The 57671-nt window shown below is 37.1% G+C and carries 57 protein-coding genes and 2 tRNA genes (2 of these 59 cut by a window edge); 24 read left to right on the top strand and 35 right to left on the bottom strand.

From position 1 onward, the window contains the following. Positions 1-396: the 3' portion of a thymidylate synthase gene (locus Q0947_RS12475; protein ID WP_299398330.1), read on the top strand. It extends 429 nt beyond the left edge of the window; 396 of the gene's 825 nt are visible here — the last part of the coding sequence; its start codon lies beyond the left edge, outside the window; its stop codon occupies positions 394-396. 85 nt (positions 397-481) lie between these two features. Here Q0947_RS12475 and Q0947_RS12470 read toward each other — a convergent pair whose 3' ends face one another. After that, on the bottom strand, positions 482-778 hold the full coding sequence (locus Q0947_RS12470) for an isoamylase early set domain-containing protein (protein WP_299397986.1): 297 nt from the start codon (positions 776-778) through the stop codon (positions 482-484). A 291-nt stretch (positions 779-1069) separates the two neighbouring features. Here Q0947_RS12470 and Q0947_RS12465 point away from each other — a divergent pair, with 291 nt between their 5' ends. The 5 genes from Q0947_RS12465 to lspA all read left to right on the top strand — a co-directional run bounded on the left by Q0947_RS12465 (position 1070) and on the right by lspA (position 6479). Then, on the top strand, positions 1070-2002 hold the full coding sequence (locus Q0947_RS12465) for a dihydrofolate reductase (RefSeq protein WP_299397980.1): 933 nt from the start codon (positions 1070-1072) through the stop codon (positions 2000-2002). Between the two features lie 10 nt (positions 2003-2012). Then, positions 2013-3287 carry a chloride channel protein gene (locus tag Q0947_RS12460; RefSeq protein ID WP_299397976.1) on the top strand — a complete coding sequence of 425 codons (1275 nt, stop codon included), beginning with the start codon at positions 2013-2015 and terminating at the stop codon, positions 3285-3287. Positions 3288-3401: 114 nt separating this feature from the next. Next, positions 3402-4958, top strand: a complete 1557-nt coding sequence (locus tag Q0947_RS12455) for an FAD-dependent protein (protein ID WP_299397972.1) — start codon at positions 3402-3404, stop codon at positions 4956-4958. A 123-nt stretch (positions 4959-5081) separates the two neighbouring features. Beyond that, positions 5082-5975: an ACP S-malonyltransferase gene (fabD, locus tag Q0947_RS12450; protein ID WP_299397968.1), complete on the top strand. Its 894-nt coding sequence runs from the start codon at positions 5082-5084 to the stop codon at positions 5973-5975. 3 nt (positions 5976-5978) lie between these two features. Continuing rightward, on the top strand, positions 5979-6479 hold the full coding sequence (lspA, locus tag Q0947_RS12445; protein WP_299397963.1) for a signal peptidase II: 501 nt from the start codon (positions 5979-5981) through the stop codon (positions 6477-6479). Positions 6480-6524: 45 nt separating this feature from the next. On the opposite strand, the gene Q0947_RS12440 is transcribed toward lspA, so the two are convergent. From Q0947_RS12440 to Q0947_RS12425, 4 genes are all read right to left on the bottom strand, one after another. After that, positions 6525-6716, bottom strand: a complete 192-nt coding sequence (locus Q0947_RS12440) for a hypothetical protein (protein WP_299397959.1) — start codon at positions 6714-6716, stop codon at positions 6525-6527. A gap of 274 nt (positions 6717-6990) precedes the next feature. Next, entirely contained in the window at positions 6991-8268 is a 1278-nt protein-coding gene (locus tag Q0947_RS12435; RefSeq protein WP_299397955.1) for an amidohydrolase family protein, read from the bottom strand. A 13-nt stretch (positions 8269-8281) separates the two neighbouring features. After that, positions 8282-9304, bottom strand: a complete 1023-nt coding sequence (gene galE / locus Q0947_RS12430; RefSeq protein ID WP_299397950.1) for a UDP-glucose 4-epimerase GalE — start codon at positions 9302-9304, stop codon at positions 8282-8284. Then, a complete protein-coding gene (locus tag Q0947_RS12425) occupies positions 9305-10444 on the bottom strand; it encodes a DegT/DnrJ/EryC1/StrS family aminotransferase (protein ID WP_299397945.1) in 1140 nt (379 codons plus the stop codon). A gap of 211 nt (positions 10445-10655) precedes the next feature. Between Q0947_RS12425 and Q0947_RS12420 the strand changes: the two genes are divergently transcribed. Continuing rightward, positions 10656-11891 (top strand): glycosyltransferase N-terminal domain-containing protein, encoded by a 1236-nt coding sequence (locus Q0947_RS12420; RefSeq protein WP_299397941.1) that lies wholly within the window; start codon positions 10656-10658, stop codon positions 11889-11891. A 105-nt stretch (positions 11892-11996) separates the two neighbouring features. Next, positions 11997-12281: a hypothetical protein gene (locus tag Q0947_RS12415; protein WP_299397936.1), complete on the top strand. Its 285-nt coding sequence runs from the start codon at positions 11997-11999 to the stop codon at positions 12279-12281. Positions 12282-12386: 105 nt separating this feature from the next. Here Q0947_RS12415 and Q0947_RS12410 read toward each other — a convergent pair. The 3 genes from Q0947_RS12410 to mutS all read right to left on the bottom strand — a co-directional run bounded on the left by Q0947_RS12410 (position 12387) and on the right by mutS (position 15345). Continuing rightward, positions 12387-12470: transfer RNA gene (locus Q0947_RS12410), tRNA-Leu, on the bottom strand. Positions 12471-12547: 77 nt separating this feature from the next. Continuing rightward, a tRNA-Gly gene (locus Q0947_RS12405) sits at positions 12548-12620 on the bottom strand. 112 nt (positions 12621-12732) lie between these two features. Beyond that, positions 12733-15345, bottom strand: a complete 2613-nt coding sequence (gene mutS, locus Q0947_RS12400) for a DNA mismatch repair protein MutS (RefSeq protein ID WP_299397932.1) — start codon at positions 15343-15345, stop codon at positions 12733-12735. A 218-nt stretch (positions 15346-15563) separates the two neighbouring features. Between mutS and Q0947_RS12395 the strand changes: the two genes are divergently transcribed. Next, positions 15564-16100, top strand: a complete 537-nt coding sequence (locus Q0947_RS12395; RefSeq protein WP_299397927.1) for an RNA methyltransferase — start codon at positions 15564-15566, stop codon at positions 16098-16100. 64 nt (positions 16101-16164) lie between these two features. Here Q0947_RS12395 and folK read toward each other — a convergent pair whose 3' ends face one another. Further along, on the bottom strand, positions 16165-17325 hold the full coding sequence (gene folK, locus Q0947_RS12390; protein ID WP_299397923.1) for a 2-amino-4-hydroxy-6-hydroxymethyldihydropteridine diphosphokinase: 1161 nt from the start codon (positions 17323-17325) through the stop codon (positions 16165-16167). Positions 17326-17711: 386 nt separating this feature from the next. Here folK and Q0947_RS12385 point away from each other — a divergent pair, with 386 nt between their 5' ends. From Q0947_RS12385 to rpsU, 3 genes are all read left to right on the top strand, one after another. Beyond that, on the top strand, positions 17712-20378 hold the full coding sequence (locus Q0947_RS12385; RefSeq protein ID WP_299397920.1) for an AsmA-like C-terminal region-containing protein: 2667 nt from the start codon (positions 17712-17714) through the stop codon (positions 20376-20378). A gap of 182 nt (positions 20379-20560) precedes the next feature. Beyond that, a complete protein-coding gene (locus Q0947_RS12380) occupies positions 20561-21424 on the top strand; it encodes an RNA polymerase sigma factor RpoD/SigA (protein ID WP_146893659.1) in 864 nt (287 codons plus the stop codon). A 33-nt stretch (positions 21425-21457) separates the two neighbouring features. Continuing rightward, the gene (rpsU, locus tag Q0947_RS12375; protein WP_133757260.1) at positions 21458-21652 is read left to right on the top strand and encodes a 30S ribosomal protein S21; all 195 of its coding nucleotides are present in this window, start codon (positions 21458-21460) and stop codon (positions 21650-21652) included. Positions 21653-21689: 37 nt separating this feature from the next. Here rpsU and Q0947_RS12370 read toward each other — a convergent pair whose 3' ends face one another. Further along, positions 21690-21920, bottom strand: coding sequence for a hypothetical protein (locus Q0947_RS12370; protein ID WP_299397909.1), 231 nt, complete (start codon positions 21918-21920; stop codon positions 21690-21692). A gap of 142 nt (positions 21921-22062) precedes the next feature. Beyond that, positions 22063-22857, bottom strand: a complete 795-nt coding sequence (locus tag Q0947_RS12365) for a DUF2797 domain-containing protein (protein ID WP_299397906.1) — start codon at positions 22855-22857, stop codon at positions 22063-22065. Between the two features lie 72 nt (positions 22858-22929). On the opposite strand from Q0947_RS12365, the gene Q0947_RS12360 reads away from it, so the two are divergent. Next, positions 22930-24444 (top strand): GH3 auxin-responsive promoter family protein, encoded by a 1515-nt coding sequence (locus tag Q0947_RS12360; protein ID WP_299397902.1) that lies wholly within the window; start codon positions 22930-22932, stop codon positions 24442-24444. A gap of 296 nt (positions 24445-24740) precedes the next feature. Here the strand turns inward: Q0947_RS12360 and clpX are convergent, their stop codons facing one another. The 6 genes from clpX to Q0947_RS12330 all read right to left on the bottom strand — a co-directional run bounded on the left by clpX (position 24741) and on the right by Q0947_RS12330 (position 30347). Continuing rightward, positions 24741-25973 carry an ATP-dependent Clp protease ATP-binding subunit ClpX gene (gene clpX, locus Q0947_RS12355; protein ID WP_299397898.1) on the bottom strand — a complete coding sequence of 411 codons (1233 nt, stop codon included), beginning with the start codon at positions 25971-25973 and terminating at the stop codon, positions 24741-24743. 59 nt (positions 25974-26032) lie between these two features. Then, positions 26033-26716, bottom strand: a complete 684-nt coding sequence (clpP, locus tag Q0947_RS12350; protein ID WP_299397894.1) for an ATP-dependent Clp endopeptidase proteolytic subunit ClpP — start codon at positions 26714-26716, stop codon at positions 26033-26035. Positions 26717-26848: 132 nt separating this feature from the next. Continuing rightward, positions 26849-28171: a trigger factor gene (gene tig / locus Q0947_RS12345; protein ID WP_299397890.1), complete on the bottom strand. Its 1323-nt coding sequence runs from the start codon at positions 28169-28171 to the stop codon at positions 26849-26851. A 199-nt stretch (positions 28172-28370) separates the two neighbouring features. Continuing rightward, positions 28371-28718: a phage holin family protein gene (locus Q0947_RS12340; RefSeq protein ID WP_299397885.1), complete on the bottom strand. Its 348-nt coding sequence runs from the start codon at positions 28716-28718 to the stop codon at positions 28371-28373. A 39-nt stretch (positions 28719-28757) separates the two neighbouring features. Next, on the bottom strand, positions 28758-29528 hold the full coding sequence (locus tag Q0947_RS12335; protein ID WP_299397881.1) for an alpha/beta fold hydrolase: 771 nt from the start codon (positions 29526-29528) through the stop codon (positions 28758-28760). Between the two features lie 105 nt (positions 29529-29633). Next, positions 29634-30347 (bottom strand): pyridoxine 5'-phosphate synthase, encoded by a 714-nt coding sequence (locus tag Q0947_RS12330; protein WP_299397876.1) that lies wholly within the window; start codon positions 30345-30347, stop codon positions 29634-29636. A gap of 87 nt (positions 30348-30434) precedes the next feature. Here Q0947_RS12330 and Q0947_RS12325 point away from each other — a divergent pair, with 87 nt between their 5' ends. The 8 genes from Q0947_RS12325 (at position 30435) to murI (ending at position 38619) form a co-directional block, all read left to right on the top strand. Continuing rightward, positions 30435-31091 (top strand): CBS domain-containing protein, encoded by a 657-nt coding sequence (locus Q0947_RS12325; protein ID WP_299398326.1) that lies wholly within the window; start codon positions 30435-30437, stop codon positions 31089-31091. 4 nt (positions 31092-31095) lie between these two features. Then, on the top strand, positions 31096-31977 hold the full coding sequence (locus tag Q0947_RS12320) for an NAD kinase (protein ID WP_299397872.1): 882 nt from the start codon (positions 31096-31098) through the stop codon (positions 31975-31977). A 97-nt stretch (positions 31978-32074) separates the two neighbouring features. After that, a complete protein-coding gene (locus tag Q0947_RS12315) occupies positions 32075-32758 on the top strand; it encodes a DUF6089 family protein (protein ID WP_299397867.1) in 684 nt (227 codons plus the stop codon). Continuing rightward, on the top strand, positions 32759-33499 hold the full coding sequence (locus Q0947_RS12310; RefSeq protein WP_299397862.1) for an isoprenyl transferase: 741 nt from the start codon (positions 32759-32761) through the stop codon (positions 33497-33499). Continuing rightward, complete coding sequence (locus tag Q0947_RS12305; RefSeq protein ID WP_299397858.1) at positions 33471-36056, top strand: POTRA domain-containing protein; 2586 nt, start codon at positions 33471-33473, stop codon at positions 36054-36056. Before Q0947_RS12310 ends, Q0947_RS12305 begins: the two co-directional genes overlap by 29 nt. Before the next feature lie 170 nt (positions 36057-36226). Next, positions 36227-37210, top strand: a complete 984-nt coding sequence (locus tag Q0947_RS12300) for an OmpH family outer membrane protein (RefSeq protein ID WP_299397853.1) — start codon at positions 36227-36229, stop codon at positions 37208-37210. Positions 37211-37259: 49 nt separating this feature from the next. Continuing rightward, the gene (locus Q0947_RS12295; RefSeq protein ID WP_299397848.1) at positions 37260-37769 is read left to right on the top strand and encodes an OmpH family outer membrane protein; all 510 of its coding nucleotides are present in this window, start codon (positions 37260-37262) and stop codon (positions 37767-37769) included. A 70-nt stretch (positions 37770-37839) separates the two neighbouring features. Beyond that, a complete protein-coding gene (gene murI, locus Q0947_RS12290; RefSeq protein WP_299397844.1) occupies positions 37840-38619 on the top strand; it encodes a glutamate racemase in 780 nt (259 codons plus the stop codon). Positions 38620-38658: 39 nt separating this feature from the next. Here the strand turns inward: murI and Q0947_RS12285 are convergent, their stop codons facing one another. Continuing rightward, the gene (locus Q0947_RS12285) at positions 38659-39177 is read right to left on the bottom strand and encodes a gamma carbonic anhydrase family protein (RefSeq protein ID WP_299397840.1); all 519 of its coding nucleotides are present in this window, start codon (positions 39175-39177) and stop codon (positions 38659-38661) included. Between the two features lie 51 nt (positions 39178-39228). Then, positions 39229-40239 (bottom strand): type IX secretion system membrane protein PorP/SprF, encoded by a 1011-nt coding sequence (locus Q0947_RS12280; RefSeq protein ID WP_299397835.1) that lies wholly within the window; start codon positions 40237-40239, stop codon positions 39229-39231. Positions 40240-40571: 332 nt separating this feature from the next. On the opposite strand from Q0947_RS12280, the gene Q0947_RS12275 reads away from it, so the two are divergent. The 3 genes from Q0947_RS12275 to Q0947_RS12265 all read left to right on the top strand — a co-directional run bounded on the left by Q0947_RS12275 (position 40572) and on the right by Q0947_RS12265 (position 42764). Next, on the top strand, positions 40572-41474 hold the full coding sequence (locus Q0947_RS12275; protein WP_299397833.1) for a NifU family protein: 903 nt from the start codon (positions 40572-40574) through the stop codon (positions 41472-41474). A 62-nt stretch (positions 41475-41536) separates the two neighbouring features. Continuing rightward, positions 41537-41737 (top strand): dodecin family protein, encoded by a 201-nt coding sequence (locus tag Q0947_RS12270; protein ID WP_299397830.1) that lies wholly within the window; start codon positions 41537-41539, stop codon positions 41735-41737. 214 nt (positions 41738-41951) lie between these two features. Beyond that, the gene (locus Q0947_RS12265) at positions 41952-42764 is read left to right on the top strand and encodes a mechanosensitive ion channel domain-containing protein (protein WP_299397827.1); all 813 of its coding nucleotides are present in this window, start codon (positions 41952-41954) and stop codon (positions 42762-42764) included. Here the strand turns inward: Q0947_RS12265 and tsaB are convergent. The 16 genes from tsaB to Q0947_RS12185 form a co-directional block, all read right to left on the bottom strand. Next, on the bottom strand, positions 42761-43432 hold the full coding sequence (tsaB, locus tag Q0947_RS12260; RefSeq protein WP_299397824.1) for a tRNA (adenosine(37)-N6)-threonylcarbamoyltransferase complex dimerization subunit type 1 TsaB: 672 nt from the start codon (positions 43430-43432) through the stop codon (positions 42761-42763). The two genes, Q0947_RS12265 and tsaB, sit on opposite strands and share 4 nt — an antisense overlap. 19 nt (positions 43433-43451) lie before the next feature. Continuing rightward, on the bottom strand, positions 43452-44750 hold the full coding sequence (locus tag Q0947_RS12255; RefSeq protein WP_299397821.1) for an efflux RND transporter periplasmic adaptor subunit: 1299 nt from the start codon (positions 44748-44750) through the stop codon (positions 43452-43454). A 50-nt stretch (positions 44751-44800) separates the two neighbouring features. Continuing rightward, positions 44801-46243 carry a TolC family protein gene (locus Q0947_RS12250; protein ID WP_299397818.1) on the bottom strand — a complete coding sequence of 481 codons (1443 nt, stop codon included), beginning with the start codon at positions 46241-46243 and terminating at the stop codon, positions 44801-44803. A gap of 51 nt (positions 46244-46294) precedes the next feature. Further along, complete coding sequence (locus tag Q0947_RS12245; protein ID WP_299397815.1) at positions 46295-47458, bottom strand: HlyD family efflux transporter periplasmic adaptor subunit; 1164 nt, start codon at positions 47456-47458, stop codon at positions 46295-46297. 75 nt (positions 47459-47533) lie between these two features. Further along, the gene (locus tag Q0947_RS12240; RefSeq protein WP_299397812.1) at positions 47534-48793 is read right to left on the bottom strand and encodes an ABC transporter permease; all 1260 of its coding nucleotides are present in this window, start codon (positions 48791-48793) and stop codon (positions 47534-47536) included. Position 48794: 1 nt separating this feature from the next. Further along, positions 48795-50039 carry an ABC transporter permease gene (locus tag Q0947_RS12235; RefSeq protein WP_299397809.1) on the bottom strand — a complete coding sequence of 415 codons (1245 nt, stop codon included), beginning with the start codon at positions 50037-50039 and terminating at the stop codon, positions 48795-48797. After that, positions 50032-50733: an ABC transporter ATP-binding protein gene (locus tag Q0947_RS12230; protein WP_299397806.1), complete on the bottom strand. Its 702-nt coding sequence runs from the start codon at positions 50731-50733 to the stop codon at positions 50032-50034. Before Q0947_RS12230 ends, Q0947_RS12235 begins: the two co-directional genes overlap by 8 nt. Before the next feature lie 132 nt (positions 50734-50865). Continuing rightward, complete coding sequence (locus tag Q0947_RS12225) at positions 50866-51087, bottom strand: hypothetical protein (protein ID WP_299397803.1); 222 nt, start codon at positions 51085-51087, stop codon at positions 50866-50868. Position 51088: 1 nt separating this feature from the next. Beyond that, a complete protein-coding gene (locus Q0947_RS12220) occupies positions 51089-51634 on the bottom strand; it encodes a DUF420 domain-containing protein (RefSeq protein ID WP_299397800.1) in 546 nt (181 codons plus the stop codon). Then, positions 51634-52392 carry an SCO family protein gene (locus tag Q0947_RS12215; RefSeq protein WP_299397797.1) on the bottom strand — a complete coding sequence of 253 codons (759 nt, stop codon included), beginning with the start codon at positions 52390-52392 and terminating at the stop codon, positions 51634-51636. Before Q0947_RS12215 ends, Q0947_RS12220 begins: the two co-directional genes overlap by 1 nt. Continuing rightward, positions 52376-53089, bottom strand: a complete 714-nt coding sequence (locus Q0947_RS12210) for a hypothetical protein (protein WP_299397795.1) — start codon at positions 53087-53089, stop codon at positions 52376-52378. Before Q0947_RS12210 ends, Q0947_RS12215 begins: the two co-directional genes overlap by 17 nt. A gap of 161 nt (positions 53090-53250) precedes the next feature. Continuing rightward, entirely contained in the window at positions 53251-53634 is a 384-nt protein-coding gene (locus Q0947_RS12205) for a cytochrome C oxidase subunit IV family protein (protein WP_299397792.1), read from the bottom strand. Between the two features lie 21 nt (positions 53635-53655). Then, entirely contained in the window at positions 53656-54633 is a 978-nt protein-coding gene (locus Q0947_RS12200; protein WP_299397789.1) for a cytochrome c oxidase subunit 3, read from the bottom strand. Between the two features lie 145 nt (positions 54634-54778). Beyond that, on the bottom strand, positions 54779-55360 hold the full coding sequence (locus tag Q0947_RS12195) for a cytochrome c oxidase subunit 3 (protein ID WP_299397786.1): 582 nt from the start codon (positions 55358-55360) through the stop codon (positions 54779-54781). A 1-nt stretch (position 55361) separates the two neighbouring features. Then, entirely contained in the window at positions 55362-56255 is an 894-nt protein-coding gene (gene cyoE, locus Q0947_RS12190; RefSeq protein ID WP_299397785.1) for a heme o synthase, read from the bottom strand. 228 nt (positions 56256-56483) lie between these two features. Then, on the bottom strand, positions 56484-57671 hold the 3' portion of the coding sequence (locus tag Q0947_RS12185; protein WP_299397782.1) for a gliding motility protein RemB. It continues 924 nt past the right edge of the window; 1188 of the gene's 2112 nt are visible here — the last part of the coding sequence; its start codon lies beyond the right edge, outside the window — the gene reads right to left on this strand; its stop codon occupies positions 56484-56486.

Below are 57671 nucleotides of genomic sequence, written 5' to 3'. Positions count from 1 at the left end.
GAAAATGTTGCCAATGGAAAAGCTGCCCTTCCACCGTGTCACGCATTTTTTCAATTTTATGTGGCCGAAGGCAAATTATCATGTCAGTTATACCAACGTAGTGCCGACATCTTTTTAGGTGTTCCTTTTAACATCGGATCTTATGCACTTTTCACAATGATGATGTCTCAAGTTTGTGGTTACGAACCAGGAGATTTTATTCATACGTTTGGAGACGCACATATTTACAACAATCATATGGAGCAATTGGAACTTCAATTGTCTCGCGAGGTTAGACCACTTCCAAAAATGATTTTAAATCCTGAGGTTAAAAATATCTTCGATTTTAAATTTGAAGATTTCACCTTAGAAGATTACAATCCACATCCGCACATTAAAGGCATTGTAGCAGTTTAAAAAACTGTCATATCGTTTATAAAACAAAAAAAGCGTTTTCCTAATGGAGAACGCTTTTTTTAATTTAAGAGTATTAAAGTAGTGATTACAGATTTAAAACTGCATTTTCACCACCAAATTCATTTGTTTTATAAGCATCCGCTTGCTCATCATTGATGAACGTATCGTCTACCAAATATTTAAACTCATAAGAATTATCCTTCTCTAAATTGACAGTACCTTTAAATGTTCCGTTTTTCAATTTCTTAAGTTGCACTGCCTTTTCCGCATTCCATTCATTAAAAGTGCCTAATACAGTCACTTGTTTTGCATCTTCAGCAGGCACTGAAAAAGTCACTTTGCAAACAGGTTTGCTTTTTAGGTATTGTTTTGTAATTGCCATAATTGAAATTGATTAATTTTGTGGCAAAAGTATAAAACTATTCTATGCCTCATAGGATTAACTACCCTAAAATCAAATATTTATCAATTTCTTAAAATTGGATTTCATAACATTAGAATTAAAGACTTAAACACGCTTTATTTTGGAGTATTATCAACTTGGAAAATGGTGTTATACTGATTCACAATAGGTTCAAAGCAATAGCGTAATTAGTCATAAGGTATTTCAAAGTTTTTAGTTCGCCATTATGATGTCATAAAAAAAACTAACTTTACATAAAATTTTATCACGATGTTCGGAAAAAAGAAACCAATACCACAAATAGATAAAGAACAATTACAACTTATTGAAAATGCCCAACGCCGAATTAAGCAAAAAAAGCGCTTGTATTTTCACTTTGTCATTTTTCTAATTGGCGCTATTTTCTTAATTATTCTAAACACAGTTTTAGGTGTTGGTGAAATGACTAAAATCTTCGGAATAGATTGGTTCGTTTTTGCCATTTTAGCTTGGTTATTCCTATTTGTATTCCATTTGTTCAATGTGTTCATTACGCATAAATTTATGGGGAAAGATTGGGAAGAAGCACAACTAACTAAATTAGTAGCCAAACAAAAAGCACGCATTGAAAGTCTTCAAGCTGAGGTAGAAAAAATGCACCCTGTTACTACGCCTTCAGTAACCGCGTCGCCAGTTACAGCGCCTGTAACCCCTGAAAAAAAAACTAAAGTTCACAAAAATCTGACCCTTATAGTAGCCGCTGGAGAAAACGATGCTATAGGTAAGGACAATAAATTGATTTGGCACTTGAGTGATGATTTGAAGCGATTTAAAACCCTAACTTCTGATCATTGCATCATAATGGGCAGAAAAACCTTCGAAACTTTTCCGAAACCTCTTCCTAACAGAACACATATTGTCATAACCCGTCAGCCAAATTATTCGGTTCCTGATGGTGTTATTGTTGTCCATAATTTGGAAGATGCCTTGGATGCTGCAAGAAATGACGTGCAACCTTTTATTATAGGTGGTGGTGAAATTTACAGACAAGCGATGCCTTATGCTGATAAAATCGAATTGACGCGCGTTCATGAAAACTTTGTCGCAGATACGTTCTTTCCAAAAATCGATACTTCTGAATGGGTAGAAACAGAAAATAAATTCCATCAAAAAGACGATAAGCATCCACATTCTTTTTCATTCATTACCTATCAAAGAAGATAATACTTAACGAGTGAAACTTAAGCGAAGACGGCGGTTAGTCACCTATCTCAATATTTTAGATCAACCCATTCGATTTAACCCCTTTGTATTTAGCAGAAAATTTATACTATGGGCTGTATTAGGATTGTTTGGTGGTATAATTGCCAGCGTCTATTGGATCATTCTCGAATTTTTGACGCATCAACTCGCATTCTTTGAGGGATGGTTAGTCATTCCTACCATGGCAATTTGCGGCTTATTAGCGGGATTGATCATCCATTTAATAGGCGATTCCGGAGAAATCCATCTGATTGTTAACAATATTCGGTTCAATAAAGGAAAACTCAACCCCAAAAACAACCCCGCAATGGTGATGTCTTCACTATTATGTATTGCTTCTGGAGGAAGTTTAGGACCAGAAGCACCGTTAGTTCAGGTAACCGGATCTACAGGAACGTGGTTGGGGAAACTCTTCCGATTTAAAGGAGAGGACCTTCGCTCCATGAGTATTGCTGGTATGGCCTCTGGATTTACAGCTTTGTTTGGAGCGCCTTTGGGAGGCAGTTTATTTTCTTTAGAAATTTTGCACCATAAATATGCCGTTGAATATTACAAGGCCATTATTCCGGCCTTTGTTGCGAGTTCCTTTAGTTATATCATTTTTGCCATCATCGTTCACCTGGGCATTGGTCCTATTTGGAATTTACCTGCCTATGAAATGCAAGATAAATTTGATTTTGGATATGCCGTACTATTCGGAATAGCCGCAACCTTCGTGGGTTGGCTATTTATCTTTTGCACAAAATTCTTTAAAACTGCCTTTGGAAAACTAAGCGTCCCGATTTATATCAAAACAACACTTGGTGGGATTTTACTTGGTTTAATTGTGTTTTACCTACCGATTACGCGCTATTTTGGACATCATGAAATTAATGAATTGCTAGTTGGCGATTTTTCACTGCAACTATTAATTGCCATTTTAGTTTTTAAAATCATCGCGATTGCCATTACCGTAACCTCAGGTTGGCGTGGTGGATTTATCATCCCTCTGTTTTTTTGTGGCGCCACCTTAGGATTGATCATTCATCAATTTGTGCCATCCATTAGTTTAGCGCTAACTATTGTAAGTTGTATGGCCGCAATCAATGCTTGCGTGACCAGAACACCAATGAGTACCACAATTTTATTGGCGACATTAACTGGATTTACGTATTTTATTCCCATTCTTTTCGCAAGTTTGACGGGGTATTTTCTTGCACCAAGAATCCCATTTATATCTTCCCAAATGGAGAATAGTGAAACATAAGTCGAAGGGATAATATTTCGATAGCATAATTTCAAGGCTATCAGAATATTATTAACAGACCAAACACCACAACATTTAAATTCATCCTAATCTGTTTTTAAGTAATTTTGCACCATGATAAAAGACATTCAGCTTCGTGTAACACTCCCTGAGGAAAAGATTCCGGATATTCTCATACGGAAGTCTGCTCAATTTTTAGGTATTTCTAGTGACGACATCACAGGAATAAAAGTGCTTAGAAAATCTATTGATGCACGAAAGAAACTCATCGTCTTCAATTATAAAGTAGCGGTTTACATCAATGAACCTATGCCTGAAACCTCTGAATATCAGTTTGATTATAAAGATGTTTCAAAAGCAAAACCCATTCACATTATCGGATTTGGTCCAGCAGGAATGTATGCGGCACTGCGTTGTATTGAATTAGGTTTCAAGCCTATTGTTTTGGAACGTGGAAAAAATGTTCAGGATAGACGCCGTGATTTGAAAGCTATCAACCAGCATCATTTTGTAAATGAAGATTCCAACTATTGTTTTGGAGAAGGTGGTGCCGGAACGTACAGTGATGGAAAACTATACACCAGAAGTTTAAAACGTGGCGACGTGCGTCGCATATTTGAAAACCTCGTATTTCATGGCGCTACTGATCAGATATTGGTAGATGCCCACCCGCATATTGGCACGAACAAACTTCCAAAAGTGGTCCAAAATGTTCGTGAAACCATTATCAATAATGGTGGTGAAATTCATTTTGAGACCCGAGTTACAGACTTTATCATAAAAGAGCAAGCCATTAAAGCGCTTGTACTTCAAAACGGGCAAACATTAGATGTGGAACGTGTTATTTTAGCCACAGGACATTCCGCTCGTGATATTTATTATTTATTGCACGATAAAAACATTGCCCTTGAAGCGAAGTCATTCGCCATGGGGGTTCGCGTAGAGCATCCGCAACATATCATCGATTCCATTCAATACAGCTGTAGTAGTGAGCGTGACGCGTTGTTGCCGGCTGCTGCCTATAGTTTGGTGGAGCAAGTAAATGAAAGAGGTGTGTATTCCTTCTGCATGTGCCCTGGCGGATTTATTGTACCTGCTGCAACGGCAAATGGGGAGGTGGTCGTTAACGGAATGTCACCCTCAAAGCGTAATAATCTGTTCGCCAATTCTGGAATTGTAGTTGAAATCAATGCGGATAAAGATTTATATAAATACGAACATTTTGGGGTTTTAAAAGCTTTAAAGTATCAAGAAGATTTAGAGCGCTTAGCATTTACCGCGGGAGGAAGAAGTCAGGTAGCACCCGCACAACGGTTAACTGATTTTGTTGAAGGCAAACTTTCTGCAGACCTCAACCCTACTTCCTACCAACCTGGATTAAAATCGGCGCCCTTACATTCCTTACTGCCAAAATTAATTGGCGGACGTTTACGCAACGGTTTTAAAGCTTTCGGCGAAAAAATGAAAGGTTTTTACACGGAAGAAGCGAATATTATTGGTGTGGAATCCCGAACCTCATCGCCTATCAGCATTCCGCGCAATGAGCGCTTGGAACATCCTCAAATTTCAAACTTATTTCCTTGTGGTGAAGGTGGTGGTTATGCGGGCGGAATTGTATCGGCCGCGATGGATGGCGAGCGTTGTGCTGAAGCTGCTATCGTAGGGTTGTAAATCGGTTTGGTATTATAAAGACTCGAGAATAATCGATATAATTATCCAATATTATAGAAATTTTAGGCGGTCATTCACCTAAAAAAAATATTGCTATTTTTGCAGACTAAAATCGAACACACAATGAACGCATATATATTTCCTGGACAAGGTGCCCAATTCACAGGAATGGGATTGGACCTTTATGAAAAGTCAACCATAGCCCAAAAACTATTTGAAGAGGCTAATGATATCTTAGGTTTCTCAATTACAGACACCATGTTTCAAGGATCTGCTGAAGATCTTAAAGAAACAAAGGTAACCCAACCTGCAATTTTTTTACATTCGGTAATTTTAGCAAAGACCTTAGGTGACTCTTTTAAACCAGACATGGTTGCAGGGCATTCTTTAGGCGAATTTTCAGCTTTGGTGGCCAATGGTGCTTTATCATTTGAAGATGGCTTAAAACTGGTTTCTAAACGTGCCTTAGCGATGCAAAAAGCATGTGAATTGCAACCGAGTACAATGGCTGCTGTTTTAGGCCTTGAAGATGCTATTGTAGAGCAAGTTTGTAGTACAATTGAAGGTATTGTTGTTGCAGCAAATTACAACTGCCCAGGACAATTGGTGATTTCTGGTGAAATTGATGCGGTTAACCGTGCTTGTGAAGCCATGAAGTCAGCTGGCGCAAAACGTGCATTGGTATTGCCTGTTGGTGGTGCATTCCACTCGCCTTTAATGGAACCTGCTCGCGAAGAGTTAGCGGCTGCCATTGAAAACACACCTTTTAGCAAGCCTAATTGCCCTATTTATCAAAATGTGACTGCCAATGCGGTTATCAATGAAAACGATATTAAAGCGAATTTAATCTCACAACTAACAGCGCCTGTACGTTGGACACAATCTGTACAACAAATGATTGCTGATGGCGCGGTATTATTTACCGAAGTAGGACCAGGAAATGTACTTCAAGGATTGGTGAAAAAGATTAATAGAGACGCACAAACAGCAGCGGCAACGTTCACCCCTAACTTATAACAGATGAAACTATCTCGAACGGCTAGCATCATCTTATTGATTGTTGCCAATATTGCCATAGATCAAATTTCGAAATTTATTGTCAGGGCCAAAATAGCGCAATACGAAGTTATTGAACTTATTGGCGACGCTTTTATCCTCACTAAAGTTGAAAACGAAGGTGCCTTTTTAGGAATGGGAAGCGATTTAAGCCCGATGCTAAAATGGGCGTTATTACTGATTTTACCAGTGATAGTTTTGGGAGGTGTCGTCTATTATATTCTTACCAATAAAAACTTGGACCGCTTAAGCCTGATTGCCTTTTGTTGCATTATTGGTGGTGGTATTGCCAATGTATTCGACCGATTTATGTATGGATCGGTTACTGATTTTTTTCATATCGATTTAGGCGGTGTCTTTAGAACTGGCATATTCAACGTAGCCGACATGTCTGTAAGTTTGGGCATGATCCTTTTGGTCATTGCCAGTTTTCAACAGAAGAAACGAGAAAAACTAAACGCATAAAAAAAGCCTCATGAAAATGAGGCTTTTTTTTATTAGTTATAAACTTTAAAGAGCAAGATTACACTCTTCACAATCTTTTACTTCTCCGTAATACGTTTCTCTGTATTTGTGTAACGTTTTGTAAGGGATACTTAAAAATTGCTTTTTAATGTACGTTACATTCGTTACTAAGGCTCCCATTTTTGGGGTAAACCTCGCTTCTGGTCTGGTTTCTCTTTTAATACTAATCAGTTTCATATATCCTTTTCTTTTTTAATGTTAATGCGATTTGCCGTAAAAATTCTCTCTGTTTTATAGAGCGATTTTTAACTTTGGCAGCATCTCATTACCATTGATTTTCAAGTTTCATTATATACAAAGAAACAAATTTTGAGGCGGAAAACCAAGCTTATCAACCTAAAACCATGTGAATCAGCACCTTAATTACGACACCCCTAAGGAATAGGTGATTTAGTTAACAGATGTGTAATTGATTGGGTGTATTATTAGAGGATGTGAAACGCTAAATCCTCTACTTTTTGTAGATTTTACCATCTTTCATCACAAAAACGACTTCAGTCATGGTAGCAATGTTCTCCGTAGGATCATCATTAGTGGCAACAATATCTGCCAAAAATCCTGCTTTTAATTGCCCTAATTGGTCTTGCATTTTCAGCAACATCGCATTCGTAACGGTAGCGCTTTGAATGGTTTTAATTGCTGGCATTCCGGCTTCAACCATATACCCAAATTCCTTCGCGTTGTCGCCATGGGCAAAAACAGCAGCATCTGTACCGAAAGCAATTCCAACACCACTTTTATAAGCCCTTCCAAACATGTCTTGAATTTTCGGACCGATATCGAGTGCTTTTCCAACAATAACATCCGGATAGTAATTAGGGATTTTAGCTTTATCAGAAACTGATTTTCCCGCCGTAATAGTCGGTACTAAATACACATCATGCTTTTTCATGAGGGCCATGGTTTCCTGGCTCATCATCGTACCGTGTTCAATGGTTTTAACGCCACCAAGAATGGCACGTTGCATTCCCTCATCGCCATGTGCATGAGCTGCGACTTCCATCCCATAATCTTTAGCGGTTTCACAAATGGCTTTAATTTCCTCTACCGTAAACTGCGGATTTAAGCCACTCTTGGCAACACTCAAAACGCCACCAGTAGCAGTAATTTTTATCCAATCGGCACCATTTTTATAACGCTGACGTACGGCTTTTTTAGCGTCCTCAACACTGTTAACCACACCTTCTTCTGGCCCTGGACTCCCTAAAAGTCCTTTCTTGGCACCATTGGTAGGATCGGCATGCCCGCCGGTAGTAGCTAGTGATTTTTCAGCAGTAAAAATGCGTGGGCCTTCAACTTTACCTGCATTAACGGCATTTCTTAATGCAACATTTACGCCTGAACCTCCCAGATCTCTAACTGTTGTAAAGCCAGACATTAAAGTGACTTTCGCAAAGTGCTGTGCATTAAATGCAACATCGGCATCATTAAGTGTGTATTTTTCGAGGTAAGCATTAGGATTCGTTTCCCCTTCAATATGAACATGCATATCGATCAGTCCGGGCATCACTGTTTTAGACTTCAAATCGATCACAACATCTTCAGCAGATTTAGGAGTTGAAAAACCATTCTCGATAGCCAGAATTTTCTTTCCTGAAACGATAATCGTTTTATTGGTTAAAATCTTCCCCTCTTTGGTGTCAATCAATTTGCCACAATGTAAATATGTGTTTTGCCCAAAGGCGATTGCTGTCAAAAACAGACAACAAAGAAGGAAGGATTTTTTCATAATATGTAGTGTATTAGATATTTCTAAGGTGCTTTTCCCACTTCCAAGCAGATAAAAGGGCTTCATCCAGATTGCGTTCTGCTTTCCATCCCAAATCTGTATTTGCTTTAGTAGTGTCTGCGAAGGCTTGAATGACATCACCCTCACGTCTTGGCGCAAATTTGTAATTCAATTTCTGCCCTGAAACTTTTTCAAAAGATTGGATCACTTCCAAAACAGTACTTCCAGTTCCTGTGCCCACATTAAAGGTTTCATAGTTTGTGGCGTTCTTTCCACCTACCAAACGCTCTAAAGCCACCACATGCGCCTTGGCTAAATCCACTACGTGAATATAATCCCTAACACAAGTTCCATCAGACGTTGGATAATCATTTCCAAATACCGATAATTCTTGACGTAAGCCTGCTGCAGTTTGCGTAATAAAAGGTACTAAGTTTTGTGGGACTCCAATTGGCAATTCACCAATTTTTGTACTGCTATGAGCACCAATCGGGTTAAAATAACGCAATGCAATAGCACTCAGTGTCGCATTACTCTTACAGGTATCCTTAATGATTTCTTCACCAATTTGTTTGGTGTTACCATATGGGGATTCAGCCACCTTAATTGGTGCTGCCTCTGTAATTGGCATTTCATCAGCCTGTCCGTAAACAGTACATGACGAACTAAAAATAAAGTTTTGAGTAGGCAATTGCAATAGTGACTTTAACACATACACTAAGGTGTTGATGTTGTTTTCATAGTACAGTAATGGATTTTCAACACTTTCTCCTACCGCTTTACTTGCTGCAAAATGGATGACTCCAACAATATCCTGGTGCTGCTCAAAAAAGGCCTCCACTCTCGCTTTTTCCTTTAAATCCAATTTTTCAAAAATTGGCGCCTTTCCAGTAATGGCAGTAATTCCCGCTAAAACATCAATAGAAGAATTTGAAAGATCATCAAGAATCACAACTTCATATCCTTTTTCCTGCAGTTCTACAACTGTATGTGACCCGATAAATCCTAAACCACCTGTAACTAAAACCTTTTTCATTTATGAATTTGAATTTACAAAATTAATAACTGTAGAGGTAATGAAATCAATTTGTTCATCGTCCAACTCTGTATGCATCGGCAGAGAAATAACTTCTTTTACCAACTGATTGGTCACCGTAAAATCTGCTTCATTATATCGTGAATCTTTATACGCTTTTTGAAGGTGTAAAGGAATTGGGTAATAGACACCACATGGAATACCATTTTCATTCAAGTGCTTTACCAACGCATCTCTATTCACATCTTTAACTTTTAAAGTGTATTGATGGAACACGTGATTATCAGCAGCACCTTCTCTAAAAGGTGTAACGATATTTTCATGACCTTCAAAAGCTTTATCATAAGCATCAGCTGCCTTTAAACGCGCTGCATTATAACTATCTAAATGCGCTAATTTTGTGTTTAGAACAGCCGCTTGAATAGAATCCAATCGTGAGTTGACACCTACCACATCATGATGGTAACGTTCATACATGCCATGATTAACGATACCTCTCAATTTATGGGCAAGCGCATCATCATTTGTAAAAATTGCACCACCATCACCATAACAACCTAAATTCTTAGAAGGGAAAAAGGACGTTGAAGCCACATGACCGATAGTTCCTACCTTTGCTTTTCTACCGTCACTGTAGGTATATGTTGCGCCAATAGCTTGCGCATTATCTTCGATGACATATAAATTATGAGCTTCAGCAATCTCCATAATGGCTTCCATATTGGCACATTGACCAAATAAATGCACCGGTACAATGGCTTTGGTTTTAGGTGTAATCGCTTTTTTGATAGCCTCCACATCGATATTGAAAGTCTTCGGATCAACATCTACCAACACTGGGGTCAACTGTAACAAGGCGATCACCTCAACAGTTGCCGCAAATGTAAAATCAGCAGTAATGACTTCATCACCTGGTTTTAAATCTAAGCCCATCATTGCAATTTGTAGAGCATCAGTTCCATTAGCACAGGGAATGACATGCTTCACATTGAGATAAGCTTCTAAATTTTTCTGAAATTCATGTACTTGTGGACCATTAATATAGGCTGTTGTCTCAAGAACTTCTGTTATTGCTAAGTTAACAATATTCTTTATTTTATCATATTGACCTTTAAGATCAACCATTTGTATATTTCTCATTAGATTGTGACTTGAATTTATGATTTAAACCTCCTTGGCTTATTGGATTGCAAAATTACATAATTAGGTCACTTATACCAATCATTCCTAAAGGTTTAATTTTATCTGAGAACCTGCTTTCTTCTGAATTACCATACCTAAGTATTGAAATTCAATGAGAATTTTCAATCAAATTATTATAAAGAATGTATTTTAGCGCAAATCATAATTCTTGAAATTACTCTATAACATAGCGCTTTATGGTGCTGAATTTTTATTGAAAATTCTAGCACTTTTTAACGATAAGATTAAATTAGGAGTTCAAGGGCGGCAAAAAACATTTAAAACATTAGAAAAGCAGCTCACTCCCAATGATAAGACCCTGTGGTTTCATTGCGCCTCCCTAGGTGAATATGAGCAAGGCTTGCCAATTTTTAAACACTTGAGAGTGGACTACCCTCATCATAAAATTGTGCTCACCTTTTTTTCACCTTCAGGCTACGAAATTCGGAAAAACACTCCAGTAGCTGACATCGTAGTGTATCTTCCTATGGATACTAACAGCAATGCAAAGCGCTTTGTAGCAATGCTGAAACCAGAACTGACCATTTTCGTGAAGTATGACGTGTGGCCCAATTATATGCACGCCCTAAAACAATACAACCTAAGAGCTATCTTAATTTCGGCTGTATTTAGACAAGAGCAACCTTATTTTAAGTTTTATGGAGGAATGATGCGCGATGCTCTACATACATTTGAACACATTTTTGTACAGAATGAAAGTTCGAAACCTTTACTAAATGCGCTAAAATTCAAAACTGTAACAATTGCAGGAGACACGCGTTATGATCGCGTTGCTGATCAATTGCAACAAGACAACATACTCCCGTTTGTTGAGCAATTTAAAGATAGAAAACTATGTGTGGTTATTGGAAGTTCTTGGCCAGAAGACGAATCGCTTTTTATCGACTATATAAATTCCGACACATCAAAAACTATAAAATTTATTGTTGCACCTCACAACATCAGAGGTCAGCAGATTGACAATTTTAAAAAACAGCTTCAGAAAAAGACCATTTTATTTTCAGAAAAGGAAGGCAAGAATCTTTCAGAATTTGATGTATTTATTGTAGATACTATAGGCATTTTAAGCAAGATTTACAGTTATGCCGACATTGCTTATGTAGGTGGCGCAATGGGCCACACCGGACTTCATAACATTTTGGAACCTGCAGTATTTGGAGTGCCAATTATAATTGGTCCGAATTACAACAAATTCCCTGAAGCTTTTGATATGATAGCGCATGGCGGCGTCATCTCCATTAGCAATAGCTCAGAACTAAAACTCACACTCAGTGGTTTAATTGAAGATTCCAACAAAAGAGAAAATCTTGGAACTTTAAATGAAAACTTCATCAAAAACCATATAGGTGCGGTCATCCAAATCATGGATTACATCCGTAAATAATACACATCGTGAGGTGTATCTCTTAAAAAAATGTTAACATCTTTTATTGGATAACTCATGAAGTTTTATAAATTTGTTAGTTACATTAACATTAAAACACTCAAAATGAAAAAATTACTATTAAGTACAGTTTTAGTTGTAGCCTTAGGCTTATCTTTTACTTCTTGTAGAGAAACTGAAAAAAAAGCCGATGATATGGGCGACGCGATTGAAAACGCTGCTGACGATACTGCTGATGCAATGGAGGATGCTGCTGACGACGCTGCCGACAAAACTGAAGGCGCATTAGAAAAAGCTGGTAAAGCAATTGACAATGCTACAAATGAAGTTAAAGAAGCAGGTAAAGCTGTTGATGGCGCTGCAAAAGAAATTGTTGGAGACGACAACTAAATCTACGCTTAGTTAAATTTAGAGACCTGACACTTAGTTGGGTCTTTTTTTTGGACTAATTTTAAAACAAAAAACCCTGACAATCATTTGATTATCAGGGTTTAGTACTCAAGGCGGGACTTGAACCCGCACGTCCTAATGGACACAGGATTTTAAGTCCGGCGTGTCTACCAATTCCACCACTTGAGCAGCTTTCTGAAGTATTCATTGTTTAGAACAATGTTCCGCGGCAGCGAAATTCATACTTCAATCTTCTTTTGGTATTGAGCGAAAAACGGGATTCGAACCCGCGACCTCCACCTTGGCAAGGTGGCGCTCTACCAACTGAGCTATTTTCGCGTTGTATTCAATATTCTAAGAACGTTGCAACCGACGTGTATCGGATTGCGAGGGCAAATTTAATACATTTCTTAGAAATGCAAAGCCTTTTCACTAAAAAAAGAAAAAAAATTTATGCACGCTTCTTTTTCAGCAACATACGCTTAATCTCATTCAGTTTCATCAGCGCTTCTACCGGAGTCAACACATCAATATCAATATTGACAATCTCCTCCTTAATCTGCTCTAAAAGAGGATCATCCAAATTAAAAAAGCTCAGTTGCATATCATCTTCAAGCGATCTCACCTTATCTGTCAGCTCTTCACTACTGTGAGATTTCTCTAATTGCTTCAATATTTTATTCGCACGATTAATGACCTGTTGTGGCATTCCGGCCATTTTTGCTACGTGAATACCAAAACTATGCTGACTTCCTCCTTCTACCAACTTTCTAAGGAAAAGTACATTATTCTTCAACTCCTTGACAGAAACATTGAAATTTTTAATGCGCGAAAAGGTTTCGGTCATTTCATTCAACTCATGGTAGTGTGTTGCAAATAGCGTTTTAGCCTTACTTGGGTGCTCGTGCAAATATTCACTAATGGCCCAGGCAATAGAAATACCGTCATAAGTACTTGTACCTCGACCAATCTCATCCAACAACACTAAACTACGGTCAGAAACATTGTTCAAAATAGAAGCGGTTTCATTCATCTCGACCATAAACGTTGACTCGCCCATCGAAATATTATCGCTTGCTCCTACTCTCGTAAATATTTTATCCGTCAACCCAATGTTGGCGGCATCTGCAGGAACGAAACTTCCCATTTGCGCCAATAACACAATTAATGCCGTTTGGCGTAGAATAGCCGATTTACCAGACATGTTTGGTCCGGTAATCATGATGATTTGCTGCTGATCTCTATCTAAATAGACATCATTCGCAATATAAGGCTCACCATGTGGCAGCTGTTTCTCAATTACAGGGTGTCTCCCATTCTTAATTTCTAAGGCATAGCCCTCATTGATTTCTGGACGTGTATATTTATTGTCATACGCCAATTGTGCAAATCCACACAAACAATCCAATTGCGCTATTAAGGCAGAATTCTTTTGTACCGGTTTGATAAATTGACCTATCCAAAGCACCAATTCAGAAAACAACTGCTGCTCAATTGCCAAAATACGCTCTTCAGCGCCTAATATTTTAGTTTCGTATTCTTTTAACTCTTCCGTAATGTAGCGCTCTGCACTCACCAACGTCTGCTTTCTTATCCAATGCTCCGGAACCTTATCTTTATACGTGTGACGCACCTCTATATAATAACCAAACACATTATTGGATGCTATTTTAAGCGACGTGATGCCTGTAAGTTTACTTTCACGCTCCAACATGGCATCTAAATAATCTTTCCCAGAAGTTGATAAAGACCTTAGCTCTTTCAGCTCAGCGGAAAAATCAGAAGAAATAGTATTTCCCTTTAAAATGTTTACAGGTGCTTCTTCGTTTAGAGTAGCTTTAATTCGCTGACGCAACTCTTCACAAAGCTCCAAGCTTTCTCCTATTTGCTGAAGCGCTTTATTATCGGTGTTTTGGGTGAGTGTTTTAATTGGCACAATCGCTTCCAAAGCATTTTTCAACTGCACCACTTCCCTTGGGCTAATCTTAACCGTCGCTACTTTAGAAATAAGTCGCTCAATATCCCCAATATGTTTGATCTGATTTTGAATTTTCTTCAATATGACAGCATCATCTAACAGATACTGCACGACTTCATGCCGCTGATGTATCTTATCAATATTAATAAGTGGCAATGCCAACCATCGTTTCAACAAACGGCCTCCCATTGGTGAAATGGTCCGATCAATAACATCAATCAATGTCACCGCATTCTGGTTGTAAGAATGGTAAAGCTCCAGATTTTTTATGGTAAACCGATCCATCCACACATGATCATTTTGTGTGACACGTTGAATGGTGGTAATATGTTGCAATTTATGATGCTGCGTCTCGCTCAAATAATGCAATACAGCTCCTGCTGATACAATGCCTTCAAACAAATCTTCAATACCAAATCCTTTTAAAGATTTAGTTTGGAAATGCTTAAGCAAGGTTTCATTGGCGTAATCATCCTGAAAAACCCAATCTTCCATATAGAACGTATGAAATTCACTCCCAAACACATTGATAAACTCCTTGCGTTTCGGTTTTGATACCAGAACTTCACTTGGTCTAAAATTTTGGAGCAACTTATCTATATATTCTGAATTGCCTTGAGACACCAAAAACTCGCCTGTAGAAACATCCAAGAAGGCAACGCCAATCGCATTTTTACCAAAACAAACAGCGGCCAAAAAGTTATTGGACTTAGAATGCAGAATATCATCATTTAAAGCGACACCTGGCGTTACTAATTCCGTTACCCCACGCTTCACAATGGTTTTGGTTTGCTTAGGATCTTCCAATTGGTCACAAATTGCGACCCGGCATCCAGCCTTTACCAGTTTTGGCAAATAATTGTTTAGGGAATGGTGTGGAAATCCGGCAAGTTCAGTCTCACTATCGCTTCCAGCACCGCGTTTCGTTAAAATAATATCTAATATTTTAGAGGCTTTTACCGCATCTTCCCCAAAAGTTTCATAAAAATCGCCGACTCTGAAAAGCAATAAAGCATCTGGATACTTCGCTTTAATTGCATTGTATTGTTTCATTAACGGGGTTTCCTTTTTTACGTTCTTAGCCAATGGTTTTGTGTTTTAAATGGTATTTTTGCCCTAAATATTAGGTCCGCTAAGGTACTTATTATTTGAGGGTTTGAAAAATGCAGCGCTCAGAAGTTATTTACATTTAATGAATAAAAAACAGTCGGGAATACACTGCTTTGCAGAGTTTAGATCATTTTAACCAAACGACTCTGTTTTTCAACATTAAATAAGGAATTCAAGATTAAAAAATAGAAAAAATGCGAAAGCTAAAAAATAGCGAACTTGACCGATTAAGTGTTGACGAATTTAAAACTACCGAAAAAACACCGCTTATTATTGTTTTGGATAATATTAGAAGCTTAAACAATATTGGTTCGGTCTTTAGAACGAGTGATGCTTTTTTGGTTGAAAAAATCTATTTATGTGGCATTACTGCAACGCCACCGCATAAAGACATTCATAAAACCGCTTTGGGAAGTACAGAAACGGTAGATTGGGAATATGCGGAACACACCATGGATGTTATTGAAAAATTAAAGGCTGATAAAGTTATTGTGGCTTCAGTTGAACAAGCTGAAAACTCGACGATGCTTAATGATTTCCAACCTCAAACCAATCAGAAATACGCCTTGGTTTTTGGCAATGAAGTAAAAGGAGTTGCACAACACGTGGTGAGTGCGAGCGATGTCATTTTAGAAATTCCTCAATTTGGAACAAAACATTCCTTAAACATCTCCGTAAGTTGCGGCGTTGTAATTTGGGATGTTTTTGCAAAAATGACCGCAGGACAATAAGACCTCACTTAATTCTTAATACTCTATACTTAATACTCTACACTTAATACTTAGTACTCTATACTTAATACTCCTCACTATCAGTCGGCGTACAAATCTCTCCCAACACCCATAAATAATCCTCACGATTTTCCACAAAGTCACGATCTGAAATATCAATAATTTTGACGTTGAGTTCTGTCTGATTTTTTAGGAATTCCAAATAGCCCGCATTTATTTTTTCGAGATAGTTGTTTTCAATATTCTGTTCGTAATCGCGCCCACGCTTCTTGATATTGGCCTGCAAACGTTCTGTATTTTGATAGAGATACACATACAAATCCGGCTTGGCAATGTCTTTGTACATCAGATAGAACAACTTTCTATACAGACGAAATTCATCCTCAGGCAATGTGATTTTTGAGAAAATCAACGATTTATAAATATCATAATCGCTCACCATAAAATCCTTGAACAAATCCAACTGAGATAAATCGTCACTAATTTGCTGATACCTATCGGCCAAAAAAGACATTTCCAAAGTAAAGGCGTAGCGATGTGGCTCTTCATAAAATTTTGGCAAAAACGGATTGTCCGCAAACCGTTCCAAAATCAATTTGGCATTAAATTCGTTCGAAATTTGATGCGCCAAACTCGTTTTACCAGCACCAATATTTCCTTCTATGGCGATATAATTGTAATTACCAAAATCATACTGCTTCATCGGATTTTTCAACCAAATGTTAACCGGCTCAATCTCACTGTCGTCTTTGCAAGATTCCAAAAGCTCGAAAACAGTTTTTTCTAATTTTGGATGAATCACCTTTGGCGCGATATCATTGAGAGGTTGCAACACAAACTTCCGCTTGTGCATTTGCGGATGTGGCGTGGTGATCAATTCGGACGTCATTACGTCATCATCATAAAAAATCACATCCAAATCGATAGTTCTGGACTCATAACTTCCACCAGTGTTCCTTGTACGCCCAAGTGCTGTTTCAATAGCAAGCAACTTGCGCATGACGTCTTCAGCAGCATATTGAGTTTCCACAAAAACACAGGTATTATAAAAATCTTCGGTAGCACTATCGGTGTCAAAACCTAACGCAGGCGTGTTATAAACGCGCGCTATGATATTAATCTTACCAATTCGTTTAAAAATAAGATCAATAGCATCTTGCAGATGTTTTAGTCTGTCGCCTTTATTACTGCCTAAAGCAATGTAAACAATGTGAGGTTGGTCCATAATTATCGCCAAAAATAAAGAAAACAAAACCACTTTATAATATGATTTCGGTTAAAAAATTATTTTAAATGCGGCACTTCTCGGAAATTTTCAAAATAGATTTATATTTTTTTTTACGACCGTTTACTTCAGCTATATTTGTGTATTCTAAAGTATTGATTGGAATGATTTTAGATATATAGTCAGAGGAAAAGGTTTTCCAAACCCTATTTATCGTATTTTAAAGTATCATTTATAAAACATTAAGACTTGAGAAAAACCGAAGCTGCAGAAAACGCCAAAGTTTTATTAAACTGTAATGCAGCACTATCTTTTAAAATTAACTTTACATATACCCACAAAACCAATTGTCTTTCATTAGCTTGAAAGTCATAACTAAATTTTCAATGAAAAAGTTTTTCAAAATCACCGGAATCACCTTATTAATACTAATTGTTTTATTAATAGCCCTGCCATTCGTTTTTCAATCGCAAATAAAGGGCATGGTAAAGAATTACATCAACCAAAACCTTAATGCCAACGTTGAGTTTAGCGATGTAACCTTAAGCTTATTTAGAAGTTTCCCACAAGCACATGTGGAAGTGAGCGATTTGGTAATTACCAATTTCAAACCTTTTGAGAACGAAACTTTCGCCACTGCAAAGAACATCAACTTTACAATGTCAGTAAAGGAACTTTTCAAAACTTCTGAAGAGCCAATAATTGTCAACTCCATTAACGTTAATGAAGCATTATTGACGCTAAAAACAGATGCTTTTGGAAACGTCAATTATGATATTTTAAAGGAAAATGAGAACCCGCAGGATTCTACCGCGTTTTCATTCGACATTAAAGATTACAGCATCAAAAACAGCGCGCTCACTTATATTGACATTCCTGCGGACATGCAATTTTATGTTTCAGAATTGAATCACACAGGAAAAGGTACTTTTTCAGGTGATATTTCTGAATTGGACACCAAATCTGAGGCTAACGTGAGTTTAACCATGGATAGCATCAATTATTTGAATAATAATCATGTGAAGTTAGATGCGCTGATCGACATGGATTTAAAAGCGCAGAAATATACGTTTAAGGAAAACAACGCTCTTATTAATCAGCTGCCGGTTGAATTTAACGGGTTTGTTCAAATTATAGAGGAAGGCCAACTTATTGACCTCTCTTTTAAAAACACAGGCTCCTCATTTAAAGACTTTTTGGCGGTAATGCCAGCAACCTATGCTAAAAACTTAGACAATGTAGAAACCACCGGAAATTTTAACGTGAACGGCATCATTAAAGGAAAGGTTACCGAAACCACCATCCCTACATTAGATATTAGTATTTCTTCGGACAATGCGTCCTTTAAATATCCAGACTTACCAAAACGTGTTGAAAACATTGTGATCGACACAAAAATTAAGAACGATACAGGAAATGCAGATGACACTTATGTGGCGATAAACACTCTAAACTTTAAAATTGATAGTGATGTCTTTAAAGCTTCGGCATTGATTAAAAATCTGACCGGCAATATGTTGGTGAATGCTGATATTGATGGGACTTTAAACTTAGCAAACCTTACCAAGGCATATCCTTTAGAACTTGAAAATGAGCTGAGCGGAATCCTAAAAGCTAAACTGAACACCGCTTTCGACATGAATGCTATTGAAACGAGCGCCTATGACAGAATTAAAGCGTCGGGAAATGCGAGTATCAGCAATTTGGTGTTCACGTCCGATGCTATGAACCAGCCACTGCATATTTCAAAAGCGGATATGACTTTCAATCCATCAACGGTTACTTTAAATAGTTTCAGCGCAAAAACGGGACAAAGTGATTTTTCAGCAACAGGAACCATTAATAACCTAATTGGTTTTATGCTGAGTAAAAAAGTGAATTTAAAAGGAAATTTCAACCTGACCTCAAATACGTTTGCACTCAATGATTTTATGAGCGAAGAAACAGAAAGTACGACTGCAGCAACATCAAAAAAAGCAGCCACCACTACTGAAGGCTTAAAAATTCCGCAGTTTTTGGAAGGCACTATAACCGCTACTGCCAACACTGTCATTTATGACAATCTGAAACTGAAGAACGTAAAAGGCGACTTATTTGTAAAAGATCAGAATGCCACTATAAATAATTTGAGTTCCACAATTTTTGATGGTGTCTTAGCCCTTTCTGGAAATGTGAGCACCAAAGCAGATACCCCTACATTCAATTTAAATATGGCTGCCAGTGGATTTGACATCGCCAAATCATTTACGGATCTGGAACTATTACAAAACCTAGCGCCTATCGCTAAGGCATTAAAAGGAAAGCTAAACAGCACCCTAAAAATATCTGGCACGTTAGACAAAGAATTCTCTCCTAATTTGAGTACCATTACCGGAAATGCGCTTGCTGAATTACTAACGACTGACATCGACGAAAGCGCCAGTCCGCTGTTGTCGAAACTTGAAGGCGCCTTAAGCTTTATTAATTTTGGCGATTTAGATTTGAATGATCTTAAAGCACATTTAGAGTTTGCTAATGGACAAGTAACCATTAAGCCTTTCAATTTAGCATATAAAGATATTGGCATTGTAGTTTCGGGCTCACATGGTTTTGACAACACAATGGCCTATGATGCGGTATTCAATGTGCCTGCAAAATATTTGGGAAGTGAAATCAACAGACTCATTGGCAAGATTAACGACAATGAGGTCAATAAAATCAGTATTCCTGTAAGCGCTAAAATAATGGGAACATTTGCAAGCCCGAAAGTCACTACAGATCTAACGAGTGGCGTTGCCAATTTAACGAAGCAATTAATTGAAATTGAAAAGCAAAAACTGATTGGCAAAGGAACAGATAAAATCAAAGAGCTACTTGGTGGTGCCATGGGTGGAAATACAACTCAGAATCCAACGCCAACAACTCCTTCTACCACTCCAAAAGATTCAACCAATACAAGTACGCAAACGCCGAGTATTAAAAAAGACAGTACAAAAACAGGAAGTGAAGCGATAAAAAATACTATTAAAGATATTTTCAATACGAGAAAGAAGAAAAAAGACACGGTCAATTAAAAGGATCAAACGCTCAATTGTAATCAAAAAATTAGTGATTTTGCATTGAATCGAGTGAAAACAACCTGCAATCTAAAGAAATTTAAGCAATTATGTTAAAGTAATGTGAGTTTATTTGCTTTTGTGGATTAAAAAGTTATACTGTATGGTTACAGTTAACGTATTTAAATAAAAGAGATTAGATGAGGCAATTAAAAATCACCAAGCAGGTTACTAACAGAGAATCAAAATCTCTAGATAAATATTTACAAGACATTAGTAAACTGCCTTTGATTACAGCGGATGAAGAAGTAGAATTGGCACAACGTATTAGAACAGGAGATCAAGAGGCTTTGGACAAACTGACCACCTCCAACCTTCGATTTGTCGTTTCAGTTGCTAAACAATATCAAAATCAAGGTTTAACCCTCCCCGATTTAATTAATGAAGGCAACGCAGGCTTGGTAAAAGCAGCGAAACGTTTTGATGAAACAAGAGGTTTTAAGTTTATTTCTTATGCGGTTTGGTGGATTCGTCAAGCAATTCTTCAAGCTTTAGCAGAACAATCTCGAATAGTTAGATTACCTTTGAACAAAATTGGCTCGATCAATAAGATCAATAAGGCCTATTCATTTTTGGAACAAGCGCATGAACGCCCGCCTAGTGCTGAGGAAATTGCGACTGAACTGGATTTGACCGTGAAGGATGTGAAGCAGTCCATGAAGAACTCTGGACGTCATATATCGATGGATGCACCTTTAAAAGAAGGTGAAACCTCAAGTTTATATGATGTAGTTTCTTCTGGAGATTCTCCAAATCCTGATAGAAATTTAATGACAGAATCATTAAGTTTGGAAATTGACAGAGCACTCAACACACTTTCCCAAAAAGAAAGTGATGTTATTAGATTGAATTTTGGACTTAGCAATCAACCTCCAATGACCTTGGATGAGATTGGTAAGACTTTTGATTTGACAAGAGAACGTGTGCGTCAAATCAGAGAAAAAGGAATCAGAAGATTGAAGCACACTTCAAAAAGTAAAATTTTAAAAACGTATTTGGGATAGTCTCAAATACATTATATACTCTAATAATTATCTATGTTAAGAATCGAAATTAAAGAAGGCGAAAACATCGAACGCGCCATCAAACGTTACAAACGTAAACACCGAAATGTAAAGGTGATGCAGAATTTGAGAGAGAATCAATATTTCACTAAACCATCAGTGAAAAAGAGAAGACAATTACAAAAAGCAGCTTACATACAAAACTTAAGGGATCAAGAAGAAATGTAGTCTTCACAACCCTATACAACAAAAAATCACGTAATAATTACGTGATTTTTTGTTTTCCAATGGGATGATCTTCATAAAAATCATCAAAAGTTTTAGCTGTGGTGTAGTGATCGGTGAGCACTTTATAAACCATAATCACTACAAACACCTCTCCTAAACAGGTCATATAAAACATCCATGTAAAAGAAGCATCCATCGCCAGCATAATGGTTAGTGTCACCAACAACAGCGTGGTTAATATGACATATAGCATTACTGGAATTTTCATGACTTCCGTATTTAAGGCATGAGTTAAGTCTCATAGCCATTCTCATAGATCACTAAAATGAGCAATCTAAAAGCAAATTTAAGTTACGAAATAATCATGGCTTTAAATCGAATTTAACGCTAAAGCACTGTTTTTTAACATTTTACGAAACAGTAAGTGCTACCACACAACCTTCATTCCCTCTAATATTAAAAACTGTATCATCTTCAAAAATAAGATACTGACCTTTGATACCTTTTAAAACACCCTGATAGACAGGCGTCTTAGCCAAGTTAAGACTTTGAGGTTTTGCGGGATATTGCAATACGGGGAATTCAATTTCAGTTTCTTTGTTGTTGGCTATATAATATGCTGCGGCTTCTTCAGGAATAGCATCCCGTAAACGATCTCGCCACTCTACCAAATTCTCATCAACAATATCATTTTTCAACATGGTACGCCAATTGGTTTTATCGGCTACAAATGCTTTTAGAGCAACTTCTGTAATACCCGCCAAGTATCTATTGGGCACCTCAACAATCTCAATGGCCTCATGCGCCCCTTGGTCAATCCAACGTGTAGGCACTTGACTCTTCCTCGTGACTCCAACCTTTACGTTACTGGAATTGGCGAGATAAACTACGTGTGGCTGCAATTGTACACGTTTTTCGTATTCTAAATCGCGGTCTTCTTTATCTAAATGTGCCGTACTTAATTCAGGTCTCATGATCCAATCTGCAGCTTGCGGAATATCAAAAAAACAACTTTTACAAAATCCTTGTCTGAAAATTGGTTTATCAAGTGAGCAGTTCAGACATTGGTAACCAACAAATTGAATGGTGATATGTTTATCCAACAACTGATTCATATTGATAAAGTCATTTTCAAAAATTAGATAGTATTGGATAGGATGTGAAAACTCCGTTGCCATTTTGGTCAAGACCCCTTGGTACGTCATTTATTAAAAATTTTATTTAGAAGAATTTGTTTAAAAAAAGTATTATTTTTAGTCTTTAAAGATACTACAAATATGCCAATTCCATTAGTAAATTCGATTGCTTCATGGTTCTTAAAAAAGCGATTTCACCAAATCGAATTATTTTTAAAATACCCCAATGAAGTTCAGAACGAATTACTTCAAGATCTTATAATTACGGCAAAAGACACTGAAATTGGCAAGACTTATGATTTTGCCAGCATCACAAATTACCGAACGTTTGCAGAACGGGTTCCCATCACTTCTTATGAAGACAATCAATCACAAATTGAACGATCGCGACTCGGCGAAAACAATATTTTTTGGCCAACACCCATCAAATGGTTTGCAAAATCCAGCGGAACAACCAATGCGAAGAGCAAATTTATTCCGGTAAGCAATGAATCTTTGGAAGATTGCCATTATGCCGCGAGTAAGGACTTATTGTGCATGTATCTCAACAATAACGAAAACTCACAGCTATTCACAGGAAAGAGTTTAAGACTTGGTGGCAGCAAGGAACTTTATAGAGAAAATGGCACTGCCTTTGGGGATTTATCAGCGATTTTGATTGATAATATGCCGTTCTGGGCCGAATTTAGCAGCACCCCAAGCAACAAAGTTTCTTTGATGAGCGATTGGGAGCATAAAATGCAGGCCATTGTAAATGAAACCATCAATGAAAATGTGACAAGTCTTGCAGGTGTGCCCTCTTGGATGTTGGTGCTTATGAATAACGTGTTGGAAACGACCAATAAGCAAAACATTTTTGATATTTGGCCAAACCTGGAAGTGTATTTCCACGGCGGCGTTAGCTTTCTACCTTATGTCGATCAATATAAAGCCATCTTACCACGCCACGATTTCAGATATTATGAGATTTATAATGCGTCGGAAGGATTCTTCGCGATTCAAGACCAGAACAACTCCAGTGAATTATTGTTGATGTTGGATTACGGGATATTTTATGAATTTATTCCTATGGATGCTTATGGCACTCCAGAGCAGCGCATCATTCCGTTGGCGGAGGTTGAAAAAAATAAAAATTACGCAGTGGTCATTACCACCAATGCCGGATTGTGGCGCTACAAAATTGGCGATACGATACGATTTACGTCATTGGAACCTTACCGCATTAAAGTGAGCGGACGCACCAAACATCATATAAATGTATTTGGGGAAGAACTGATTATTGAAAATGCGGAAGACGCTTTAAAGAAAGTCTGTAAGAAAACAAATTCGCAGATTGTAGAATATACTGCGGCACCAATTTTTATGAGCGGTAAGGATAAGGGAGCGCATGAATGGTTAATTGAATTTAAAACGCCGCCAGAAGATATCGATTACTTTAATGAGCTGCTTGACAATGCTCTTAAGTCGTTAAATTCAGATTATGAAGCGAAACGTTACAACAACATCACCCTCAATAGTCCGAAAATAAACATAGCAAGACACCAATTATTTTATGATTGGTTGAAGCAACAGGATAAATTAGGAGGGCAACATAAAGTGCCCCGATTGTCCAATACGCGAGATTACATGGATGCACTCTTAGAGCTAAATGTTTAGTGGTCGTTTAGCGGAAAAATCGGCATTTATAATTCTTATATCGAGAATATTCAGAAGTTCAACTAAAAAGAAGTAGTTGGGCTTTTTTCTTACAAATTTGCGATTATATTTACGATGTAGCACACCATAAAATACAGCAGGAAAGCAGTTTTTATGAACTTAAAAAGACATACACAATACGTTTGTATTGTTTCTATATTTTAAGCATTGTACCTGCAATATTAGTTTTTTAAATCCAAAAAAATAAAAACCACCCTGAAAAGAGTGGTTTTATTTTTTAATATCATTCTGGATTATTACGAGACTGCTTTCAATCGTTTTAAAGTGGTTTTATCCAATTTATCTTCAGCATACTCTTTAGTCACATGAAGCTTAGTTTCCTTGCCACTTGGCAATTCAAACATGGCATCAGTCAATATTTCTTCACATAAAGATCTCAAGCCTCTAGCACCAAGCTTATACTCTATCGCCTTTTCAACAATAAAGTCTAATGCGCCATCAGTAATGGTGAATTTGATATCATCCATTTCAAACAATTTTTGATATTGCTTGATGATCGCATTTTTAGGCTGGGTTAAAATCGCTCTCAACGTTTTAGCATCTAAAGGATCCATATAGGTTAACACAGGTAAACGACCAATGATTTCTGGAATAAGACCAAAATCTTTCAAATCTTTTGGAATGATGTATTGCAGTAAATTATCTGCATCAATCACATCATCCTGAGCTGCCGCTTTGTAACCAATAGCTGCCATGTTAAGACGTTTTGAAATCATGCGCTCAACGCCATCAAAGGCACCACCAGCAATAAATAAGATATGCTCCGTGTTGACTTCAATAAATTTCTGATCTGGATGCTTACGCCCTCCTTTTGGCGGCACGTTTACCGTTGTACCTTCCAATAATTTCAATAATGCCTGTTGCACACCTTCACCGGAAACATCTCTGGTAATTGAAGGATTATCACTCTTACGGGCAATCTTATCGATTTCATCAATAAATACAATTCCTTTTTCTGCCTTCTCCAAATTGTAATCTGCCACCTGTAGCAAACGTGTCAAAATACTTTCAACATCCTCACCTACATAACCAGCTTCAGTTAAAACCGTAGCATCTACAATGGCCAATGGCACATTAAGCATCTTTGCGATGGTTTTAGCCATTAACGTTTTACCTGTTCCGGTTTGCCCAACCATGATGATGTTACTCTTTTGAATATCAATATCATCATTAGTAGCTGGTTGCAACAAACGTTTATAGTGATTGTAAACCGCAACGGACATTACTTTTTTGGAGTATTCTTGACCTATAATATATTCATCAAGAAACTTCTTGATTTCTTTAGGTTTTTTAAGCATCATTTCAGACGACAGTTCCGCATTGCCACTTTGCTTTGATTCTTCCAAAACAATACCATGGGCCTGCTCTATACATCTATCGCATATATGTGCGTCCAGTCCTGCAATCAATAAACTGGTTTCTGGCTTTTTCCTACCACAAAACGAACATTCTAATTCTTCCTTTGCCATAACTCTTTTAATTCCTCTTATTTTAATATTTCAAATTTATCAATGTGATAATTTTGAAATTACTTTTCTTTAGTACTAGATAAAACTTCGTCAATCATGCCATATTCTTTGGCCTTATCTGCTTTCATCCAGTAATCTCTATCACTATCATTGTATACTTTGTCATACTCTTGACCCGTATGCTTCGCAATGATGTTATATAATTCCTGCTTTAAGGTAAGGATCTCTCTAGCGGTAATTTCAATATCACTCGCTTGACCTTGAGCACCTCCCAAAGGTTGGTGGATCATAACACGAGAGTGCGTTAAACCGCTACGTTTCCCTTTTTGACCAGCACACAATAACACAGCACCCATAGACGCTGCCATACCTGTACAGATAGTTGCTACATCAGGTTTGATAAGTTGCATGGTATCATAAATACCTAGACCTGCATAAACACTACCTCCTGGTGAGTTGATATAAATTTGAATGTCTTTAGCAGCATCTGTACTTTCCAAAAACAACAATTGTGCTTGGATGATGTTAGCCACTTGGTCATTGATAGCAGTACCCATAAAGATAATACGATCCATCATCAACCTAGAAAACACGTCCATTGCTACTGCATTCAATTGACGTTCTTCAATAATATTTGGCGTTAACCCAACAGGGTACATACTGTTCATGATTTGATTGTAATATGTACTGCTGATGCCTTGATCCTTTATTGCGAATTTCTCAAATTCTTTTCCGTAATCCATAAATAAATTTTAGTTCTTAAATTCGTAAATACCCATAAATACTGGGATAATTTGATGACTACCAATGAGTCAAAAAAAAGCGTAAAACCTAACAGTCTTACGCTCTAAATATAACGATTTAAATTATAATTATTAGCTGTAAAACTCTTTTACAAATTCGTCATAAGTAATTTCTTTAACCTTAAGATTAGCTTCTTTCTTGTAAAGTTCTAATAACTTTTCGCTCATCAATTGCTCTGACAAACGTTTTACTTCATCTCTGTTAGATAAGATACGCGCTGCAATATCCTCTAACTCTTTATCTTGAGGATCCATTTGACCAAATTGTGCCATTTGCACTTTGATCATGTCTTTAGTGAAAGACTTAAGATCTTCAAAGGTAACTTGCAAATTGTATTTTTCAATCAATTTACCTTCAATCAACTGGTAGCGCATGCTTTTTTCAGAGTTTTCATACTCTTCTTTCGCTTGATCTGCATCCAATTGATTTTCACCTGCAGTTTGCATCCATTTTTGTAGGAACGCTGCTGGAAGGTCAAATTTTGTGTTTTCTACTAAATACTCAGTAACGTCATTCAAGAATTTCTGATCGCCTTGTTGTGCAAATTGCTTTTCAGAATCTTCCTTGATTTTAGTTTTCAATTCAGTTACAGATGTTACAACATCCTTACCGAACAATTTATCAAACAACTCCTGATCTAAATCGGCCAACTCTCTTGTGTTGATTTCTTCAACTTTAAAAGTCACCTCAACATCCAATCCGTGAGCGTCATCATGAGATACTTTTAAGAAGTTCATCAAATCATGATCGTCATTGAATAAGCCTTTAGTTTTTACAGTAACAACATCACCAACTTTAGCACCGATGAATGCTTTTTCAGCAGTTTTACTTTTAACTTTATCTAAAGTAAGTGTTGTTTTGTTATTGATTTCTTTTTCTTCGTTTGCAAAAACACCTGTAATTTCAGAGTCTTTGGCAACAGTATCTTGAGAGATCAATTTGCCATATTGCTTACGAATATGTTCCACCTGACCGTCAATCATTTTATCATCAGCAACAATTTTGTACTGAGTGATTGCTTTTTTTCCTTTAAGATCTACTTCAAATTCTGGTGCCAAACCTAATTCAAATTCGAACGTAAAAGAATCAGCATTCCAGTCTAAATCATCTTGAGGCTTCGGTAATGGATTTCCTAAAACGTCCAATTTCTCTTCAGTCAAATATTTATTAAGAGCATCCTGTAAAAGCTTATTAACTTCATCCACCAAAACGGCTTTTCCATATTGCTTTTTAACCATGGTCATTGGCACATGCCCTTTTCTGAATCCAGGAATATTAGCTGATTTACGGTAATCTGTAAGGATCTTTTCAACTTTATCACTATAGTCTTCTTTAGCGATATCTACTTTTACAATAGCATTTAATGCGTCAATGTTTTCTCTTGTAATATTCATATTATAATTAATAAAGCCTAAGGCGTTTTAATGTTTAACGATTTTTCAAACCTACAAGGGTTCCTATTTTCTGCGGAATTAGTTCAAACTTCGTACCAAAAGGACTCCTTAAAACACTGATTTGACTAGTAAAAAATCGGGATGCAAAATTAAGCATTTTTTAAATCCCAACAAAGTTTTTAAACAGTTGATTTAGAGACTAGTTTTTGTCTTTGTCTAACAGTGAGTAAAGTACAGATTGTAAAAAGGATAAAAGCAAACTAAATAACAGCGCTATCCAAAATCCGCTCACTTCAAATCCGTCCATAAAGGCGTCTGCCAACAGAATAATGCACGCATTGATGACCAATAAAAACAGCCCTAATGTCAACACTGTAATTGGCAAGGTTAAAATCACCAATATCGGTTTCAAGAAAGCGTTAAGCAATGCCAATACAATAGCTAAAATAATAGCAGATGTAAATCCGGCAACATCCACGCCAGGTAGAAAATTAGCCAATACCACTACGGCAACAGCTGTTAAGAGTAATCTGATGATTAAATTCATAGTTATGAGTTTAGGAGTTGATGAGTTTAAGGGTTTAGGTTAATTTTCACTTAGGAAGGTTTTAACTTCATTGTAAAAATCGGTCGGATTTTCAGCATGTAACCAATGTCCGGCATTAGCAATGGTACGGATTTTAGCTTTTGGAAAATGCGTATGAATCAGGCTTTCGTCCTGTACGGCAATATACTCTGAACGGTCGCCTCTTAAAAACAAGGTGTCTTTTTCAAATTTGGCATGCATTGGCAAAGGTTCTCCAACTTCATTAACCTGATCTTTCAACACCTCTAAATTGATACGTAACGCCAAAACACCCTTCTCTTTCCAGTACAAGTTTTTAAGCAAAAACTGTCGCGTGCCCATATCTGGCACATAGCGTTTCAGTTCAGCATCTGCTTGGCCTCTAGTTTTAAGCGTTCCAAAATCTAACGCCGATAAACCTCTAAGGATATCGTCATGATGCGTCGGATAATAACGCGGCGATATATCCGCAATAATTAATTTGGAGACGAGTTCAGGATATTCTACAGCAAATAACATTGCCGTTTTCCCGCCCATCGAATGCCCCAAAAGCACAATATCTTTTAAATTATGCTGATCACAATAGCGTTTTAAGTCTTCAACCATGACTTCATAATTGAATTCGTCGCTATGAAAACTTCTACCGTGGTTACGTTGATCAATTAAATGCACCTCATAGCCTTCTTCACTGAATGTGGTGCCGAGTGTTTTCCAATTGTCACTCATTCCCAAAAATCCGTGAAGAAAAACAAATGCTTGACCTTCGCCTAAAATATTTGAATGAAGATTCATGATGATTATTGATTTATGATTATTGACCCGCCCGAACGTGCCTGTTCGGTACGGGCGGGTTGTTGACTGCCAACTGATGACTGCCTACTGGAAACTGCCAACTACCTATTTCAGCTGTCTCAAGTACATATTGATTACATTTTCGATACCAAGATACAAACTCTCTGAAATCAGTGCATGGCCGATAGAAACTTCCAATAGATCAGGAATATTCTGTTTAAAAAATTTGATGTTATCTAAAGACAAATCATGACCTGCATTAATTCCAAGTCCCAATGCATTAGCTAATACCGCACACTCTGTATATGGTTTGATGGCCATTTCATTACCTAAACCATAATTATGGGCAAATGCTTCTGTATAAAGTTCAATTCTATCAGTTCCTGTAGCCTTTGCGCCTTCAATTTGTTTAAGTTCCGGATCCACAAAAATGGACGTTCGGATACCGTTTTGTTTGAATTCCTTAATCACATCCACCAAAAAGTCCTTGTGTTTAATGGTATCCCAACCAGCGTTTGAAGTAATCGCATCCTCAGCATCTGGCACCAAGGTGACTTGGGTGGGTTTCACTTCCAAAACCATATCTACAAACTGACGGATAGGATTGCCCTCAATATTATATTCCGTATAAACTTCCGGCTTTAAATCGTACACATCCTGATAGCGAATATGTCTTTCGTCAGGTCTTGGGTGAATGGTGACCCCTTGGGCCCCAAACTTTTGAACATCTCTAGCAAATTGAACCACATTTGGAACATCGCCACCCCTGGAATTTCTAAGAGTAGCAATCTTGTTGATATTTACGCTCAACTTTGTCATAGCTTTCGTTTTAATGAACAAAAATACAAAGTAGATGATGCTTATTGTAGTAATTTTTAATTATTTTGCATGTACAAACACATGAGCATGGCGTTAGAAGAATATATCATCAATGACATTAAGCCATTAAACATCAATGATAAGGTGAGCGACCTTAAAATGATGTTTAACGAGTTGACATATTCTCATATTCCTATTGAAAACAATTCGGTTTATTTGGGTTGTATTTCGGAAACTGACGTGCATTGTTTTGATGGGAAGGAAAAAATTATAGAATGCAACCATATATTGGAAGGTTTTTTTGTGAGATCAGACACCAATTGGTTAGATGTTTTGGAAACCTTTGCCCAAAACTCTTGCAATATAATGCCCGTATTAGACCATCAAAATAATTATTTGGGGTATTATGAACTCAATGATATTATTGGTCGTTTTAATGAAACCCCATTTTTCTCCGAACCTGGAAGCACATTAATTGTTGAAAAAGGCATTCAGGATTATTCATTTAGTGAAATCAGCCAGATTGTAGAGTCCAACGATGCTAAAATCTTAGGGGCTTTTATCTCAAAAATGGATGGTGATGTTGTGCAGGTGACCCTTAAGATTGGAGACTCCGGCCTCAATAATGTGATACAAACGTTTAGAAGGTATAGCTACAACGTCATTTCTGGACATGAAGAAGACACCTATATTGAAAATTTGAAGGAACGTTCAGATTACCTGAACAAATACCTTAATATGTAGTTCTATGAAAATTGCCATCTTTAGTCAATATTATAAAGGTAATGAAGCATCCGCAGGGGTGCTTTTAAATTATTTATCCCATAAAGAAGCACAAGTTTATATTGAGGACCATTTTTATGGGCTTATTGATGAACACTTAGATCTTAAGGCGAATTTTAAGGACTTTGAAACATTTCAAACTTTAGATAATTCTTTTGATTTGCTTATTAGTATTGGCGGCGATGGTACCATTTTAAGAGCCATCACTTACGTAGGTGATAAGTCCATTCCTATTATCGGGATCAATACGGGCCGTTTAGGTTTTTTGGCAACCATCCAAAACAATCAAATTGAAAGTGCGCTTGATAGCATTTTTAAAGGCGATTATAAAATCTCCGAACGTAGTTTGTTAAGCATTGAAACCGAACCAGGAAACAAAGATTTGACTCAGCTTAATTTCGCACTTAATGAAATTGCGGTAAGCAGAAAGAATACCACGTCCATGATTACGGTAAATACGCACTTAAACGGCGAATATCTTACAACCTATTGGGCAGACGGCTTAATTTTGTCCACACCAACGGGCTCTACCGGATATTCTCTAAGTTGTGGCGGACCCGTCATTACCCCAGAAGCGAAAAATTTTGTGATTACGCCAATTGCGCCCCATAACTTGAGTGCCCGTCCATTAGTCATTCCCGACGACACAGAAATTCAATTAAAAGTCGATGGCCGAGAAGATTTCTATTTAATTTCTTTAGATTCCAGAATTGCAACGTTGCATAATTCTACCATTGTAACGATAAAAAAAGCAGCCTTCAAAATAAAAATGATTGAACTCCCAAGTGAAAGCTTTATTGACACCTTGCGAAAAAAATTGCTTTGGGGAGAAGATAAACGCAATTAAACAATAAAACCTCGCAAATACTGTTTATCTGTAATACAATTTGATTCAAATTGTTATAGGCTAATCTTATTTATTATATTTGCAAACTTTTAATTTTATGAGGTATATCATTTTATTCATATTTAGTGTTTGTTTTGTCCCAAACATCCAGGCTCAAATCTACGAAGTTGGTTTCTTTCTGGGCAACAGTAACTTTATAGGTGATGTTGGCTCAACTAAATATATTTCGCCGGAAAAACCTGCGGGTGGATTACTATTAAAATGGAACAGAAGTCCGCGTTATTCCTATCGAGCTTCCGTATTATTTACGGAATTGCAAGGTGACGACAGCCGTTCTGACGACCCTAGACGTATTGCACGAGGCTACCAATTTAAAAATAGCATAGTAGAGGCATCATTAGGTATGGAATTTACATTTTGGGATTTTGACACACATCGATCTGGGCAACAAATGACGCCTTACTTATATACAGGTATTACTGCTGCAAGACATAAGGACACATTTTTTAACACCTCTGGCATTCAAGTTCCGGAAAGCAACTATAGTTGGGCCTTTGGAATCCCTATGGTATTAGGCGCTAAAACCAACTTAGTGGACGGCATTGTTTTAGGTGCAGAAATTGGAGTAAGATATACCTTCTCTGACAAGCTTGATGGTAGTGTTTCGGATAGGCCCTCAGCTCAAAATTTTGGAAATTTAAATAGCAATGATTGGTATGTGTTTTCAGGGATAACCGTAACTTACACCTTTGGAGAAAAACCATGTTATTGCTTTAATTAAGTGGATTTAAAAAAACAAATACATACCGACCGCCTCCCTAACCATCTCGCTATCATAATGGATGGCAATGGCCGTTGGGCAAAACAACAAGGATTACTGAGAGTAATAGGTCATGAGAATGGCACAAAATCAGTAAGAGAAGTTGTTGAAGCCAGTGCCGAAATAGGCATCAAACACCTCACCCTTTACGCATTTTCTACTGAAAATTGGAACCGCCCGAAGATTGAAGTCCAAACGTTAATGAAACTTTTGGTCAAATCCTTGAAAAAGGAAATTAAGACTCTTCAGGAAAATGACATTAGACTCAATGCCATAGGTTGTTTGGACGATTTACCAAAAAAAGCGAAAGAAGAGCTCTTGGAGGTGATTGAAAAAACCAAAAATAACAGCAGAATGGTATTGACCTTAGCCTTGAGTTATGGTTCACGTGATGAACTAATACACATGGTTAAAAGCATATCAGATAAAGTTAAAAATAATATAATTTCCGCCGATTCTATTGACGAATCCATTATTAATAAGCATCTTTACACGCATAATTTGCCTGACGTAGACCTGCTTATCAGGACCAGCGGAGAACAACGGATCAGTAATTTCTTGTTGTGGCAAATTGCTTATGCTGAATTATATTTTACCCATATTTTATGGCCCGATTTTAAAAAGCATGATTTATACACCGCTTTGATAGACTATCAAAATAGAGAACGACGATTTGGAAAAACAAGTGAACAACTTAGCTAACAACACGCTTTTGAAAACAATATTTAATACCCTTTTTAGTGCCTTTTTTCTTTTATTTTCAGTAGCTGCTACAGCTCAAGAAAATCCATTCAATTCAGGTAAAAAATATACCATCGCAGAAATTACAGTTTCTGGCGATACCAACTTCAGCGAAGCAACAATTGTTACGTATTCTGGATTAAGAAAAGGTGAAGTAATCGCCATCCCAGGAGAACGCATCAGTGAAGCTCTGAAAAAATTATGGGGTTCCAATCTTTTCAGCAATATAGACATCTATCTTACTAAAACGATAGACGACCAAGCTTATTTGGAAATCAGTTTACATGATTTACCTGAACTTAACAACGTGGTTATCAATGGCGTTAAAAAAGGCAAAAAAGAGTCTTTAATAAAAGACAACAAACTGACCAAAGGCGTTAAGGTTACTGAAAACCTTATTACCACTACCAAAAACTATTTGACCAACAAATACAGAAAAGAAGGGTATTACAACACTAAGGTGACTGTTACCACGACTCCTGTAATGGATTCTATTGAAAAAAGCAGAGTCAATATGGTGGTTAATATTGATAAGAATGATAAGGTAAAAATTCAGGATATCAACTTTATTGGCAATGAAAAATTGAGCGATAAAAAGCTTAAAAAAGCCATGAAGAACACTAAAGAGAAAAATTTATTGCGATTCTTGAAGCGTTCAAAATATGTTAAAGCAAGCTACAAGGAAGATTTAGTGAGTGTTATTGATGCTTACAAAGAAAACGGCTATAGAGATGCCCGTGTTATTTCTGACTCTATCTATGCTGTTTCAGATGGCACAATTGGTATTGATATTAAGGTAGAAGAAGGAGAAAAATACACCTTTGGTAAAATTGCTTTTGTTGGAAACACAGTTTTTTCGGATCAACAATTAAGCGCCATATTGGGCCTTAGGGAAGGTGACACTTATAATGGTGTGGAGCTTAAAAAACGAATTGCTGACAATTCAAAACCAGATGCCTTAGACATTACTAATTTATACCAAGACCAAGGCTATTTATTCTCTTCTATCAATCCGGTAGAAGTAAGTGCCGATGGTAATGTTATTGATATGGAAATCCGTATCTCTGAAGGTAAGCCGGCCTATTTCAATAATGTAACCGTTGTTGGAAATGATAAGACTAATGACCGTGTTATTTATAGAGAATTAAGAACACGTCCAGGACAGCTTTATAGCAAAACTGCAGTGGTAAGAACTGTGAGAGAGCTTGGGCAACTTGGCTTCTTCGACGCGCAACAACTAAGCCCTAACTTTAAAAATGCCAATCCTAATGAAGGCACCTTAGACATGGAATATTCTGTGGTTGAAAAAGGGTCTAGCCAAATTGAATTACAAGGTGGTTACGGTGGCGGTGGCTTTATTGGAACGCTAGGTCTTTCATTTAACAACTTCGCTATTAAGGATATTTTCAAGAAAGAAGCTTACAAACCAGTACCAACTGGTGATGGACAAAGTTTAGCTTTACGTTTACAAGCGAGTCGTTTTTACCAAACGTACAGTTTCTCATTTACAGAACCGTGGTTAGGAGGCAAGCGTCCAATACAATTTTCAACATCGCTTTCACATACCAAACAGTTTTTATATAACCCAAGAACAAGAGATGCTGATAAAAGCAAACGATTCAACATTACAGGTCTTACTGTTGGTCTTGCAAAGCGTTTAACTGCTCCTGATGACTACTTTACATTGTCTCAAGCAGTAAGTTTCCAACATTACGATTTACAGAATTATAATACAGGTCTATTTACCTTTGGAAATGGGTATTCAAACAACTTATCTTATACCGTAGGTTTAAGCAGAAACAACACTTATACAGATCCTATTTACCCAACAGGAGGTTCTAGTTTTGGGGTTACTGCTAAAGTATCCTTACCATACTCACTTCTTAATGATGTGGATTATGCCGCATTAAAAGATGAAAGAGCAGGATTAAATCCATCTGACCCTGACGATTTAGCGCGAATGGGAGTCATTGACCAAGAGCGTTACAAATGGTTGGAATTCTATAAAGTGAAGTTTAAAGGAGACTGGTATACCAATCTTTATGCAAATAAATTGATTATCAAATCTGGTTTAGAATTTGGATTCCTTGGAGCATACAACAATGATAGAGGCGTCATTCCTTTTGAGCGTTTCTTTGTTGGAGGTGATGGTTTAGGAAACTATTCTTTAGATGGTAGAGAATCAATTGCACTTAGAGGATATCCAAATCAATCCTTATCTTCTCAAGATGGTGGAACGATTTACAATAAATTTTCATTGGAACTACGTTACCCAATTACTTTAGGCGCACAAGCAAAGATTTATGCCTTAGGCTTTATGGAAGGTGGTGCTTCATTTGATAATTTTAGAGATTACAACCCATTCAACATTAAGCGATCAGCGGGTCTTGGTTTACGTATTTTCATGCCAGCATTTGGATTATTAGGAATTGACTTCGGACATGGTTTTGATGCTGTTCCTGGGCAGACAGGTAAGAATGGTTGGGAAACCCACTTTATTATTGGACAGCAGTTTTAAGTTTGGCACGATATTTTCTTAGTACACATTAACGATTTAAGACGCGTGTTAAAATTTTTTAGAATATATTTCGTTAATTTGAAAAATAAACGCTGATCAGGCAGAATCGTTAAGTTAATCTGTCGTTTTAGAATTTATAGCGTGACTCATAAATGATAAAATATAACCAGATGAAACATAAAGTTCTTTTTTTATTGGCAGTTATAAGTCTTTTGAGCTTTTCTTCAAACGCCCAACGTGGTGTGAGAATTGGTTATATTGACACTGAGTATATTTTACAAAATGTACCAGAATATCAAGAAGCCACAGCGCAGTTAGATACTAAGGTTCTCCAATGGAAATCTGAAGTTGAACAACGCTTGGCGGAGATCGATCAAAAAAAATCGCAGTTAAACAATGAACGTGTTCTTTTGACTAAGGAATTATATGAAGAGGGTTTTGAAGATATCAGTTTTGAAGAAAAGGAAATCTTAGACTATCAGCAAAAGCGTTTCGGCCCTAATGGTGATTTGATGATTCAGAAGCAACAATTGATTCAACCGATACAAGATCAAATTTTTGCAGCAGTACAAGAAATTGCAACGAGCAGAGAATATGATTTTATATTTGATAAATCCGCAGACGTCGTCATGTTATATTCGGCAGAGCGTTTTGACATCAGTGAATTGGTGTTACGAAGCATTACAAGATCGTCTAAACGAACCCAAGCAACCAACAAAGCAGAACGTAAAGCTGCTTCCCAGGAAGATATTGTTCCAGTGTTTAACGAAGAACAGGAAGCTCGAGAAAAAGCTTTGGAAGAAAAAAGAGAACAACGTTTATCTGAAGTTGAAAAGCGAAGAGCAGAACAACAAGCCACACGAGATTCATTAAAATCGGCAGTTGAAGCAAGACGTCAACAAATTTTAGAAGATCGTGCAAAGGAGAAGGCTGAAAGAGACAAAAACAATCCTGAAGATAGCACTTCAGTTAACAAAGACGCCAAAAAAGCAGAAGCTCAAACGGCTGAAGAAAAAAACCGCCAAAGAGAGGCTGATCGTGAAGCTCGAAAAAAAGAGCTTGAAGAACGCCGTAAAAAAATATTAGAAGAACGTAGAAAAGCGAAAGAAGAACGCGACGCTAAATCAAAACAAAAGGATTCAATTCCTGAATAACAATAAGTAAAAACAATTAATAATTATAACACGTAATACTATTTTAAAAATGAAACATTTTAAGACCCTTTTATTTGCAGGACTACTTTTTATTGGAGCAACATCTTTCTCTAATGCTCAAAGTAAAATCGCCCATGTTAATACGCAAGAGCTTATTAAATCTATGCCAGCAATGAAAAGTGCTCAAGCAGAATTAGAAAAATTGCAAAAAACATATGAGACTGAAATTCAAACTATGGCTACTGAGCTTCAAAATAAAATGAAGCAATACCAAGCTGAAGTTGACAGTAAGACTGATGAGGAGAATGCAAAAAGATCTCAAGAAGTTCAAGGTATGCAACAAAGCATCCGTGAGTACCAAGGTACTGCACAACAAGATCTTCAAAAGAAAGAATTTGATTTATTGAAGCCTATTACTGATAGAGCTGAAGCAGCTATCAAAAAAGTAGCAAAAGCTCAAGGTTTTCAATATGTATTGGATTCAACTCAAGGATCAGGCGTTCTTTTAGCTGACGGGAAAGACCTTATGGCTGACGTTAAAAAAGAATTAGGATTCTAAGACTTTTAAAGCACACAATATTTTAATACGGAAAGCCACTTTTAATAAGTGGCTTTCCTATTTTTGTACTATGAGTAATGCTCCTATTGGTATCTTCGATTCTGGAATTGGTGGCACGTCTATTTTCAAGGAAATAAAGACGTTGCTCCCTTATGAGAACACCTTATATCTTGCCGATAATTTTAATGCGCCTTACGGCAATAAATCTAAGGATGAGATTTTAGCGCTAAGCATCAAAAACACGGAGTTTCTCATTTCAAAAGGATGTAAGATTATAGTTGTGGCTTGTAATACGGCCACCACCAATGCTATTAAAGAGCTTAGGGAGCGTTTTGACATCCCTTTTGTGGGCATTGAACCTGCCATTAAACCAGCCGCTTTAAGCACGCAAACAAAGGCGATTGGCATCTTAGCTACCAAAGGGACACTCAGTAGCAAATTGTTCCATAAGAGCGCCGATTTATACAGTCAGAGCATTAAAGTAATTGAACAGGTTGGCGAAGGCATTGTAGCGCTTATTGAAGACGGCAAAACGGATAGTGAGGCCATGCGAGGTTTACTTCGTACATATCTCAAACCAATGCTTGATGCCAATATTGATTATTTGGTTTTGGGCTGTACACACTACCCTTATTTGATGCCCTTATTGTTGGAAATACTTCCAGAACATGTAAAGATTATTGATTCTGGTGAAGCTGTTGCGCGACAGACAAAAACGCTATTGGAACAACATGATCTTTTAAACCGCAAGATTCAAAAGGTTGAGAATGTATTTTACACCAATGGACCTACTACTGTTTTAAACGACATTCTTGAAGGCCCTTATAAAGTAGAACATTTGATGTTTTAAAGTGCTTATGAATGAAGGCTGATGTCTCTTTTAAGATTATTACTCCTCTTTAAACCAACTTGAATATTTCACGTAATTATCAGCAATACGATCGATTTCACCAGAGATTAATTCCTGGCTGATATCTTTCACTTTTTTGGCCGGTATTCCTGCATAAATACTGCCTGATTCAATCCGCGTGTTTTTAGTGACTACAGCTCCTGCTGCAATAATACTATTGCTTTCCACGACGCAGTCATCCATCACAATGCTTCCCATACCAATCAACACATTATCGTGAATGGTGCAGCCATGTACAATAGCGTTATGGCCAATAGACACATTATTCCCAATCGTTGTGGGCGATTTTTGATAGGTGGCATGTATCACAGCACCATCTTGAATATTCACTTTATTTCCAATCTTAATATAGTGCACATCGCCACGGATCACAGCATTGAACCAAACACTACATTGGGTTCCAATAGTAACCTCTCCAACTATGGTAGCGTTCTCAGCGATATAACAATCGTCAGCTATTTGTGGGTGATTTCCGTTTACGGCTTTAATTATGGGCATGATCTTAATTTTAATATTTTAATGAAATGATGCGAATTGATTCTTCACCTTTTAGTTAATGGCTGGACAAGCACATTCATACTTTCTCTTACGACAGTTGAAATTGTAGCCTAATGTCAATTGATGGAAGCCTCCATTGTTAAACACCACAGAATTGGATTGATAAGAATAGGTATAAGCAAAAACAAAGTTTTTATAATCGACACCTACAAACGGCGTGATGTATTGCAATTTCTGACTGCTCACCCCTGCTCCATTGGATACCTCCGCACCATCTAAACTTCTTCTGTAAGACATGCCGCCCCACAGTTTTCCAAATTCCATTTCCTTATAAACCTTCGCATTTAAATCGATAGAAGATTCTTTGGTGCCATCTCTATATAAAAACATGATAGAAGGCTCATAGCTCCAATCGCTGCCCAATTTACTGAACACATTTCCGGCACTGAATAAAAGCGTCCTTAAATTATCATACTTATAAAGACCGCTCTCATTAACGTTAACCCCATCATTGTTTAAAACGTTTTTAACGGTGGCATGCGCGTAAAAATTTATAAAATGATAGGAGAATCCAAAATCGAGGTTAAAATTTATCGCACTTGGATCTGATTCGGCAATTAATGGATCATACCCATCAAGCTCAAATGTTGATGAATCCAATCGGTATTGAATCGCTCCTGCACTTAATCCGAAAGAAAGCATATTCAAATCGATCTCATTACGGGAAAAAAGCAAATGATGTGCATACGTAAGGTAAGCCCCTGTTTGGGAATGATACCCGTTATTATCATTATATACAATGGCACCAACTGCAGATTGTGTTTCGCCTATTCTACTATTGATACTCATGGTTTGTAATGCCGGTGCATTATCGACGCCAAACCATTGTTTACGGGCGGTCAAACGGATCTTTGCACAATTGGCAACACCAGCCATAGACGGATGGATGAGATAATAGTTATCCGTCAAATAATCTGAATATATTGGTAATCCTTCTTGAGCTTTGCTAAACTGCACTATCAATCCTACAAATCCTACTAAACAAAACTTCTTAAATGTCATATGCTATTAATTTTTTGAAGGCAATAAGACCGATGCTTCCTCCTATTTAGATTTTCAACGGGCCCATAAAATGATTACCATTCAAATTCTATGTATCCATTAACTTGTGCGAATAAATACAACAGTCAAATATATAATTTTTAAAGATTGAATGGTCATTCATCCGAATAATATTCAATACATCGGCATTTTATTGCCATTATTTCTGTAAATAGAATGAAGTGACTATTACAAAAACTTAGTTAAAGTCCAATTTACACACGTAATATCCCTACTCAAAAATGTCACTTTTACCCTTTAGTTTTCATACTTTTGCATAAAGAAATGAACCTATGGAAACGACCACAATTTCAATACAAAAAACAAGTAATCCTAGCATATTAAAATTTGAAGCGGACAAGTTTTTAACCAACCACGAAAGCTTTGAATTTGATAATATTGATGAAGCAAAAGCTTCTCCACTGGCACAGGAATTATTTTATTTACCTTTCATAAAGAAAGTATATATCTCAGGAAACTTTGTAGCATTAGAACGTTTTGACATTGTTGAATGGGAAGACGTGCAAGACGAAGTTGCAGAACAAATTGCAAATTACATCAATAGCGGAAAGCTCGTTGTATCGGAGTCTACTTCACCTAAAAATACGCCTGTTACCGTTTATGCGGAAAGCACGCCTAACCCGACGGCTCTAAAATTTGTAGTCAATAAAAGACTGGGCCCTACATCCTACGAATTTGTATCTGCTGAAGACGCCAAATATTCTCCATTAGCTACCGAGTTATTCCATTTGCCTTTTGTAAAAAGTGTGTTTATCGATGAGAACTTTATTTCCATCACCAAACATGACCTTGCAGATTGGAATGAGATTACGACAGAATTAAGAGATTTCCTTAAAAACTATATTGAAAGTGGAAAGGAAATTATAGCTGCCAATGCTCCAAAAGCGCAGAAACAAGCAGAACAAGAAGCAGCAGTTACTTTTGAGAATCATGATGATATTTCTAAGGAAATCATCACCATTCTTGACGAATATGTAAAACCGGCTGTCGCCAATGATGGAGGAAATATCGAATTCCGATCTTATGACCCTCAATCAAAAGTTGTGAAAGTTGTTTTACAAGGCGCCTGCAGCGGGTGTCCGTCATCAACCTTCACCCTAAAGAATGGGATTGAAAATATGCTTAAAGAAATGCTTAAGGATAAAGATTTGACCGTAGAAGCCATAAATGGATAATTAATTTATTATGCTTATCTTTAAGGGAATAAGTATCATATTAATTAAAAAATCTATAGAAAATGGCAGTATTAAAAGTTGTTGAAATTTTATCAAATTCAAATGAAAGCTGGGAAGATGCTACTAAAAAAGCTGTAAAGCATGCTTCTAAAACGGTTAAAAACATTAAATCGGTGTATGTTAAAGAGCAGAGTGCCATCGTTAAAAATGACGAGGTAACCGAGTTCAGAGTCAATCTTAAAATTACATTCGAAGTCAACTAATCTCAGAAGACATCACATTTTATATAGCGCTTTATTTAAGCGCTATTTTTTTGTGTCAAGTTGAAATTGGAGATTGCATCTATACTCACGGAATTTGATGCATATTGAAGTGATGAGGCCTATAACGTCCTTAATCTTTCCTTAAAGCCCTAGACAAATTTTTTATTCCTTTTGATAAATGATAACTTTGCCTTTTAACATTAAAAATAAATACATGGAATTACAAAGTTGGATAGACAGAGCATATGATCTTACACTTCTATATGGCCCAAAATTATTAGGTGCTATTCTTATATGGATCGTTGGATCTTGGCTCATTAAAATGATTTTGAAAGGCACTCAAAAGACGATGGAGCGTGGTAATTACGACATCAGCCTTAACAAATTCCTAATGAATCTTTTAAACTGGATTCTGAAAATCATTCTTATTGTTGTCGTTCTTGGCATTTTTGGCATTGGCACCACCTCTTTTGCCGCAATTTTAGCTGCCGCAGGTTTGGCCATCGGTTTGGCGTTACAAGGATCACTTGCAAATTTTGCTGGAGGGGTTTTGATTATGATCTTCAAACCTTATAAAGTGGGCGATTTTATTGAAGCCCAAGGTATCGCCGGAACTGTCAAAGAAATCCAAATATTTACTACAAAAATGACGTCTCCTGATAACAAGGAAATTATTATCCCAAATGGGAAATTGAGTAACGATAATATTGTGAACTATTCTACAATGGAATTACGTCGTGTAGATATGGTATTTGGTGTAGGTTATGATTCTGATATTAAAAAGACCAAGGAAATCTTGATGAATGAATTGACTTCTCATCCTGCGGTCTTAAAAGAACCAGCGCCTTTAGTGCGTTTAAGCGAATTGGCGGATAGTTCTCTTAACTTCCACGTGAGACCATGGGTTAAGAACGCTGATTACTGGAGCACCTACTATGACCTTATGGAAAGCACAAAACAAGCTCTAGATGCTGCTGGAATTGATATACCTTACCCACATCAAGTGGAAATCCATAAAGAAGGTTAAGATTTTGGTTTGGTACCAATAAAATCCTTTAAATAAAAAGGCTCAAAATAGGCGACATTCTCAATGTCGCTTTTTTTGTACTTGATCGTGGCTAGTTTTCCCATTTCTTTAGCTGATGGCAACTTGTTTTCAATAAAAACAGCATTAGGATGCGTGATGATCTGTTTCGTTTTCTCAACACCGTTCCCTATAAAATAAACTTTTCCTAGTTCTAAAAACTCCTTAAAACTATGTTCGTCCAATATTTCAGCCTCAATTGCTCTAATTTGTTGGTGGTCCTTATCAAATACAGAAGCATAAACCTCCATGCGTCGCGCATCGAGCATTGGTATAATACACCCTGATTCTATAGTGACCTGATGTGCCAACGCTTCCAAAGTGTCCACAGAAATTAAAGGCTTATCCAAAGAGAAACAAAGGCCTTTTGCTGAAGACACGCCAATCCGCAATCCCGTATAAGAGCCAGGACCTTTACTTACCGCAATAGCATCCAAGTCTTCCGGTTTTATATGCGCTTCTTCAAGAACTGCATTAATAAAGAGATGCAGCGATTCCGCGTGCGAATAATTAGAATTGTAATCTTCCTTTAAAACCAAAGTCTCTCCTTCCTTAGAAAGAGAGACGGAACAATTGGTTGTTGCTGTTTCAATATTGAGTATATAGGACACTATTGAATCGATTTATAGACTATTTTTTACTAGCCTCGGTTTTATCTTTTACTTCTATCTTATCACCAGGATTCAATATTTTTGAAACCACATTGTAAGGCCCAGTAATAATAACGTCATTTTCTTTTAATCCGGATAGAATTTCAATGTTCGCATCGTCTTGAATGCCGGTTTTTACAACTCTTAGTCGGGCTTCATCATTGACTTTTACAAAAACACATTCAAATTTTTCGCCACTGTCAATCTTTTCTGTTCCTGTTTCTTCATCTTCTTTTTTAGCGACTATTTTCTTGACTGAAGACGTATCTGATTTAATCACAATAGCGCTAATTGGAACACTCACCACATTTTTGCGTCGTTTTGTAATAATATCTACGGTTGCCGTCATTCCTGGACGGAATGGGGAGTAGTTTTCGCCTTTTCCTTCTATCAAATCTTGATACGACTCTTCAAGGATTCTAACTTTCACCTTAAAGTTAGTCACCTGGTCTGCTGTAAGTGCTCCTGCTGCCGAGTTAGCAATTGCCGTTACAACGCCCTTGAATTGTTTTTTAAGATAAGCATCGACCTCTACAATTGTTGAATCGCCGATTTGAACTTTGACGATGTCATTTTCGTTCACATCAATTTCAACCTCCATATTGTTCAAATTGGCCACTCTCAAAATTTCCGTACCTGCCATTTGTTGGGTTCCTACCACACGCTCACCTAGTTCCACATCTAATTTAGAAATGGTTCCGCTCATTGGCGCATAAATAGTAGTTCTGTTCAAATTATCTCGCGCCTCATTTACTGAAGCGCCCGCACTTTGCACATTGTAATAGGCAGATTGTCTGCTGGCTTTCGCTATTTCGTATCCTGAAACTGCTTTATCCCATTCTGATTTTGAAATAATACCTTTTTCGAAAAGCTGCTTGTTACGATCGTAATTCGATTTTGCTTCCCTTAAAGAGGCTTCGGCTTGCTCCAATCCTGCTTTAATGTTTTGATACGTTGCTTGACTTCTATTAACCGCCGATTGAATTAAATCTGGATTAACACGTACCAACAAATCCCCTTTTTTAACCTGCTGACCTTCTTTAAAAGGCAAATCGATAATTTCTCCTGAAACTTCACTCGATATTTTTACCTCAACTTCAGGCTGAATTTTACCCGTAGCAGAGACTTTCTCAACAATATCCATGAGGGTCACCTTTTGGATCTCCACCTCCTTGAAGTTTCCTGTTGCTCCAAACCATCCTGCTTTCTTTCCAAAAATCAACACCAAGATTAGCAGTATGACTGCGGATATGATAATTATTACTTTTTTCTTACTCATAATGGTTGGTTTATAATTAAGGTGTGTTGTTTAGTGATGAATAGTTATAATTAAAATTTCAACTCGAGTGCAGGAATTCCAAAATAGAGTTCAAGAACTTTGAGCTTAAAAATATAATCATATTTAGCGCGATTCAGTTCAATTTTACTATTGTCAAATCTGACTTTAGATTGGCTAAAATCGAAGGCATTGGTTAAGCCCACATCATAGCGTTCTTTAGCATAATTGTAAGCCAATTCTTGAGATTCTAAAGCCGATTGTGCAGCTTCATAAGATTTTAATGCGCCTTTTGCATCCACATACGCTTGATACACTGTCGATTCCAAATCTAATTGGGCTTGTTCCAACTGATATTGAGTTCTTTCTAAGTTGATCTTACTACGTTGCACATTGCCTTTCGTCGCAAAACCATTCAAGATTGGAATACTCAAAGAAAGCCCGTAAGAAATACCATCATTTTGGTAGAGTTGGTCTACAAACGGATCTGCACCTACCACCACCGGAACTGTATTAGGGAACTCCCCTATAACAGATTGTCCTGTTTCTTGTACAACACCAATTTCTCTCGTAATTACCGGATTGTTAGGGTCAATACTTTGCATAAATGACGTGGCATCGGTATAACGTGTGTCATATCCAAAAAATGCCGAAAGCGTTGGAGAATGCGCGCTTTTAGCTATTTGCACATCTTTTTCGGCTAATTCTACATTCTTTTCAGCAATTTTAATCTCTGCTCTATTTTCTTTAGCACTATTAATAATATCATAAACGTCTTTATCGGCAATTCCAGCATCAACAACATCATAGCCTTCATCTTCAATATCGAAATTCTGATAATCTTTAATCAATAATAGCTGAGCTAGACTAATTAAAGACACTTGTACAGCATTCTCAGCATTTACAATAGCTTGCTTTTCACTGGCATCATTAGCTTTAATTTCTAAAAGATCGCCTTGCGGCAATACGCCAGCATCAACAAGATCTTGTGTTCTTTGCAATTGGTCTTTCGTAACTGTATTCTGAGCCGTTAAAACTTCTAAATTCGCTTTATTAAGAATCACCTGTAAATAGTTATTGGCTACAAATAAGGAAATATCATCCTCCATTTTAGTCAATCTATATTGAGCAGACAACTTTGATATTTTGGCACGCTGTACTTCTCTAAAATTACGCATCCCGTTAAACAAGGTATACCCAACATTGATACGCCCCGAAGCAGATAAAAACGTAGTGGTTTGAGCGTTATTGGTCACCGGGTTAAAGCTTAATCCTGTATTTTCCGACACATTGGCACCCATACTGATATCCGGCAAGAAATTACCAACAGCTTGCATTTTTTCAATGTCTGTCAGCTCTAAATCCAACTGACTTTGTTTTACAGAAATATTATTTTCTAAAGCGTATTCCACACACTCTTTAAGTGTCCATTTCTTTACTTGTGCCTGTGATGTAAGAGCGACAAGGGCAAAAACTATAAGTATTGATTTTTTCATAATTAAAATATAGGTCGATGTATCAATTAAAGTGTTACACTTAAAAGTGAATTATTTCTTCTTTGCATAGTCTGGAATGCCTTGAACCTGGTTCCATACTTTGATTTTGTCCGATTTGCTGATACCATTTTTAACCTGAACAAAAATACCGTCGCTGATACCTAACTCCAAATCTCTACGTTCAAATTTTTGATCGCCTACCATCACTTCTACAAATGGTTTTTGAGTTTTCGAATCGTATTGTACCAACGCTTCTTTTATCGCTAAGACATTTTCTACTTTATCCAAGATGATGGATGCATTTGCACTTAAACCAGCTCTAATAAAAGTAGAATCGATAGATTTTAAAGTCCCTTTGATTTCAAATTGGATGGCGCCATTTTCAGCCACACCTTTTGGAGCGATATAATCCAGCACCGCATCAAATTTCATGTTTTCAATAGCTCCCACAGTAATCTCTAACGGTAAGCCTTCTTTAATTTTACCAACTTCACTTTCATCAACCTTACCTTCAAAAATCATCTTTTTAACATCAGCTAAAGACGCAATAGACGTTCCTTCATTAAAGTTATTGGCTTCAATTACCTGATTTCCTTCCTTAACCGGCACATCTAATACCATCCCTGAAACCGTCGCTCTCACTTGCGTTTGGGCTATATTTCCTAAGCCTGAAGTGGTTCCAGTTTTAACGATATCATAGTTTTGACGTGAAGAGTTTAAGTTGATTTCTGCTTGTTGTACACTTTGCTTGGTTTGCAGGTAGGTGTTTTTTACACTTTCAAACTCATTTGCAGAAATCACGCCTTTATCAAATAGCGCCTTCTGACGGTCATAATTGGTTTGTTGGGTCTGTAAATTAATCTTCGCCGTTTGCAATGCCGTTTGATTGGAAGAAATAGTATTCTTTGCACTCGTTAACGAGGACACATTTGGAATAACTCTAATTTGAGCAATTAAATCTCCAGACTTCACATACTCTCCAGCTTCAATAAATACTTCCTCAATAACGCCCGAAATATTAGATTTAATAAGCACTTCATCTTTAGGAACGATATTACCTGTGGCCACGGTTTTGACTACAATGGTCTGCTCAACTGGCGACTCCGTAGTATAGGTTACAGGATCTTCTTGATTTTTTAAATACAAGTAGATTAAAGCCGTCGCGAACATGGCAACGATTAATACTAATGTAATGACGGTTTTTGTTCTTTTCATTATACTTCTTATTGTTATTAATTTGACAAATGTTGCACCTCCACAAAATGAAAGTATGCATCATGAGTTATTTTTTTAATCTATTCTTAAGGCATCCACAGGTTTCATTTTTGTTGCGCTATTGGCAGGAATCAATCCAGCTAACAATCCTGACACTACAAGAATGACCAACGCCGTAATGACGACTGACATGCTCACGCTCGGGTTTGCGAAATTCTCTACAGGGCCATTCGCATCTAAAGCGTAATTAAATGCCCAAATAACGGCTGCGGCGAAAGTGATTCCTACCATTCCTGATAAGATGGTCAGAATTAAACTTTCTTGTAAAATTTGTGATTTAATAGTCCAAGGTGATGCGCCTAATGCTCTCCTTACTCCTATTTCTTTGGTGCGTTCCTTTACGACAATCAGCATGATGTTACTAATACCAATAATGCCTGACATTAAAACCAATGCTCCCACAAAATACCCTACGAATCCTAATATGGAAAACAAGCCGTTAACACGCCCAAAGGCTTCTGCAAGATCAAAGTTTCCAATGGCACGATCATCTTCAGGATGCACCTTACGTCGGCTCTTCAAGGTTTCCATAATTTGAGGTTTGATGGCTGTAATATCTGTTCCATCATGGGCAGTTAGTGCCAACCATCCTACGTTATCGGCAAAATTAAACGCTTGACTGAACGCAGTAAAAGGCACAAAAATCGTATTGGCATCTTCCTCTTTATCGCCTTGACTGTTGCTTACTTTAAAGGTGCCGATAACCATAAAATTGACCCCATTTATTTTGATATAGGTGCCTAATGTAGATTCTCCCTTATCATAAAGTCCGTTAACCACACCCGTGCCGATAACACATACTTTTCTATTGGCATTGATATCTGAATAACTCAAAAATCGCCCTTGAAGAATATCCATAGGCTGCTGATTTATAAATTCAGGATAATCGCCATTCACCTGATATGCGCCCGTTTTAGTACCTCTCACTACATTGTTAGCGCCATTATAACCTCCTAATTGGTTACGGGGCGACACGTATTTGAGTTGTGGGAAATCATTTTTTAAAGCAGCAACATCATCTAATTTGAAATTAAATCGACGTCCTTTTGGCAAGCCTTTATAAGGTTTTGATGTTTGTTGAGACCAGACAAACATAGAGTTGGTTGCAAAATTTCCAAACCCTGCGGTCACGCCATTTTTAAGTCCGTTAGTCAATGCCAATAAAAGCACCAAAATGGTTATACCCCAAAACACCCCGAAAGCGGTCAGAAAAGTTCTGAACTTATTGGCGTTTAATGCTTCTAATATTTCATCCCAACGGTCTCTACTCAACATATTATTCGTCTCTTAGTGCTACAATGGGTTTAATTTTAGCGGCGCGATACGCGGGAATAAACCCGGCAACAGCACCTGCAAAAACCAATACAAATACAGTAGTCAATGCAGTGTTAAAATCTACTTGTGGGTATTTTATAAAATCACTTTCTATCAATGGGCCTACAAATTCGAGCAATGCCAATCCTGCCACGAGTCCGAAGAGTCCTGAAAACATCGTCACAAAAATAGATTCCTGTAAAATCATGCCTACAATAGACATGGGCTCTGCACCCAATGCTTTTCTGATGCCAATTTCTTTAGTGCGTTCCTTAACAATGATCAGCATAATATTGCCAACACCTACCACACCGGCAATGATGGTACCGATGCCCACAAACCAGAACACCGCTTTAATAGTATCTACTAAAGAATATATTTTACGTGCTTCTTCTAAGGTGTTATTTACCCTAATGGCACTGGTATCATCTGGTGCGATGATATGTGTTTCCTTAATATCGTTCTCAATTCCTAAGGTGACCTGCTCGGATAACTTAACAGCCTCATCAAAATTATCAGCCATCTTTACGGTGTACATCATGCTTCTGATGTCATTACCGCCATTAAAAGCCTTTTGTGCCGTAGTTATAGGCATCATCACCTTACTTTCATCACGTTCACCTCCCGGATCAAAAAACACGCCCACAACTTTAAAATTAATGCCGTAGAGTGAAATGTCCTTTCCTATTGGATTATCGCCTTTGAATAAATCGAGACTGACCTTATTACCAATAACGGCAACCTTTTTATTCCCGACAACATCAGAATGGTTGATGAACCGACCTTGATGGATATCGGCGTTTTCAATAAATTGATTGTCTGGCATAACGCCTTGAATCCTGTAGTTTCCGGATTCATTTTTGTAGTTGACCAATCCGCCCCATATGGTGTAGAAAGCCGATTTGTATTCTAAATTATCATCGTATTTAGTAACGATGTCATCAAAATCTTGATTTTTAAGTTGAATACGGCGTCCCGGATTTAAGCCTTTATATTGTTTGGTAGTAACACCCGTCCAAACTGAAATACTATTGGCAGCATCTTTCTCAAACTGCGAGGTCACCCCATTTTGAATGCCAGAACTAAATCCGAGTAAAATGACTAAAATAAAGATTCCTGAAGCAACAGAAAGACCAGTTAAAAACGTCCGAAGCTTGTTTTTACTTAAGGTCTCAAAGATTTCCTGCCACCGTTCAATATCAAACATACTGGGAAGCTCTTACTTGTTCCACGACACTATCATCTATGATGACACCATCTTTTAAATTGACGATACGTTTGGTCATTTGGGCAATATCATGCTCGTGAGTGACCACCAAAATCGTTTTTCCCTCGTCATTTATCCCCTGAATAAGCTCCATAACTTCATAAGATGTTTTTGTATCTAAAGCTCCAGTAGGTTCATCTGCCAATAATACTTTAGGGTCACTCGCTAATGCCCTTGCAATGGCAACACGCTGCTTTTGTCCGCCAGAAAGTTCATTGGGTAAATGGTGAGACCACGGCGCCAAACCTACTTTATCGAGATAATGCATTGCGCGTTCCACACGTTCCTTTCGTGCCACGCCTTGATAATACAAAGGCAGCGCAACGTTATCTAACGCGGATTTATAATTGATAAGATTAAAAGATTGAAAAATGAAACCGAGAAATTTGTTTCTGTAGTTGGCGGCTATCTTCTCATTAAGATTTTTAATAGGAACATTGTCTAGTGTATACGAACCTTCATCGGCCTCGTCCAACATTCCGAGAATATTTAGAAGTGTCGATTTTCCTGAGCCAGAAGACCCCATAATGGATACCAATTCACCTTCTTTGACATCAAAATTAATTCCTTTTAACACATGAAGCGAATTATTCCCCATGTGATAGGACTTATGTAAATCTTTTATTTGTATCATATAGAAGCTGTTGAATGTACAATGTTACACAAAACAACGCGCTAATTCTATTAACAATTTGTTAAGACTTGTACAAATAACTTCTATTTAGACATCTGAAAACAAAAAATGTTACAGATTCTAACTGGTTTTTCAACTTTTTTTAGTTCTGAAGTACTTCATATAAATCGCAAACCCTAATCCTCCAACAAGTAAATAAGGAATAACCATAAGGTATACAATGCCGTCATTAACACCCTTGGCGGTAGACAGACCATCTTCACTTTCCAATACAGCACGACACATAGCACATTGTGCATTCGTATTTAAAAATGTAAAAACAGTAAAAAGCAATAAAAGGACTTTCTTCTTCATTTTAAACATAATAAGGTGAAATCATAATATACACAATCACTCCTGATATTGCAACATATAACCACAACGGAAATGTGATTTTTGCTATTTTCTTATGGCGCTCTATATTGTTGGTAATCGCTCTTACATAAGTTATCAATACGAACGGAATGATAACGATTGATAAAATGATATGAGTGATCAACACAAAGAAATAAACCGTTCTCATAACGCCTTCTCCCTCGTAAGAAGTCGAGTTACTGGTCATATGATACGCCACATACATGATCAAAAAAAGTACAGAACAACCAATGGCGGTAGTCATCAATTTTTTATGAAGGTCAATTTTCTTATTCTTAATCGCCCAAAACCCAACAATCAGCAATACAGCAGTAAGGGCATTAATACTCGCATAAATAGGAGGTAAAAATGTTAGCGGGGCTACATCGTAACCCATATCACGTAAGTTGACACCAAATAATGCGGCAACCACCAACGGGATAACGATTGATAAAACAACAATCCATTTATTGTATTTCTTTTCTGCGGCTAGATTTGGGTTCTCCATTATTCCTTTAATAATTTAGCAATATCTTCTTTTAGCATGGTGATTTGTTGTTCCATGCCTTCTTCATCAAATTTTTCTTCTTCGGAAATCATCCCGTTATAATAAATGATAGGACTTCCTGAAGCGTCTGTTCTTGAACGAATGTATCCGTTCTTATCAATAAGCGCAAAGTTACCGGAATGTTCAAATCCGCCCTCCACATTATCATCCTTAGCAGTATAAAGATAGAAACCTTCATTAGCCAATTTATAGATGGCTGATTGATCACCAGTCATCATATGCCAATGAGGATTGGTTACGCCATGAGTTTCAGCGTAAGCTTTCAAGACTTCAGGCGTATCGATGCTTGGTGCAATGGTAAAAGACGCGATACCAAAATTATCTTCGTTTAGAAATGTGTTTTGAAGATCGAGCATGTTTGCATTCATCTTTGGGCAGATGGTTGGACAGGTGGTGAAAAAGAATTCCAACACATAAACCTTACCTTCATAATCTTTATTGGTTATGGTTTCGCCATGCTGATTTGTAAAACTAAATGCAGGCACTTTTTTACGATTCCCATTGATTTCAATAAAGGCTAAATCGGAGAGGTTTCCAGGTTTCTTTTTCGGATTCAGATTAATATCTTCTGTCCTACTTTCATCCCTTACCACGTCTTTGTTGTTGATACGGTCTATAATTTTTGGAACAAAATAAATCCCAAATAATAATACAACAAACGAAATACCTACATAAGAATAATTAGTTTTCTTGCTCATCTGTAACACCTTTTAAATCGTTAGCGCGTCGTGTAGTCGAATCAAAGTTTCCTTTGCGTTTTTCTCTGTATTCAGTAAACAACACACGCATATCTTCACTCATTTTATTTTTAAGTATCGCCACTTCTATGCAATCATAAGATGTCAAATCGTATTTGGCAACATTGTTTTCTACTTCTCTTTCCGTACGATCATCTAAACGCCCACGTTGATGCAAGTCCATGTCCACAATAAACACCTTAGAAGTTGACAGATTGCTATTAAGCGGACGGTCGGTAATTAAGCTGTTAAATACCGCCTTTGTATCGTCTTCCGATAAAAACACAAAATGCCAATATTTTAAATCCTCATGCGCCTGGATTTCCTTTTTTAGAACATCAAGCTTGTCTTCAGCTTCTGGCGACACGATAGCGACAATTTGGAACTTCTTAAAGCCTTTGAATTTATCATAGATCAATTCCTTCAAATTTGACGCTGCAACTCTGTTTTGAAGCGGATCCTTTCCGAAGAATGCCAACACCGTAATATGATCTTCTAAAGCATAATCGCTGACGCTTTGGATGTCCGTTACCTCGTCTTTAATAATGTCTAGCGGGTTGTAGTTGTGTTTTGCTGGAAGAAGCATTAATAGAAATGCAACGGGAAGAAAAAATAGTATTCCGAGCACTGTATACCGTATAACAAGTTTTTTATCCATTAGAGATGTTTTGCATGATTTTTTGTTCTAGAATATGAGATTCCTGTTACTGAAATCGTCCTGAAATACAGTTGTGCAAAAATAAAAAAGACGGTTCAAATAACCGCCTTTTTGTATATGTTTAACAATTAACTGTGACTATTGTAACAGCGTGATGATTGTTAGAAATCCATCTTAACGAAACCATTATCAAATACATTATGAACATAGCCTCCTTCTTGCAAGATGATGAATATTAAATAGGAAATTAAGAAAACGCCAGTCCATACAACCATACGTCTTAAACTTGCCACTTCATCTCTCATGTGCATAAAGTCCCAAGTAATGTAATAAGCTTTTACAACGGTTAGGATAATGAAGATCCAGTTTAAGGCTTTCATACCTAAAACATGAGCGTTTAATATCTCAGGTTTATAGATTCCTAAAACAACTTCAATTGCTGTAATTATGGATAAAAGGATTAAAACACCCCAAATTTTTTGAGTATTGGATTTAAACTTAACTAATCCTCTAAATATTTCTAATTTATGTGCGTCTGCTGCCATGTTTAAAATAAGTTATTCAAATTATACTAAGTAGAAGAATGTAAATACAAACACCCAAACTAAATCAACGAAATGCCAATATAAACCAACTTTCTCTACCATTTCGTAACTTCCTCTTCGCTCGTAAGTTCCAAGAAGAACGTTAAAGAAAATGATGATGTTCAACATGATTCCGATAGAAACGTGGAATCCGTGGAAACCTGTAATAAAGAAGAAATAGTTAGCAAACAATGGTGATCCGTATTCGTTTTGTTTAAGGTTAGCACCTTCAACAACCTTCTTCCCTTTAGTTTCTAACTCTTTAAGAGATTCGCTACGGGATAATGTCGTTTTATGACCATCTTCACCAGTATAAGTAGTTCTTACAACAAGATCAGGATTGGCTTTAAAACCTGCCAATACTTCGTCAAATGTATAACTTGGTAATGCTGTTTCACTTGTAAACCAAAGTCCTTTTCTGCTTTCGTGTTGCTCACGATCAGAAGACTGCGCAATGGCAAAATCTTTTAAGGCGACTTGATTGCCTTGGCCATCCATAATATGGAGGATGTTACCACCTTTAGTTGAAACTGCTCCATAGGTTCCTTTAATAAATGTAGTCCACTCATAAGCTTGAGAGCTCAAGAAGACCAAACCACCTAAAATGGTTAAGAACATGTAAATAGTTACTTTGGCTTTGTTTTTATGGTGACCAGCATCTACCGCCAATACCATTGTAACAGAAGAAATGATCAATATAAATGTCATGAAAGCGACAAAGATCATCGGATAATTTCCGTGGATAAAAGGGACGTGCGTAAAAACGTTATCCGCAATTGGCCATGAATCAGCAAATTTAAATCTTGAAAATCCGTAAGCAGCCAAGAAACCTGCAAAGGTTAAAGCATCTGATGTGATAAAAAACCACATCATCATTTTGCCATAACTAGTTTTTAGCGGTTCAGTACCTCCACCCCAACGCTTGTTTTCGGCACTAGTTTTCACGACAGTCGTATCCATATGTAGTGATTAGTTGTATTAATTTAAAAAGTTGCACAAAAATAATCATTTTATTCATCTAAAGAAACATCCTCAATATTTTTTGAGGCCCACTAGCTACGATTATTACTGTTTTGACATCATAGACATCAAAAAAACTCAGCAATTATCTTACAAAATATAAAAATAAAAAGAGATATACCCATAGTATATCAATAAAATGCCAAAATGTAGCAGCAAGTTCTAACCCCAACATCTTGTCGGCAGTGTACTTCTGTTTAAAATGATTATAAATTACTACCAAAAGACAAACCAGCCCTACAACAACGTGTGCAATGTGCATCATCGCTATTAAATAGATATAAGACATGGTAATATTACTAGTTGGTCCAGTAAAATTATAACCTAAATCGATAATTTGTTGAAAGCCCAAAAATTGGTTGGCAATGAAGCCTATACCTAAAGCCAAGGTTGCAAACAACCAAATAGTTGTCAGCTGTCTATTATTTTTTTCGAGTGCTTTCTTAGCCAAGATAAAAGTCACACTACTAATTAAAACCAAAACTGTGCTAATAATAAAGGCGTTTGGCAATTGGAAATCCTTTAACCAATCTTCTCTACTGCTACTTACCACAAAAGCACTTGTCCATCCTGCAAAAGACATGATTAAGGACACGATGCCAAACCAGAGCATCATCTTTTTTGCCCTGCTATTTTTCTCTTCGAAAGTTCCTTGAGTTAAGTCCATGTTATCTTATAAATTTATCTGCAACGTACACAATTTGTAACAACGTTATGTAAGACACACTTGCGAGCATCAGTTGTTTTGCGGCTTGCGCTGTTCTCTTTTTAAATAATTCTAATGCGAAATAGATCATTACCAACCCTAAAGCTAAAACGACAACTGCTGCCACGATAGATAATTTCAAATCGCCCGTTATCCCAAATACAGGAATAATAGAAACAATTACGGTCCAAATGGTATACATGATCGTTTGGGTAGCGGTGCCTTTATCGCGCTTTCCCGTTGGAAGCATAAAAAAGCCTCCTTTCTTATAATCATCAAATAAAAACCAACCGATAGCCCAGAAATGCGGAAACTGCCAGAAGAATTGAATGGCGAATAAAGTGCCAGGCTCAATACCGAAATCATTTCGAGCGGCAACCCAACCCAACATAAATGGAATGGCCCCAGGAATTGCGCCTGCAAAAACCGATAATGGTGTTTTTGTTTTTAACGGCGTATAAACACTGGTGTATAAGAAAATGGAAATAGCGCCGTACATGGCGGTTCTTGGATTGATAACGTATAATGTACCAATTCCTAATATTGTAAAGATAACTGCAAGTGTAAAGGCTGAATTGACTGACATACGACCTGCAGGAATAGGTCTGTTTTTTGTGCGGTCCATAAGCGCGTCTAAATCGCGCTCAATAATTTGATTGTAGGCATTAGAAGCGCCTACCATAAAATAACCTCCAAAAGCCAACAATACAATGGTGCCAACCTCAATAGCTTCAGCTCCTAACAGATATCCTGCTATCGCAGAGAACACAACACTCAACGACAATCTCATCTTAGTTATTTCCTTAAAATCAGAAATAATAGAGACCTTTGAAATCGAAGTTTGCGTGGTTGCCAATGCGTCTTGTTTTATTCGCTTTTAAATGCGAGTGCAAAGATACTTTGAAAATTGGTTTTTAGCAATTCAATTCCTGAATAAATAAAATTCAATATTCTTTTTGAAACTTTCTAAAAATGAATTGGATAATTCACATTGAAAAACTGAAACCGTTTTAAATTTTATGATTCCGAAATAGCAAGCCCATAGAAGTTAAACAACGTGCAATTGGAATGTTAGCAATCGATTTTAATTATCAAAATACCAATTGAACAAGTCGGTTCTTAATCCTAAATTGAACCAAACTGTACTGTTATCAAACGTCGTTTCGGTATTGGCTTCCGGATTGAAATTTCTAAAACTAATATTTGTAAAGAGTTTTAAATGACTTACTGGATTCATGACATATCCTGCTTGCAATTCAGCGTTAAAAGTTTTGGTAGTATTACCCTGACCAATTTTTACACCAGAATTGAATGGACGCTCATTGTAGTTTCTATACACATCGCCACCATAGCTGAAATTATCCGTGCCGTCATTAAAATCCAATCCGCGGGTACCAAAGATGAATTTTGCATCCGCAAACCAACGCTGATAATTGTAATGTCCTATGGCTATAAATTCCCTAAAGTTAGCGCCCCATAAATGCGCCATTGGCTGGTTGCTATGGGCATAATTATTGACGATGGTATTATGGGAATAGGTATAAGGGCGCACTTGGTTGTATTCCAATTGCAACATCAAGTTATCAACCTTAAACGCGTCATAATATTTGACACCCAACTGGTATCCGAATTTATTCTTCCAGCTTTTGTTTTTAGCCTTTACATCGCTTAAAGAGAATTCATCCAATACAAATTGGCCATATAAATTGATTTTGTTGTTCCATTTGTATTTTGCCGATGCTCCTACAATAGCATTTCCTGAACCTTGACCTGCTTCAAACTCTACAGCTCTAAAAAAGATAATCGGATTCAGATAATTGACATCAAAGCCCCTGCCATTGGTATCCGTCCACATTACCGACTCAAAAAGACCAATATTTAAGCGTTTGGAGACGTTCCAACTCAAGTAATGGTTTGCCATGTATTTGGTCAAAAACGCCTTGTCCTCAACCACCGCATCACGGACATCGCGAAGCCACATCCAGGTATTGGTGTATTTAATTTTCCAGAATTTGGTATTTAATTTTAAAAATGTCTGCGGATTTGCCACATCACTTTGTAATAAAGAACGGTAGCCATCGCCAATAAAGTTCTTACCGTGACCAAATTGTACATTGATAAATTTTGCCGGAGCATATGATAAATAGGCTTCCGCTACCGGATAATCATAAGAATCCGTTTTAAAACGCTTGGCAATACCACGTCCAGGAATTATTGCCGGATCAGGCCCAAAAGCTTTTAGACTTTCCGCGTACTGATTATAGTATTGTGC

The sequence above is a fragment of the uncultured Gelidibacter sp. genome, assembly GCF_947500795.1.
GTDB lineage: Bacteria > Bacteroidota > Bacteroidia > Flavobacteriales > Flavobacteriaceae > Gelidibacter.
The sequence above is the reverse complement of the archived record's forward strand: the minus strand, read 5'-3'. Positions and strand labels throughout refer to the sequence as shown.

Coding starts and splice junctions, on each gene's coding strand:
- Q0947_RS12470 (WP_299397986.1), bottom strand. CDS start 778: ATGGCAATTACAAAACAATACCTAAAAAGCAAACCTGTTTGCAAAGTG.
- Q0947_RS12465 (WP_299397980.1), top strand. CDS start 1,070: ATGTTCGGAAAAAAGAAACCAATACCACAAATAGATAAAGAACAATTA.
- Q0947_RS12455 (WP_299397972.1), top strand. CDS start 3,402: ATGATAAAAGACATTCAGCTTCGTGTAACACTCCCTGAGGAAAAGATT.
- fabD (WP_299397968.1), top strand. CDS start 5,082: ATGAACGCATATATATTTCCTGGACAAGGTGCCCAATTCACAGGAATG.
- lspA (WP_299397963.1), top strand. CDS start 5,979: ATGAAACTATCTCGAACGGCTAGCATCATCTTATTGATTGTTGCCAAT.
- Q0947_RS12440 (WP_299397959.1), bottom strand. CDS start 6,716: ATGAAACTGATTAGTATTAAAAGAGAAACCAGACCAGAAGCGAGGTTT.
- Q0947_RS12435 (WP_299397955.1), bottom strand. CDS start 8,268: ATGAAAAAATCCTTCCTTCTTTGTTGTCTGTTTTTGACAGCAATCGCC.
- galE (WP_299397950.1), bottom strand. CDS start 9,304: ATGAAAAAGGTTTTAGTTACAGGTGGTTTAGGATTTATCGGGTCACAT.
- Q0947_RS12425 (WP_299397945.1), bottom strand. CDS start 10,444: ATGAGAAATATACAAATGGTTGATCTTAAAGGTCAATATGATAAAATA.
- Q0947_RS12415 (WP_299397936.1), top strand. CDS start 11,997: ATGAAAAAATTACTATTAAGTACAGTTTTAGTTGTAGCCTTAGGCTTA.
- Q0947_RS12395 (WP_299397927.1), top strand. CDS start 15,564: ATGCGAAAGCTAAAAAATAGCGAACTTGACCGATTAAGTGTTGACGAA.
- folK (WP_299397923.1), bottom strand. CDS start 17,325: ATGGACCAACCTCACATTGTTTACATTGCTTTAGGCAGTAATAAAGGC.
- Q0947_RS12385 (WP_299397920.1), top strand. CDS start 17,712: ATGAAAAAGTTTTTCAAAATCACCGGAATCACCTTATTAATACTAATT.
- Q0947_RS12380 (WP_146893659.1), top strand. CDS start 20,561: ATGAGGCAATTAAAAATCACCAAGCAGGTTACTAACAGAGAATCAAAA.
- rpsU (WP_133757260.1), top strand. CDS start 21,458: ATGTTAAGAATCGAAATTAAAGAAGGCGAAAACATCGAACGCGCCATC.
- Q0947_RS12370 (WP_299397909.1), bottom strand. CDS start 21,920: ATGAAAATTCCAGTAATGCTATATGTCATATTAACCACGCTGTTGTTG.
- Q0947_RS12365 (WP_299397906.1), bottom strand. CDS start 22,857: ATGACGTACCAAGGGGTCTTGACCAAAATGGCAACGGAGTTTTCACAT.
- Q0947_RS12360 (WP_299397902.1), top strand. CDS start 22,930: ATGCCAATTCCATTAGTAAATTCGATTGCTTCATGGTTCTTAAAAAAG.
- clpX (WP_299397898.1), bottom strand. CDS start 25,973: ATGGCAAAGGAAGAATTAGAATGTTCGTTTTGTGGTAGGAAAAAGCCA.
- clpP (WP_299397894.1), bottom strand. CDS start 26,716: ATGGATTACGGAAAAGAATTTGAGAAATTCGCAATAAAGGATCAAGGC.
- tig (WP_299397890.1), bottom strand. CDS start 28,171: ATGAATATTACAAGAGAAAACATTGACGCATTAAATGCTATTGTAAAA.
- Q0947_RS12340 (WP_299397885.1), bottom strand. CDS start 28,718: ATGAATTTAATCATCAGATTACTCTTAACAGCTGTTGCCGTAGTGGTA.
- Q0947_RS12335 (WP_299397881.1), bottom strand. CDS start 29,528: ATGAATCTTCATTCAAATATTTTAGGCGAAGGTCAAGCATTTGTTTTT.
- Q0947_RS12330 (WP_299397876.1), bottom strand. CDS start 30,347: ATGACAAAGTTGAGCGTAAATATCAACAAGATTGCTACTCTTAGAAAT.
- Q0947_RS12325 (WP_299398326.1), top strand. CDS start 30,435: ATGGCGTTAGAAGAATATATCATCAATGACATTAAGCCATTAAACATC.
- Q0947_RS12320 (WP_299397872.1), top strand. CDS start 31,096: ATGAAAATTGCCATCTTTAGTCAATATTATAAAGGTAATGAAGCATCC.
- Q0947_RS12315 (WP_299397867.1), top strand. CDS start 32,075: ATGAGGTATATCATTTTATTCATATTTAGTGTTTGTTTTGTCCCAAAC.
- Q0947_RS12300 (WP_299397853.1), top strand. CDS start 36,227: ATGAAACATAAAGTTCTTTTTTTATTGGCAGTTATAAGTCTTTTGAGC.
- Q0947_RS12295 (WP_299397848.1), top strand. CDS start 37,260: ATGAAACATTTTAAGACCCTTTTATTTGCAGGACTACTTTTTATTGGA.
- murI (WP_299397844.1), top strand. CDS start 37,840: ATGAGTAATGCTCCTATTGGTATCTTCGATTCTGGAATTGGTGGCACG.
- Q0947_RS12285 (WP_299397840.1), bottom strand. CDS start 39,177: ATGCCCATAATTAAAGCCGTAAACGGAAATCACCCACAAATAGCTGAC.
- Q0947_RS12280 (WP_299397835.1), bottom strand. CDS start 40,239: ATGACATTTAAGAAGTTTTGTTTAGTAGGATTTGTAGGATTGATAGTG.
- Q0947_RS12275 (WP_299397833.1), top strand. CDS start 40,572: ATGGAAACGACCACAATTTCAATACAAAAAACAAGTAATCCTAGCATA.
- Q0947_RS12270 (WP_299397830.1), top strand. CDS start 41,537: ATGGCAGTATTAAAAGTTGTTGAAATTTTATCAAATTCAAATGAAAGC.
- Q0947_RS12265 (WP_299397827.1), top strand. CDS start 41,952: ATGGAATTACAAAGTTGGATAGACAGAGCATATGATCTTACACTTCTA.
- Q0947_RS12255 (WP_299397821.1), bottom strand. CDS start 44,750: ATGAGTAAGAAAAAAGTAATAATTATCATATCCGCAGTCATACTGCTA.
- Q0947_RS12250 (WP_299397818.1), bottom strand. CDS start 46,243: ATGAAAAAATCAATACTTATAGTTTTTGCCCTTGTCGCTCTTACATCA.
- Q0947_RS12245 (WP_299397815.1), bottom strand. CDS start 47,458: ATGAAAAGAACAAAAACCGTCATTACATTAGTATTAATCGTTGCCATG.
- Q0947_RS12240 (WP_299397812.1), bottom strand. CDS start 48,793: ATGTTGAGTAGAGACCGTTGGGATGAAATATTAGAAGCATTAAACGCC.
- Q0947_RS12235 (WP_299397809.1), bottom strand. CDS start 50,039: ATGTTTGATATTGAACGGTGGCAGGAAATCTTTGAGACCTTAAGTAAA.
- Q0947_RS12230 (WP_299397806.1), bottom strand. CDS start 50,733: ATGATACAAATAAAAGATTTACATAAGTCCTATCACATGGGGAATAAT.
- Q0947_RS12225 (WP_299397803.1), bottom strand. CDS start 51,087: ATGAAGAAGAAAGTCCTTTTATTGCTTTTTACTGTTTTTACATTTTTA.
- Q0947_RS12220 (WP_299397800.1), bottom strand. CDS start 51,634: ATGGAGAACCCAAATCTAGCCGCAGAAAAGAAATACAATAAATGGATT.
- Q0947_RS12215 (WP_299397797.1), bottom strand. CDS start 52,392: ATGAGCAAGAAAACTAATTATTCTTATGTAGGTATTTCGTTTGTTGTA.
- Q0947_RS12210 (WP_299397795.1), bottom strand. CDS start 53,089: ATGGATAAAAAACTTGTTATACGGTATACAGTGCTCGGAATACTATTT.
- Q0947_RS12205 (WP_299397792.1), bottom strand. CDS start 53,634: ATGGCAGCAGACGCACATAAATTAGAAATATTTAGAGGATTAGTTAAG.
- Q0947_RS12200 (WP_299397789.1), bottom strand. CDS start 54,633: ATGGATACGACTGTCGTGAAAACTAGTGCCGAAAACAAGCGTTGGGGT.
- Q0947_RS12195 (WP_299397786.1), bottom strand. CDS start 55,360: ATGGACTTAACTCAAGGAACTTTCGAAGAGAAAAATAGCAGGGCAAAA.